The following is a 51199-nucleotide window of genomic DNA, read 5'->3' as shown; positions in this document are numbered from 1 at the left end:
AGAGACGCTCGGGACGCCCTATGTCGATGACGACGAAGGCGGCGGCGAGCACCGTGCAGCAGATCGAGAGGTAGACCGCGATCTTGGAGACGGACTTGAAGCCTTTGAGGTTAAAGACCCTCGGGACCGTGGCGATGATGAGACCGCCGGCGGAGAGTCCCACGAAGAACATGAACATCGTGATGTAGAGTCCCCACGAGGAGAGGTTGCGCATGTCAGTGACCCAGAGGCCGCGGGAGAGCTGGTAGGCCCAGAGAGCCAGACCGCCGACGGTCAAGGCCCCGGTGATGCCGAGGAAGGCCAGACCGGAGGTCTTGGGGCTTGTGTTGGTTGTTGTGCTCACGTTGATGTCACTCCTTTCTTGGTTCTCGGGGGACTTATGAGAGGAAGTAGATGGAGGGGTTGGTCTCTTTCTCGGGCAGCAGCTGGAAGTGCGGCCGCTTCAGGAGGAGCTGGGAGACCTCGGAGTTGGGGTCGTTGAAGTCGCCGAAGTGACGGGCACGGCCAAGGCATGCTCCAATGCACCGGGGTTCCAGTCCCTTTGCCAACCTGTGTACGCACAGCGTGCACTTCTCGACCGTGTGCTTCTGGTGCGCAGGCACGTCGGCGTCGCCGACCGCGAAATCCACCTGGTACTTGGGCTTCTCCCAGTTGAAGACGCGCACGCCGGTGTAGGGGCAGGCGGCCATGCAGTACCTGCATCCGATGCACTTGTCGTAGTCCTGGATGACCACGCCGTCCTCTTCGCGCTTGTAGGTCGCGCCCACGGGGCAGACCTTCACGCAGGCCGGGTTCTCGCAGTGCTGGCAGGCCAGGGTGATGTAGGACATTGAAACGTTGGGGTACTCGCCAGCCGGAGTGTCCATATCGTCGCCGCCGACGGTAAGGACCCTGTTCCACCAGTTCTTGTCTGGCAGGTTGTTCTCCACCTTGCACGCCATCGCGCATGTGTGGCACCCGATGCATCTCTTGGTGTCGATCACCATGCCGAGTCTCTTATTTGCCATCGGTTGCGCCTCCTATGCCTTCTTCACTTCAATGAGAACGTCGGAATATGCTTGGTTGGCGTTCATCGGGTTGACATGGCGCGCCGTCAATTCTTGATATCCACCCTTGATGAACTGGTGCCGCTCCCAGCCCTTCGGGATGTTCGTCATACCGGGTGGAAGGCCGTCGTCCACGATCGCCTTGAGCGTCACGCTGCCACGATCATTGAACGCTTCGACGGTGTCTCCGGACTTGATCCCGCGCGCATCAGCATCTGCCCGGCTGAGCTTGATGATTGGCTCCGGATCAAGTTCCTTAAGCCATGGGATCCTGCCGAAGGTGGTGTGTGCGCGCCAGCGAGGGTGCTCTTGATTGTTTACCAGCGGGTATTTCGCGTGAAGCGGATTGTCCGGCCAGGCCTCAGCCGGCGGCTGGAACCTGGGCAGCCGGTAAAAGTCAGCATCGAACTCCTGTCCCCAGTCCATGCGAGGAACTGGGTTCGGCTGATAGAACTCCAGACGACCCGAAGCCGTTGCGAATTTCAACTCAGGATTTGCGACACCATTGCCTGCTCCCGGAGCGAAGTTGAAGATGGCTTTCCTCTCCTTCAGAGCCGGCAGCGTGATCCCCAACTTCTTGGGAGCCTCCTGGTCCAGGATGAACTCCATGAACTGCTCATCCGTCCGATCGAAATGCTGCCCAATTCCCATCTTCGCAGCCAACAGACTGAGCACATCCAGATTTGACTTGGCCTCAAACGCCGGTTCGAGCGCTTTCTCACTGAGTTGCACGTAACTGAGGTACCCACCAAAGGGGGTCGTCAACTCGTTGGTTTCGAACCAATGAGTGGCTGGAAGGACAATGTCAGAGTAGCGACATGTGTCCGTCATGACCGAATCGGCCGTGACGATCAACTCGAGCTTCGGAAGCACGACATCGATGGTTTCGCGCTGGTCTGCCATGTTGGAGACCACATTGCCGTTGAGATTGAGCATCGCCTTGATTGGGTACGGCTTCCCCTTGAAGGTGCCGTCTTTCAGCACGTCCAAGAACACCACCCAAGGAATACTTGGCGCGAACTTGAAGCCCGGAGCCATGTACTCCAAATTGAAATGGAGGGCCCCACCCTTCATTTCTGCGTTGAAGCCGACCGAACCACCGGGGATACCGATGTTGCCGGTGATCGAAGCAAGCGTCGACAAGGCGTGAGCTGTGACATCACCATTGTAGTATTTGTCGAAGCCGTAACCGATATGAATGGTCGCTGGCCCGTTCGTCGCATACAGAACTGCAATCTCCTGAATGACCTTGGGACTCACGTCCGTGAGCTTGGATGCTGCTTCAGGTGTGTACTCGTCTACCAGATCCTTGAGTAGCTGGAATGCTGTCGTCACCTTGATTCCATTGACGACGTATGAGCCCTCGAGAGCAGACTCGGCGACCTCATCTGAGGTACCCACTGCGCCCGTAGCCGGATTCCAAACCATATAGGGCTCTACGCTCTTGGTGGGACTCGACGCACTCATCTTTGGAGCCGTCCCGGTCAAATCGTTGGCTCGCAGAAACTGCTTGGTGTCGTTTCTGACGAGAAACGGAGCCACTGTCGTCTTGCGCAGAAAGTCCTTGTTCTCAAGCCCATTCTCGATAATGACCTGCATCATGGAAAGAGCCAGGACCGTATCTGAGCCGGGTCGCAGTCTCACGTGAGTGTCGGCCTTGGTCGCAACCCCGGAGAGTCGCGGATCGACTACGACCAATTTGGTCCCGTTCTCAATGGCGTCCGCCATCCAGTGCCAGTTCTGGGGCGATGATTCAGTGATGTTCCAACCCCAAGCAAAAATGGTTCGGGCGTTGGGCATATCCCAATACCCATTTCCCATATCTTCGACCGTCCCTGAGCCGCTGAAGACTCGAGCGAACCCAACCGCGGCGGCCCAGTCAATGCAATACTCCGGCAACGTCGCGCCGGAAGCGCACCGGAAGCGATACACAGCCCCGTACGTCCCATGCACCATCCCGTAGGAACCCGTCATGGACGTCACCGCGATGCTCTGGTTTCCATAATCCTTACGAAGCCCGTTGAACTTGTCCGCGATAGTCGTGATCGCCTCATCCCAAGTGATGCGTTCCCACTTACCCTCGCCGCGTTCACCTGCGCGCTTCATGGGGTACTTGATGCGCTCTGCGTTGTACACCCACTGTACGTGAGACAGCCCCTTCACACATCCCCGACGATCAAAACGTGGGTCGGGATTGTCGAGGACTGCGGCCGTCTTCACCAGCTTCCCGTCGCGAACATGAGCAACGAGGCCACAGTGCGCCTGCCCGCAGTTGGGCTGACAGACAACCCTGAATATCTGTTCTCCAGCGTCGGCGGCTTGCCCAGCCTTGTAGTCAGCAGCCAGCGTTCTAAGCACCGGTTGCGCACTGTAGGTGAGCGCAGTCGCACCTGCGGCAACGGCGGCGGTCTTCACGAAACTGCGGCGCGAGATACCAACTTGCCCCGCTTCTTCTTTTGACATCTGTCCTCCTTCGTTTAAAGCGACAGAACCTCGCTCACTCCAACGGGCCCATCAGAGTGAGGAACTGCGATAGTATGGGGAACAGCCTCTCTCTCCGGTGCGCATATTCGAGACCACTCCACACACAGTCGCGGTTCGCAGTGTAGGAGCCGCTCGCATGTCCCACAACCGAGGCAACGGCGAACTATAATAATAGTCCGATACATGATGTACTTGTGCGCCAGTTACTCTGCAAGTGTTCGTCGCGAATGCCATGCCACTGCATGCGTCAAGAACGAAGGCGGCATCCCCGTCGCTCTGGCCCGAGACCGGCTTCTATGTCAGAGAATGTCTGGCCAGATCGCAAGACGCATGATGAATCTCGCGACGCGCCAGACAACGTGCATTACCCTGTTCGTTTGTCGACACGATCAAGGATCTTGTCGGCGCACTGCATCCCAACGTCTGTGACGAAGTAGAAGCGATTTCGCCCGTCGGTTCCACGCCGGCACGAGACGAGACCTCTCGCGACAAGTGCCCGCAATGCCACACTCGCGGTCGATTGCGGGAGGTCGAGTCTCGTGACGATCTCGCGCACCGCAAGGTCACCATTCTCACGCATGAGTATGAGAACCCTTGCTTCACAGACACTGCCCGCATCCGACTCACTGACAGCACTCCGGAATGCATCCCACCAGTCGGTATCCGCATCTGCTGTCGACTCAATCCGTGCACGCGAGTGATCGAGCATTTCACGTCCGTATCGGCTTGTCGCCGTCAGGACTGCGCGATGATCTTCCAAAGGCGACCAACTGGACGCGTAGCCGCGAAGCTCAAGTGCGTGAACGGCTTGGCTCGCTTTGAACTTGGAAATGCCAAGGCGCTTGCGAATCTCCCCCACCGTTGCGCGCTCCGTCTCGCGTGCAAGAAGCCCGAGCACGTCATAGGACGTCGCATCGATTCCAAGCACTTCCTTGATCCGCTTGGTTCGCGCTTGGTTCAGACGGACTCGGCTGGTTATCTCATCGCTTGACAGCCGCATACTCACTCCCCCGTCAGAACGTCAGCCGTCGCACGGAAAGGACTAGCTCACTTCGCACTTCATGAGGTCGTCGTACGTCTCGCGGCGCACAGCCCATCGCCACTCGCCGTCGCGCACGAACACGACGCCGGGGCGAACCTGCTTGTTGTAGTTGCTCGACATCGACTGGCAGTAGGCGCCCGTGGCACACACGCACAGGATGTCGCCGACCTCGGTGCACTGCAGCGGCGCGTCGGTGACGACGATGTCGCCGCTCTCGCAGTGCTTGCCGGCGACGGTGGCCACCATCTCGCGGGGCCGGTCGGCCTTGTTCGCGATCAGGGCCTCGTAGTGCGCGCCATAGAGCGACGTGCGGATGTTGTCGGACATGCCGCCATCGACCGCGACGTAGGTGCGGATGTTGGGGATCTCCTTGATCGAGCCCACGGTGTAGAGCGTCACGCCGGCGTTGGCGACGATGCTGCGGCCCGGCTCGACGGCCATCGCGGGAACGTTGAGGCCGCGCTTCTCGCACTCCTCCTTGATGCCGTCGACCACGACCTTGCCGTAGTCCTTGATGGTGGATGGTTCGTCCGGCAGGCCGTAGGCGATGCCCAGCCCGCCGCCCGTGTCGAGCATGCGGACCTCGACGCCGGTCTCGGCTTTGATCTCGCCCATGAACTCCACGATGACCTCGATGGCCTTCGCGAAGCTGCGCAGCGCGAAGATCTGGCTGCCGATGTGCATGTGCAGCCCGTCGAAGGCGATGCCCGGAAGCTCGAGGGCGCGCTTGACCGCCGCCATCGCAAGCCCCTGGTTGCGGCCGAAGCCGAACTTCGAGTCCTCGGCGCCGGTCATGATGAAGTCGTGGGTGTCGGCTTCGACACCGGGGGTGACGCGGATCAGGATCCTCTGCCTCAAGCCGCGCTCGCTCGCCATCGCCGAGAGGCGCTCCATCTCCTCGAAGCTGTCGACCACGATGCGTCCCACGCCGGCGTCAAGGCACTCGGAGAGCTCGAGCGGCGTCTTGTTGTTGCCGTGCACGTAGATGCGATCCATCGGGAAGCCCGCGCGCAGGGCGAATGCGAGTTCGCCGCCGCTCGAGACGTCGAGACAGCAGCCCTCCTCGGCGACTATTCTGAGCATCGCGAGCGACATGAACGCCTTGCCGGCGTAGACAACGTCGACGTCGTTCCAGTGAAACGTCGTCCAGCGAACGTAGTCGCGCAGCTGGGTGCGGATCGTCTCCTCGTCCATGACGTAGAGCGCGGTTCCCGCCTCATGCGCGAGCGTCACCATGTCGACGCCGCCCACGAACAGGTGGCCGTCGCGCACCTCGGCCGTGAACGGGAGGACCGGCATGAGGTCTGCGGCCGTCTTGCCGTCCGGTGTTGCCGGAGTGCGAGGTGTGGTCGGTCTGCCCATGGGTGAGTCCTCCTACATTCTCTCGGGCGCTGATACGCCGAGAAGTGCCAGCACCGCTTCAAGCACGCTGCGAGTCGCGTCCACCGCGTACAGGCGCGCAGCGGTGAGAGTGGGCTCTTCGGTCATGACCCGGCATACGGTGTAGAACTGGTGGAACAGCGCCGCAAGCTCCTCGGCGTAGCGGGTCAGGCGGTGCGGCGACAGGTCGCGCGCGGCGTTCTCGACCACTTCGGAGAACTCCGAGAGCTTGCGCATGAGCGCCAGCTCGGCGTCTCCGGTCAGAAGCGAGAGATCGGCGTCGCCGGGTACGAACTCGGCGGCCACCGACGCGATGGTCGTATGGCGAGCGAGCACTTCCTCGCTTGCCGCCCGGCGCAGGATCGAGCAGATGCGCGCATGCGCGTACTGCACGTAGTAGACGGGGTTGTCGGCGGACTGCTGGCGCGCGAGCTCGATGTCGAAGTCGACGGTCTGGTCCGTGTTGCGGCGCAGGAACCAGTAGCGCGCCGCGTCGGCCCCAACCTCGCCGAGTAACTCCTCGAACGTCACCATCTCGCCGGTGCGCTTGCTCATGCGGACGGCCTCGCCGTTGCGGAACAGGTTCACGAGCTGGCCGATGACCACGTCGAGCTGCCCCGGATGCCCCAGCGCAGCCGCAGCCGCCTTCATGCGCGCGACGTAGCCGTGGTGATCTGCGCCCCAGATGTTGATGACGCGGTCGAAGCCGCGGTCGAACTTGTTCTTGTGGTAGGCGATGTCGGCCGCGAAGTACGTGTAGGCGCCGTCCGCCTTGACTAGCACGCGGTCCTTGTCGTCTTCAAAGTCGGTCGAGCGGAACCACACCGCGCCTTCCGACTCGTAGATGTAGCCCGCTTCGCGAAGCGAGGCAATCGCGCGCTCAACAGCCGTGGCGCCGCCGTCGGTGCGCGCATGCAGGGTCCGCTCCGAGAACCACACGTCGAAGTCGACGCCCATGCCGTGCAGGACCGCCTTCAGGTGCGCGAGCACCGCCACGTACGCGGTCTCGAGGAAGTGCGATTCGCGCTCCGAGGCCTCGCGATCGGCCCATGCGTCGCCCTCATCGGCGAAGATGCCCGCTGCGATCTCGGCGATGTAGGCGCCCTGGTACCAGTCGGGCGCGAACTCAACGGTGCGACCGCACAGCTCGAGATAGCGCGCGGCGACCGACTTCGCGAAGATGTCCATCTGCACGCCGGCGTCGTTGACGTAGAACTCGCGCTCGACTTCCCACCCGGCATGCTCGAGCACGCGCGCCATGCTGTCGCCGAGCGCCGCCCAGCGGCCGTGGCCCACATGCATCGGCCCCACCGGGTTCGCCGAGACGAACTCGACTTGCACGCGGCGCCCCTGGCCCAGGTTCACGCGCCCGAACTCGCGACCCTGCTCGCGCGCCTCGCGCAGCACGCGCTGCAGTGCAGCCGCCGAAAGACGGATGTTGATGAAACCGGGACCCGCGATCTCGACCGCCTCGATGTCGGGATGCCCCGCCATACGCGCCGAGATGATCTCGGCGATCTTGCGCGGGTTCGCGCCGGCTTCCTTCGCCGAGCGCAGTGCGACGGTGGTCGCCCAGTCGCCGTGCGAGACCTCGCGCGGACGCTCGAGCGCGGGATCGGGCAGCGCGGCGAGCGTCAGCTCTCCGGCTTCGATCGCCTCGGCAACCGCAGCGGTCACGAGTCTGGAAATCGCGTCTTTCACGGGTATCTTCTAGCCTCCGCGGACGTGCAGGGATGTGGGTTGTAAAGATACCCGAAACTGCACGACTCGGCGAACCCCCGCGTCCTTATTGTTGCGGCGTCGGAACCTCAGGCGGTGCTATAGTGGCCGTCGGAACCGGCGGGGCGGGCGGCGGCGCCATCGGTCCGGGCGCGCCGTACTGGTTCCAACGCTCCGCTTTCGGGGGCCTCTTGGGGAATATGGTCTCCCAGTCGAGCCGTGCGGTCTTCGCCATGAAGAACGCCAGCGTCAGCACCACGCCAATGGTGATGGCCAGCCCGGTGAAGCCGGTGAAGAAGAAGCTGTAGCTGAACAGCACGAGGAAGACGAGCTGACACAGTGCGATTTCGACCAGCGCCCGTTTCTTCCCGACCACCACCAGCAGATAGCCGACAGCAAGTGCGACCGAGACCGCTGCTGCAATCAGGAAGGCGAGGTTGATATCGATCTGATCGGCAAGGTAGGCCAGAAGCAGGTCGAAGGCGAAAAAGGCCGCAGCAAGGAACCCGTAGTGAACCGGATGCAGCTTGACGCCGCTTGTGGCGGTCAGAAGAATCAGCGCCACGAAGAAGAAGAGGAGCGAGACGGGGGCGAAGATCGTGATCCGAGAGACGAGAGGGCCGGGATTCTCCGGTGACGGCATCACGAGGCCGATCGGGCGGCCACTGACCACGCTGTCGTAGTTCCACTCGAGCCGCCAACCGTCGCCGTCGCGCACTGAGGCTGTCGGCGAAACGCCATCGCCCGGATAGTCGATCTTCGCGAAATCGGTGAGCATGGTGAGCTTGAAGCCGCGCACCACATCGGCACCTTTGGGACTCGGCACATAGACCCAGCGCTCCATGCCGTTTGTCCGATACCCGGTGGCGACGCTGGCGGTCTTGCCTGAAGCGATCGCAAACGTCGCGAGCGCTTTGCCCTCACTGTAGGCCACCGGAACTTCCGAGCCGTCAACCTTGACGGCGAATCCGTCGTAGATTCCCGAAGAGTCCGGGAACGTGAATGTCATCGTCACATCGGCAGGAGTCGCGGCCGGATTCTTGACTTGGTATGTGGCCTTGAAGTCGACCACGTACGTGGCGTACCACAGGAGACCCTTGCGCCGCTGCACCGAATCGAACGCCGCCGTGATGTCGCTGCCAATAACCTGGGGTGCCTGCGCACCGGAGGCACTGAACGCAGGAGCCTGCTGTGTCTGCGCCGAGCCCCACAGCCCGCTCACCGCATCGCCGAGCCGAGCATCACTGGTGGCGGTGCGCACCTGCACCGATCCGGCCAGAACCAGCCAACCTACTGAGGCCAACACGAAGATGAGTCCGATTGCGAAGAGCCGTCTCCCCGACATGGGCGCGCTCCTTGGTTCGAAGGTTCGAATGTGCGGCGCACAAACGCCTGAATTCAGAATGCCGCAGTCACATGCCGTCCCGGTGGCACGGACGTGACACGACGGTGACACTTCCACAGCTTTCGGAGCCCAGCCGCCTGCGCCTATTTGTGGTACGGCTCTCCGCGGTTGATGCGAAACGCGCGATAGACCTGCTCGAGGAGGACTACGCGTGCGAGATTGTGCGGAAGCGTCATCGGACCCAGCGACATTCGCTCGTCGGCACGCGCAAGGACCTCCGGTGCAAGCCCGGTCGACCCGCCGATGACAAACGCCACCGCGCTCTTCCCCTGCAGTGCCAGCGCCTCCAGCTTGGCCGCGAACTGCTCGCTGGATAGCTGCGTCCCGCCTACTTCGAGCGTGACCACATGCGATCCCTCGGGGATTGCGCGAAGCGCGTCAGCGCCTTCCTCGGCAAGAGCGCGCACCTCTCCCTTGGCCGGATCACGGTCCGCCACCTCGGCCACGCGCACCGTCGCGTAGGGCCCGAGACGCTTCAGATACTCGTCGGCCGCCTCACGCCAGAAGCGCTCCTTGAGGCGGCCGACGGCGATAATCGTAAGTCTCACTACTTCGCGGCCGCATCTGACGCAAGCGTTGCGTTCACCGTCAGTGTCTGTCCGCCTCGCACCAGCACAATCGCCACGGTGTCGCCGATTTTGTGGTCACGAATAGCCGAGAACACGTCCGCCACACCGGTGATCTGCATGTCGCCGATCTTGGTGATGACGTCATTGACCTTGATCCCTGCCGCCTCGGCGGGAGAACCTGCGGCGACGCTCTGCACGACAGCGCCACTCTGCACCGAAGTCGTCCCTTGAGGCGCCGTACCCTGGCCAACAGTCTGCGTCGAAATCCCAAGATACGGGTGCGTCGCCTTTCCGCTCGTGATCAGCTCGTTCGCAATCGCGATTGCGTAGTCGCTGGGTATCGCGAAGCCGATGCCAGCCGATTGCGCCGCACCCACGGTGCCTGACGGCGACTGGATCAGCGAGTTGATCCCGACCAATTGTCCCTTATCGTTGACCAGCGCACCACCCGAGTTGCCTGGGTTGATGGCCGCATCGGTCTGGATGAGGTTCGTGTACAGCGTGACGGTACCGGCGGTCTGGTCCTGCTCGATATCGGAGCGTTGCAGCGCCGAGACGATCCCGCTGGTGACCGTCCTGTCGAGACCGAACGGACTGCCCACCGCCATCACCCACTGGCCGACCTTCAGATCCCTGGAAGACCCCACTTCAATGGCCGAGTACCCGGTGCCCTCGATCTTGATGACGGCCAGATCGGACGAAGGGTCGGTCCCTACGACGGTGGCGATCTTGCTGTCGACGCCGACTTTGACGATGAGCTGATCGGCCCCTTCGACCACGTGATAGTTGGTCAGAATGTAGCCGTCAGCACGAATGATGACACCGGAGCCGAGTCCGACTTCTTGCAGCGTCGTCTTGCCGGTACCTCGGGCGGTGACGTTCTGCATGACCGTGACGTTGACTACCGAGAGTATGACTTTCGCTGATACGGCCTCGGCCACATCGACGGACTGGGACGTTGCGTTGATCGTCACCGATGTGGCGCCCGTCGAAGCATTCTGGGCGGCGGTGCTCGCTTTGGGTCCGAGGTCTAGCGCCCACACCAGCGCTGCGGCGACCAGCAAGCCGCCCACCAGCGCACCGACCGTCGCCGCGATCACAACCGCGGTGCTCGACCAGCGCTTCTTCTGCCCGGCATGACCGTCGGCGACGGGTATCTCCTGCGGGCGCCCCTCTACCGGAGACTCATGCTCTGGTGCCGTCGTTTCCTCAAGCTGCTCGTTATTCCCCTCGGTATCCATACCGGCACTCCCAATCCGTGATTCCCGAAACGAAAGAGAAACCCGCCGACACGCGTGCAGGCGGTGCTTCGATACAAGGAAATGATACCCAAAATGCCGACCGGCGCTGGAGCGCTAGGGCAGGAATGACCCAATCGCCCCAAACACGGGCCCGGCCGCGATACCGAGAGCGACGGCGGCCACCACGCAAAGCGCGAGCGCGAGCGAACGTGTGCGACTCCGGGCGAGTGCGTGCCCACTGGCGACAGCCTCACCAAAGAACATAGCACGCACAATGCGCAGATAGTAGCCGGCCGACACGACGCTCATGACGACGGCGATGATCACCAGGACAAGTTGGCCGCTTCTGAGCGCCGCCGTGAACAGGTAGAGCTTGCCGAAGAACCCGACCATCGGCGGAATGCCGATGAGCGAGAGCAGCAGCACGACGACGCCCCAAGCGGTCGCCGGGCGCTTCTGTGCCAGCCCGTTGAAGTCGGAAAGCAGTGGGCCCTCCTCGGCCGAGACGAGCATGATGCCCATCGAGGCGAATGCGTAGGCGACCACGTAGAAGACGGTGGCCGACATCCCGAAAGTCGAGATGACCACGATGCCCAGCAGCAGGTAGCCGGTGTGCGCGACCGCCGAATACGCCATGAGGCGCCGAACGTCGGTCTGGTTGAGCGCGCCGAGGTTGCCCAGCAGCATCGAAGCGCCCGCCACGACAGCAAGCACGGCGCCGACCGGCGCCAGCCCGGGCGCGACCGCGTATGCCAGCCGCACGATCGCGACCGCACCCGCGATCTTGGGCACCGTCGAGACGAACGCGACAGCCCATGCGCTCGAACCCTCGTACGCATCGGGTGCCCAGTAGTGGAACGGTGCCGCCGAGAGTTTCGCGAACATGCCGACCAGCGAGAGCACCGCAGCCACCAAGCCAAGGGTACCGAGACGACTCATGTCCAACCCCGCGTAGCGGGTGACACCCGTCAGACCGTAGAGGAAGGAGAATCCGTATAGGGTCACAAGCGTCGCAAGTATCGACAGGAGGAAGTACTTCAGCGCACCTTCGAGACTTCGCGCGTCGGCACGGCGATAGCCGATGAGAATGTAGGCCGGAATCGTCGCCAACTCGAGAGCGACCAAGACGGTGATGAGCTCGCGCGCCTCGGACATGAGCATGGCGCCCAGCGAAGCGAACAGTGCGAGTGCAACACCCTCGCGAATTCGTCCTTGCCCACGGCCGACGGTCCACAGCATCCAGATCGCAGTCAGCACCGCTATCGAGACGCGCGCGAACCTAGCCGGGCCGTCGAAAACCAGCAGGTCACCAAACGGCGTCGTCGCGCCCACGGGTGTGAGCGCAGCGAAGACAGCGGCACTAGTGGCGGCAAGCGTCCCGATCCACGCAGCGCTGCGGTCCCCGCCCGGAAGAAGCTCGGCGAAAAGGGCAACCAGCGCTCCGACGAGGAGCAGGATCTCAGGGATCATGAGAGCGTAACCTGACACCTAGGCCTCCAAGAGCTTCATGAGCGCGCGGGCGGCTGGGTCCACGTAGCGGATCAGCAGATTCCAGTCGATGCCGATGAGGACGATGAGCACAACGAGCGGCGCAACGGTGAAGATCTCGCGCTTGGAGGCGTCGAGCGCCTCGGCGATCGCGATGGACGGCACCCCGAATGCAACGCGCCTGACCATCGAAAGCATGTAGATCGCGCCGAGCAGAACGCCGACGAGCGCGATGATGACGAACCAGTAACTCAGACCGGAACCCCACGCGCCCAGAAGCGCCAGGAACTCGCCCACGAAGCCAGAGAGGCCGGGGACGCCGACGGATGCGATCGAGGCGAACACCAGCAGCCCGCCGATGACCGGCATCTTACCCGCGATCCCGGAGAGTTCGGCGATCTCGCGAGTATGCGCGCGATCGTAGATCATCCCGACCATGAGAAACAGCATCGCCGAGATCAACCCGTGGCTGAAGCTGATCGCAAGTGCGGCATCCAAGCCGATCACATTGGCTGCGGCAATCGCCAGCATCGCAAAGCCCATGTGCGAGATTGACGAGTACGCAACGAGCTTCTTGATGTCGGTCTGCGCGAAGGCAACCGCCGCGCCGTAGATGATCGAGATGACGGCCAGCACCGCGAGGAACCACTGCCACTGCATGAAGGCGTCGGGCAAGACCGGCAGCGAGACGCGCAGGAAGCCGTAGAGACCCATCTTCAGCAGGACACCGGCAAGGATCGCGGAGGCCGCCGTCGGCGCCTCGACGTGAGCGTCCGGCAACCACGTGTGCAACGGCCAGATCGGCACCTTGACCGCAAAGCCCAGGAAGAACAGCAGGAACAGCCACCACTGGAGATCTACGGGCAGCGTACGCCCGAGTTCAACCAACCGGATCATGTCGAACGTGCCGAAGTGCACGTACAGGATCACGATACCCACCAGCATGAAGATCGACCCGAAGAGCGTGTACAGGAAGAACTTCAGTGCGGCATACGCGCGGCGCGGACCGCCCCACTGGGCGATGAGGAAATACATCGGCACCAGCACGAGCTCCCAAAACAGGTAGAAGAGGATGAAGTCGAGCGCAAGGAACGCGCCGTTCATCCCGACCTCGAGCAGGAGCAGCATCGTGAAGTAGAACGCCGGCTTCTTCTCAACCTTCCATGAAGCGATCACCGCGAGGAACGTGATCAGCGCCGAGAGCACCAGCATGGTGATCGAGATGCCATCAACTCCAAGGGTGTAGTTGATGTTGAGCTGCGGAACCCACACCGCGGACTCGGCGAACTGGCGACCACCTTCAGGCGCGAACTTCGCGACGACCCAGGCAACAAGCGCCAGATCGGCCGCCGAGAACCCCACAGCCACCCAACGCGGCCAAGTGAGGCGGCTCTTGGGAAGCAGCGTGCAGATGACGGCGCCGATCAGCGGGAGGAATATGATCAGGCTCAGCACGGCCCTCATGCCCCTTTCACCGCAGCATAGATCATGAGATAGGCCATGAAGATCACGACCGCCGAGAAGATCAGCCGCTGGTAGCTCTGGAGGCGGCCTGTCTGCAGCTCGCGCAGGCGCTGGCCTGTCGCGCGAGCCAGAGTCGCCAGTCCGTTGACGACGCCGTCGATGCCCGTGCGATCGAACGCGGCCAGACCTCGCGACGCCGCCGCGATCGGCCGGACGAATGCCGCGTCGTTGAACGCGTCGAAGTAGAGCTTGTTCTCAAGCGCCGTGTACACAGGCCCGAGCCCGCGTCGAACCCGGGCGGTGTCGATGGCACCCGAGCGCCGTCCGTACGCCCACCAACCTGTGCCGATGCCCAGAGCAGCGATGATGGTGGATGTCGCGATGAGCGCGATCGTCGGCCATTCGCCTTCGTGACCGATGAACCGCGAGAATGCCGGGCTGAACCAGCCGATGATGACCGTCGAGGTCGCCAGCAGAGCGAGCGGCGCAAGCATCGCGGTGTCGCGCTCGCTATGACAAGTGCCCTGCGCCGAGCCCTCGAAGACCCGGAAGTAGAGCCTCGTCATGTAGAACGCCGTGAGCAGCGACGCCGTGAGTACACCGGCGACCGCCCAGCCCACGTTCGCCCCCAGCAACGCCGCGATGATCTCGTCTTTGCTGAAGAAGCCGGACAGCGGCGCCACGCCCGCCAAAGCAAGCGAACCGACCAAGAATGTGATCCACGTCACCGGTAGCCGCTTACGCAGCCCGCCCATCTCCCGCATGTCCTGCGAATCGACAGCGTGGATGATCGAACCGGCGCCGAGGAAGAGAAGTGATTTGAAGAACGCATGCGTCACGAGATGAAACAGCGCCGCCGGAACGCTCCCGACGCCCAGCGCCACGAACATCAGGCCGAGCTGCGAGATTGTGGAATACGCGAGCACCTTCTTGATGTCGTACTGCACGCAGGCGATGAGCCCGCCGACAAGTGCCGTAACCAGTCCCACGATCAGAGTGGCGGTGAGCACCGGGGGGGCCGCGAGGAAGATGGGCATCGTGCGAGCGATGATGAACACGCCGGCAGCAACCATCGTGGCCGCGTGGATCAAAGCCGAGGCCGGCGTGGGACCCGCCATCGCATCCGGCAGCCACACATGAAGCGGCACCTGAGCCGACTTGCCCATTGCCGCGAGAAGCAGACCCGCTGCAACCGCGATCGCAACACCGGGCGCCCACGTCTCCACGGATGCCAGAACGGCTGTCAGATCCCACGTCCCGACGGTCTTGTAGATTACAACCAGCGCGAAGAAGAATCCGAGGTCGCCCACACGCGTCGTGATGAACGCTTTCTGGGACGCCCGCCTCGGCTCATCCTGCTCGAACCAGAAGCCTATGAGCAGGTAGGAACACAGGCCCATCATCTCCCACATGACGAATGCGAGGAGCAGATTGTTGGCGAGCACGAGGCCCAGCATCGCGGCGGTGAACAGCGAAACAACAGCGAAGTACCAGCCCTTGCGCGAGTCGTGACGCATGTAGCCAAGGGAGAAGATCTGCACGCACGCACCGACGATCGCCACAGTCGGAAGCAGGATGGCAGCGATGTAGTCGAACCGCATTGCGAGATCGAAGGCGTGACCATCGACCGTTGCCAGCCTCCATGCACCACTCCAGATCACCGCAGCCAGGTCTTCGTGATCTCCCGGTACCGCTTGGAAGAACGCAACGACCGAAATCACCGCCGACGCCAAGATAGCGCCGATCGAGATCCAGGTCGACTTGTTGCGCACCGTGCGCGGCATGAGAACCATGACCGCGAAGGCGGCTACCGGCAGTGCGGGTATGGCGAGAAGCCACGTCATCGGCTAACCCTTCAACTCGTCTAGACCGGTGACTTCACTCTTGCGCGACTGACGGTAGATCGCCAGCACGAGCGCCAGACCGAGCCCGACCTCGACGGCTGAGATCACCATGGAGAAGACCGTGAAGAACTGGCCGTCCATAGTCAGAGGCGTGATGAACCTCGAGATGGCGATCAGGTTGATGTTCACCGCAACGGCCATGACCTCGAGCGACATGAGGACTTGAACCGCGCCTTTCTTCGAGACGGCGCCATACAGCCCCAGTGAGAACAACACCGCCGACAGGAAGAGGAATGCCTCGACTCCGACTCGCATCTACTTGTCCCCCTTCCCTGACCACCAGACGGCGCCGACAAGCGCCGCCGTCAGCACGGCCGAGGCGATCTCGAACGGCAGCGCCCAACCGGACGGCGAAAACAGGATCCGGCCGAACGCGACGAGGTCGGGAGCTGTCTCGGCCTGCTGAATGACCGGAGCTTGGAACCCGAGGATGGCGGCGCCTATCATGACGCAGAACGCTACCGCCAGAAGCGCAGCGGACCATGAGAAGTCACGTGGACGCTCGGCGTCTTCTCGGCGGCGAAGGGTGATCATGATCGAGAAGATGATCAGCACAGAAACCGCGCCGGCGTACACGAGCAGCTGCACGAGCGCGATGTAGTCGGCGCCCAGAAGGTAGTAGAGACCGGCGGCGGCAACGGATATCTCCAGCAGCCAGAAGCCGGCGTGCATGATATTCCGGGTGACCAGCATGCCCAACGCTCCGCCCACAAGCGCGAGCGCAAGGACGCCGAAGGCGATGCCGTCCACGGTGCTAGGCATTCTCGCCACCCCCTTTGGGCTCGTCGGTCGTCGCCGCGGGCGCGGGCGCGGCCGCCGCCGCGGCTTCCGCGCGCTTCTTGGGCTGCGCGGCGGGCACGTCGGTCAGCAGGTCGACCACGAGAGTCGCCGGGTCGATGCGCGCAAGCTCGTAGTTGTGACCCATGCGGATCGCATCGAACGGGCAGGCCTCCACGCACAGGCCGCACATCATGCAGGCACCGATCTCGTAGCGCCAGTGATCGATGTGCTTGCTGCGGTCCTCGGCAGTCGTCATCCGGATCTCGATGACGTAGTCCGGGCAGGTCTTCTCGCAGATGAGGCAACCCGTGCACTTGGGATCGCCGTCGTCGTAGAACTTGTGCTCGACAGCCCAGCGCGCGCGCTCGGGCAGAGTCAGCTTCTGGTGCGGGTACTGGACGGTGATCTTCTCGCGGAAGAGGTTCCTGTACGCGATCACCATGCTGCGGAACATGCCCCAGCCGTAGATGCGCTTCATCGTCCGCCTCCGATCAGGCCAGGGGCGAGTTTGAGGACGAACGCCGTGATCATCGTCCACGCGATCGAAGCCGGCAGCAGGAACTTCCAGCCCAGCGCGAGCAGGTTGTCCACGCGCACACGCGGCATCGTGCCGCGGATCGTCATGAGGATGAAGATTCCGATGTAGGTCTTGAGCATGAAGACAACAGGCGCGGGGATGATCCCAAAACCGCCCTGCCATCCGCCGAAGAACAGCGTCACCATCATCGCCGAGAAGACGAAGACGTTGGAGAACTCGGAAAGGAACAGCAGCCCAAACTTCATCGCCGAGTACTCCGTCGCATAGCCGGAGACGAGTTCCGAGTCGGCTTCGATGAGGTCAAACGGCGTCTGTCCGCTCTCGATGAGGCCGGCGATGAAAAAGAGGATGAACGCCGGCAGGTTGACGACGAACCACACGTGGCTTTGCGCCGCGACGATGGTGTTCATATTGAGCGAGCCCGCCATCATGACGACCGGCAAGGCCGCGAGAAGCATCGGCACCTCGTAGGTGATCTGAGCGCCGACGACACGCATCGCGCCGATGAGCGACCACTTGTTGTTCGAGGACCAGCCCGCCATCAGGATCCCCAGCGGGATGAGCGACATGATCGCGAAGCCGAAGAGGAGCCCGAGGCTCAAATCGGCGACCACCCACGTCTTGGAGAACGGCAGGACGATGTAGGCCATCAGCGACGGCACGAACACGATCGCCGGCGCAAGGAAGTGAAGCCAGCGGTCGACCGCTCTGGGCGTGATGTCTTCCTTCGTGAGCAGCTTGACGACATCGAACAGCGTCTGGAACACGCCGTGCGGGCCCTGTTCCATCGGACCGAGACGCAGGTGCAGGAATGCGAGCACCTTGCGAAGCATCCAGATCATGACGACGCCGTTTACGAGCAGCAGCCCGAGAGCTGCCACAAACCTGAGTGCGGCGATCAACCAAGGACTCATCGGTCAATCTCCCCCAGCACGAAGTCGAGGCTGCCCAACGCGACAACCGAGTCGGCGATCAGAAGGCCAGGAAGCAGGGACTCACCTGCCTGCAGCGCGAAGAGCGCCGGCGGACGGTACCGCATGCGGTACGGCGTGTCGCCGCCGTCCGAGACGATGTGCACGCCCAGCTCGCCTCTCGGCGACTCGACCGCGGCGTAGGCTTCGCCCGCAGGCGGACGAAGAATCTTGGGTACTTTGGCCATGACGTCGCCTTCGGGCAGCCCGTCGATGCACTGCTCGATCATGCGAAGCGCCTGCCTCATTTCACCGATGCGGACCTCGAAGCGCGCGTAGATGTCGCCTTCGCTCGCCGTCGGAACGTCGAAATCGAGTTCGCTGTATGCGGCGTAAGGACGGTTGCGCCGGACGTCCCACGTACTGCCGCTCGCTCGCAAGTTGGCGCCGGTGAGGCCGTAGGCGATGGCCGCGTCGTAGGTCAGCACGCCGACTCCACGGGTACGAGACTGGAAGATCTCGTTACCCATGACGATCTCCTCGTGCTCGTCCATGCGCCAGCCGAAGTCCTTCACAAACGCGCGGATCTTCGCCTCGGCGCTCGGGGTGATATCGGCGAGCACGCCGCCGGGACGCACGTAGTTAAACATCATGCGCTGTCCGCTGACGTCTTCGAGGATGTCGAGGATGGCTTCGCGGTCTTTGAACGTGTAGAGGAACAGGCCCATCATTCCTGAGTCCAGCGCGTTGGGCCCGAACCACACGAAGTGGCTTGCGATCCGGTTGAGTTCGCCGAAGAGACAGCGCAGCCACTGGGCGCGAGGCGGAGCCTCTATGCCGAGCAGCTTCTCGGTCGCCAGCGCGACTGCCAACTCCCCGTGGATGCCGGAGACGTAGTCGCCGCGGTCCATGAGCGTGCCGATCGCTCCGTAGCGCCGCGACTCGGCGAGCTTCTCGATGCCTCGGTGCAGCTGGCCGACAACGGCCTCGCCGGTGACTACCTCTTCGCCGTCGATCTCGAGCATCAGCCGCAGCACGCCGTGGGTCGAGGGGTGCTGCGGCCCCATGTTGACGATGAGGTGTTCGGTGCCGACGAGGTCGACGCCCGCAGGCGCGCGGCGGATCGACGCCGGCTGCAGCGGCGTCGCATACTCGCCGAGGGCTGTCATCCCGTCGGTCGTCGTTGCGCCAAGGGCCACGGGGGCGGACGTCTCAGCGGCAAGCGAGCCCGCCGTACGCTTGAGGTGCGCGCGGTCCACAACCTGCAAGGCACGGTTGCGGACCTCCTCGGCAGAGCGGAGCACGATGGCTTTGAGCAAGAACGGCTCGCAGCCATCGGTGGTGAGCAGTCTCTTAGGGTTGGGATGTCCCGCCAGCCTCATGCCGAACAGCTCGCACAGTTCGCGCTCGGGCATGAGAGCGGCGAGGTAGACGTCCCAGACGCTGTCGAGCACGCCGCCGTAGGGATGCGCCGCTTTGAGGATGATGTCCTCGGCACGGTCGAACGACCGCAGGTGATAGACGGCATCGATACCCTCTCCGGTGTCGATGCCGAAGAGGTCCACCATGAACTCGAAGCCGTTCTCGGCATCGCGAAGCGCGGTGAGAGCCGCGCGCACTGAGTCCGCCGGGATGCGCAGGACGGTGCCTAGCGTTGGCACCTCCTTGGGGGTGACTTGGATGCCCGCCTGTTCGAGCGCGCTATGCATTGGCGCTTCGCGCTGCAAGGCGCTCCTCCGTCTGAGACTTGATCTTGTCCATGAGCGTCATGAAGCCGTACTGAACCGACTCGGGACGCGGCGGGCACCCGGGGATATAGACGTCGACCGGAACGATCTTGTCGACGCCCATGACGACGTTAGGGTACTCGCGGAACGGGCCGCCCATGCAGGCGCACGCACCCATCGCGACGACGTACTTGGGTTCCGGCATCTCGTCGTAGAGCCGGCGGACCACCTCGGCCATCTTCCAGTTCACCGTGCCGGCGACGATCATGACGTCGGCCTGGCGCGGGCTGGCGCGGAAGAACACGCCCAGCCGGTCGAAGTCAAACCTCGGCCCCGAGGCGTGCATGAGGCCCTCGATCGCGCAACACGCGATGCCAAACGCCATGTACCAGAGCGACTTGCGGCGAGCGACGTCGAAAAACTGCTCGCTGCGGATGAAGAGAATCGAGTTCTCGCCCGTGAAGCGCTCTATCGCCATTTGAGCGCACCTTCCTTCCAGGCATAGACGAGTCCGGCCACAAGGATGGCGATGAAGATGAGCATCTCGACGAAGATGAACCAGCCCGTAAGCCCGAATGTCAGAGCGAACGGGTAGAGGAAGACAGTCTCAATGTCGAAGAAGACGTAGAGGAGCGCATAGACGTAATAGCCAGGGCGGAACTGAACCCACACAGTACCGATGGGCTCGACGCCGCACTCGTAGGTCTCGGACTTCGCGGCGGACGGCTTCTTCGGGCTGAGCAGCCAGGATGCACTCAGCGTGAGGACCACGAAGGAAAAGCCGAGGATGACGAAAGTCGAGATGATGACATGATCGATGCTCACTCTCGCCGATCCCTCCCCTTGCCATCAACAGTTCCGTGCCACCCGCGTCAGCACCAAGTGCGGCCCCTTATGCCTCTGGGAGCGACTGGTCTACGGACAGTACCATACGTGTTTACCCACCCGAATGTGCCCGCGGACTCACGCTCGCGAACGGCTGCCACTCGGCGGTAGTCGGTGATGAAGTCTCTCGCTTGGTCGGAACTATCGGGGGAGGTAGTAGGCTATACCTTCGTATGCGTACAGAGCCGGATAGGTGGCGATGACGCTATCCCGCTCCTCCGCGGACGCGGTGTAGAAATGGGAGCCGTTACCCATGTTGAAGAAGCGGTATACCGGAGTCGCATTGGTCGCGGACATGGAAACGTTGTACGCCGCGCCTTCGTAGGTGTAGGTGGCACCATAGGTCGCGATCACCAGGTCACGCTCCTGTGCGGAGGCTGTGTAGAAGTGGGAGCCGTTGCGCTTGTTGTAGAAGCGGTAAAGAGGCGTGTTGTCTGCGGGCGACAAGATGTTGATGTCGTAGGCCGGACCCTCGTAGATGTAGGTCGCCGAGTAGTTTGCTGCAACGATGTCCCGCTCCACTCCCGATGCCGTGTAGAAGTGGGAACTGTTGTTAACGTTATAGAACCGGTAGACCGGCATGGGCGAGACCACCGAAAGACTTACATCGTCGAACACGGCCGTGCTTGTCGCGTTAGTTGCGCTGCGCGAAACCTGAATCGTGACCCTCGCATTGACCGCCCCGGCCGGGGCCTGCATGACTCGCGACATCTGGGTGAAAGCTGAGGCGTTGATGTTCCATGCGTCCCCGGCGGTCGACGTCGAGCTCAGCGTCGCGCCCGACGTGTCGAGGAACTCAAGGCGCATGCCCACCAACCCGGGCACCGCCGCCGAACACGCCCATGCGGACAGCGCGTAGGTCTTACCGGCTGACACGGCAACTGTCTGGGCCGCCTTGGAAGGGTTATTGCGATCAACGCCGCGGTTTACCAGAAGGAGGGATGATGAACTCGCATGAGACAGGCCCCGCAGTCGCTGACCTACCGTCCCGGCAGCATCCGTGCTGACGGTCCACCAAACCGCTTTGCTGTAGGACCACACGTCGAACGTCGGGTTCTTGATCAGGTTCCACGGTTCAGGGCTGTCTACAATCTTGTTGTATCGGTAGGGCTCATACCCGTTGGCGATGTCGTTGGCGAAGGTCCTCACGCTCGACATGGTGTTGGGTGACGTCTGTTCGTAAGCTACGTACTGGGTGTGTGCAGCGTCGACCCATCCATAGAACACCCTCACGTGAAGCTCGGTGTTCAGCATGAGATCGCCGGGCTTCAGATCCGCGGCAGCTATTGGGTAGGCAACGTTGTGGAACGTGAACGTCGCATAGGAGAACCCGGTCTGCAGGCACATGGACGCGTACCCGGAACAGTCCGTGCGATATCCGTCATAGTACGCGCCTTGGCTATAGGGAACCGGGTTGTCCACCCAAGATTGAGCGCGCGCCAAGACTTGATCGCGAGTAATACCATAGGCTGCGGTAGCCGAGACGAAGATGGCCGCCACGGTCACAAGGAGAAGGATCCTCAAGCGCGCTGCCTGCGTGCGTCGTCGCGTCACGTGCCTAAATCCTTCCCCTCGCGCCGACAGGGCATCAACATAGAGACGTCTTTCTTCGTCCTATACCCGTTATCGGCCTGATCGCGGCCACCCTTGAGGTATCCGGCGGTATTACATCTTGGGATGGAGGGTGTATGCTCGAAAGAACCCAATGTGGTATGAAGGAAAGCGAAATCGACCCAAAGGAATCCGACGGAATTTGAGGACGAAATGGCCGACGAGAAGATAGCGATCCTCACCGACTCATGTTGCGATGTTCCCAAGGAGTATCGGGACCGATACCACATGTACGTGGTACCTCTAACGATCATCTACAAGGATGCTGAGTATCGCGACGGCGTCGACATACAGCCCGAGGACGTATACGCGCGATTCTCCGAGGAGATCCCGTCCACCTCGCTGCCCAGCCCCTCGGTGATCGCGGAGACTTTCAGGCAGATCAAGGCGGATGGCTACGACAAGGTCATCGCCGTCGACATCTCAAGCGGACTGAGCGGCACATTCGGGCTGGTAAGCAGCTTCGGGCCGACCCCGGAGGGCCTTGAGGCTCACTACATAGACACGAAGAACATCGGCATCGGCAGTGGCTTCTCGGCGATACGTGCCGGCGAGTTGATCGAGAAGGGCCTCAGCTTCGCAGAGGTGTGCCGCGAAGTAGCGAAAGCGGTACTCAGTACGAAACTCTTCTTCTGCGTCTCGACGCTCGAGTACCTCAGAAAGGGCGGGCGCATCGGGCTGGTCTCGGCCATGCTGGGTACGATCCTCGACTTGAAGCCAGTCATCTCCTGCAACGAGGAAGGCGTCTACTACACGGTGGCGAAGACCAGGGGGCGCAAGAAGTCACTCCAAGGCGCACTCGAGCAGGCCGTCAAGTTCGCCTCCGGGGCCAAGGAGTTCAACATCACGGTGATGCACGGTGATGCACAGGCAGAGGCCGACGCATTGCTTGCGGACCTGAAAGCTGCGCTGCAGGGATACCGTATCGCGATCGAGGGCCAGATAACCCCGGCGCTCGTGGTCCATACAGGACCCGGACTCATCGGGATCGGCGTGCAGCGGCTGGCGTAGGCGAAGTCAACGCCGAATACGCGGTGGACGCAACCGAAACGGGGACGCCACAATAGCTAGAACTGGTTGTACACAAAAGGCCTTGGTGCGTTGAAGTCCGATATCGCGAGAAAGTAGAACAGAATCGCCAACATGGCGAAGCAGAACAGCACTTCACCAATGAATACCGCTCTCTCATCCTGAAGAATCGCTGTACACCGTTTCTTCACCCTATTCAGCCTATTGATCACCGGAAACCCTGCCATTCCATGATCTCAGACTGCCAGTGCTGTGGAACTCCGCTAGATCCTTGTCGACGTGAGCCCATCCACGCCATCCAAGATGCATGGTGTCGCACAAGAAGTACTCCTCATACTCGCTTCCAGAGTAATCTGCGCAACAGACATTTCTCGACACACAGATCTCCTTGATCTTCTGGTAGTACGCGCTTCTGAGGTCTGAGGGACATCCGGTATAGTCCATCCATTTCCCATTGAATGGAACGACGATTATGAGGGGCTCAATCCCGGACTGCTTGCAGACATCCAGGAACAGCTCGAGATCGGAGTATTCGGGGGACCAATCGAACTTCGCCCCAACAGCGGATCCCTGCGCCTTAGCCAATGACGGCTTCACGTACTTGTCGAAATACTCGTTGTACATTCCGAAATCGTTGTTGGTGCATGACGCTTCACCGGCACGTTGCGCGTCTGCAAGCAAAGAATCCCAGTCAATGGCCTGACTCCCCTGAAGAACCACCGGGGACTTATTCACCGCCCTAGTGGCTCCGACGAGCTTCCGGCGAACGGTCAAGTCATCCACAATCCCGGTTGCTTTTGCATCAAGCGCTCCCAGAAAGGAGTCCGCCTTGATCCCTCTGATCTTGCCGGAGTCGATCCCACCCACGTCGACGACTCTCTTCAGCACCGCATTCTTTGTTGCCTGCGATATGCTCTTGTTCTCGCAGAATCCTCGTATGAGTTCCCACGAATAAGTCCCCCTGAAGACACCGCCAACGCCTTTGGGATTGAACCACTGCGGGGAGAGAATCAACGCGACTCTCTTCTCGGGCAATCCGCTCGCGATGGAGCCGGCGAAGATGGCATGCCACAGACTCTGATAATGCGCCTGTCCCACGCACATCGCGTTCACGCCGCAGTCATACGCGGGGAACACATTCGCCGGGTGAGTCGATATGAACTTGGTCTGCAACTCCGATGATCCCAGCAGGAGCATCGAGTCCCTAGTCATCCCGGCGGTTACGTAGTCTGAACTTGAGTACTTCACGCTGTTCATTGCATAGTCGAAACGCAGGTCGGGCTTGATGTCGCCCTGTCGTGGCAAGCACAGCTGATACAGGGTGAAGGCGCAGATGAACAGCGCGAATGCCAGCCCTATCGCCTTGAGCCGTCTCATCACCCGATTCTTTCTTCGACCTGGAAGATGATCTTGTTCACCGTGTTCATTTCTTCACGCTGGACTTCCGTCGGCGCTATCTCCACACCGAAGTTCTCCTCTATCGCCACTAACAGCTCGACTGCAGCCATTGAGTCAAGAAGGCCCAACTCGAAAAGATCGGCATCACGCTCATTCTCAATCTCGGGTTCACCGCAGATGTCAATGAGCAGGGCAAGTACCGTGTTCTCAACTTCCTCGGCCATTGTCACTCCTTCTGTCATCGTTTGAAGAGAATCGCCACTTGCCCGGAGAACAATGCGAACCCGAACATCACGAGATTGATGGTGACGAACCATGACACCATCTTGAACCATAGCCGATCCTTGAACCTCTTGCGGAACTTCGATTTCCTTTCGAAGACCTCTGTCGCCGACAAGAGCAGCCCGTGATAGACACCGTAGGCAAGATAGTTCGCCGTGAGGCCGTGCCAGGCGCCCATCAGGATCATGTTCGCCATGTAGCCACAGCATGCGACGCTCAGTCTTGATTTGAACCATCTCTTCTTCGTCGCGAGCGTTGTGATCCGCATGAAGACAAAGTCCCTGAGCCATGAGGACAACGTGATATGCCAGCGATTCCAGAAATCTTTGATGTCGAGCGCGATGAACGGAGCATTGAAGTTCCTGGGGGTTCTGATCCCAAAGCAGTAGCTCACGCCGACTGCCATTAGGCTGTATCCGGCGAAGTCGAAGAACAGGTACAGCCCATATGCGTACGCATCCCGCACGGCATCCAGAGAACCCCACAGAAACGCCGTTTGCGTCAAAACTGCCGGCGTATACAACCGGAAGAAGATACCTGACAGCACCAACTTGTATACCGCGCCCAACAACACGTACAAGATCCCGGCAGAGAAGAGATCGGCGTATTCCTCTTTCGTGTAGGAACGGCGTACATCCTCCCCAAAGCGCCTGCTTCGATCGATAGGGCCCGAAGTGAACGGCGCGAAGATCAGCAGGAAGTAGAGATAGTCAAAGAGGGACAACTCCTTGATGAGGCCGTCGTGAACCTCAATGACAACCTGAACGGCCTTGAAGGTCATGTACGAGATTCCCAGGAAGCCTAGGAGATTGTGGTCAAAGACCGCAGCGACCTTGTATGCCACCAAGGGTAGAACGGATATGGATACACAAAGCCAGAAGAGCGCCTTGCTCTTCCCTCCCTTCAGCCGCCTCCGCAGAAAGGGAAACGTAACTGCGGTCTCGAGACACAGATAGAAGGCAAGCGCCGCGAGTCCTCGCAAGTCCTTCCCGAACAGGAAAGCGAGAAAGACCAAGGAAACGGCCAGTCCATAGGGAGCAATACGGCGTTGAGTGAAGCCGAGGTATGCTGCCGGAATAATCGCGACGACCAGCAGTATGAAGAAGGCCGGTTCGGCATAAAACGTCATGCCAACTCGCCAATGAGTCGCTTTCGATCGATCTTCCCGTTGTCAGTCATTGGAAGCTTGTCGAAGAAGGCTATCTTGCGCGGAATCATATACTCCGGGAGGAGAGACTTCAGGTCCTCTTTCACCCGCGCGACCTTCTGAAGGCGGGATCCGGCGGCCAGCTCATTCGCAACGATACAGGCTGTCAGATAGGAAACCCTACCGTCCTTGGACACCGGCAGGACAACTGCCGAATCGACATAGCACAACGCGAGCAGGTTGCTTTCGATGTCGCCAAGCTCTATTCGGTATCCGTTCAGTTTCACCTGAAAGTCCATGCGCCCAAGGAAGTGGAGGCTTCCGGCTTCATCAAGCCATCCCATGTCACCCGTTCGATAGGTTCTCATCCCCGTCGCTGTATCGACTCCGAAGGCAGCTTCGGTTAGATCCGGCCGCCCAAAGTACCCTGTGGAAACGGTGTCTCCCACGATGCAAATCTCGCCGGGCTGGCCGATGGGTAGCTCCTCCCCATCTGCTCCGATGATCTCGATGCGAGTGCCTGGTTTGGGGGAGCCGACGGGCAGCGCCTCTGTGCAATGTGCAAGCTCCTTGGTGATCTCCACGGCAGTAACGGCGACTGTCGACTCAGTGGGTCCATAGGTGTTTACAACGCTTGCGCCTGGAAAACGCTCGTGGAGCTTGCGCGCTGTCGAGTTGGAGAGGGTCTCGCCGCAGAAGAGAAAGAGATCGACTGCGGGCATCAGCTTTGACGAAAACCCTTTGTCGGAAAGGCACATCTCTGCGAAAGACGGCGTCGAAACCCACACATGCGCACCAGATCTCGCCAGAGTCTCGAACAATACGTTCATGTTCGACTGGCTCTCCTTGACAAGGCAGAAGAGGGTCCCGCCAGAGGCGAGTGACATCGTCAGCTCGAATACAGAAAGATCAAATGAGAAGGGCGCCTGATTGATGAACGTCCTGCCGAGTTTATCGACACCCCCCAAAGTGATCGCCCAAGACAGAAAGTTGTCCACGCAGTTGCAAGTGATCTCCACACCTTTGGGTGCCCCGGTGCTTCCAGACGTGAAGAGAACGTAAAACGGGTCGTCCCCACAAGCCCAGTGCGAATCCGGCAGAGGTTGACTCGACCAGAGGGCGGCAAGGCCCGCAACGTCGGCTTCGCTGACGACCGAGAGGTCCGAAGCAATGCACGTCATTCGTTTTCCCATGCAGAAGACCGTCTTGGCCTTCGTCTGGCGGACGATCTCTGACACTCGATCGGAAGGAATGGAGTAATCCATTGGAACGTAGGCACGACCACTCTTCAGCGCGCCGAGAAAGCATACTGGCATATATGCGGACTTGTGCCCGTAGACGACAACCGGAGTTCGGTCGGCACGGAATTCCTTCTGCAGGTGTACGGCGAGTGCATCAGAAGCGTTCCAGAGTTCGCGATACGTCATCGAGCGGTCTTCTCCAACGACCGCAATGCGATCGGGCTGCTCCGCCACCCGCAGCCCGACCTCAGCCAAGAATCCCATGAAACCCTTCCCTCCAGAAACAGAAACGTATGGTGCGATTTAGATCGGCAGCAGGATCGGCAGTAAGAATAGTGTGGCTGGCATAAGGGCCGGCAACAAGCATGCCAAACTCGTGGTCAGGCCATGTCCTCCTTCTCGGTTATCAAGGGCGCTTCGATTTCCACCTCGGGAAGGTCCACGCGACGCACGGAGCGCAGGGCATAGAAACCCACAGTGGCAGCCGCCAGGGCAGCGAGGGCCCCTGTTGCTATGCTCCAACGAGGACCGAGGTGCTCACCGATCCATCCGATCACAGGTGCGCCGATCAGTGTTGAGCCGAGGAACGCCACACTCCACAGCGACATCACCCGGCCGCGCATAGTCGCCGTCGACTCCAGCTGGAGAATCGTGTTGCAGAGCGACATGAACGTGATCGAGCAGACACCGACAACGACCATACACAGCATCGCCACAGTGATGGTCGGCGAAAGCGACAGCGCGACCATGGCCACACCGAATCCCAGGGTCGCAAGCATCAAGGCTCCGGCCGAAGCGCTTCGACGCCCGGCGGTGGAGAGTCCCCCAATCACGGCCCCCACGCCCATGGCCGATGTGAGCGCTGCGTACGAGGAGGCGTCGCCCAGAAAGGTGAACTTGGCCAGGAGCGGCAAGCTCACCTGAAACTCGTAAGTCAGTGTGCCCATGATCGCCATCATCATGAGTACGCCGAAGATGAGTGGCGTTCTGCGCGCGTAGATGAGACCCTCGCGAATCTGACCCTTCGCGGCCTTGACCAACGCACTTCGGTGCAACTCGGAACCGGTCATACGCCACAACGACCACAGTGCGGCAATGAAAGACAGCCCGTTCAGCACGAAGCATGAGGCAAGGCCAACGCTCGCAATCAGTACCCCTGCAATCGCAGGGCCGATGACGCGACAGAGATTCACCTCAAGCGAGTTGAGCGTCACTGCGTTGCGTAGGGTCACAGCGCCGACAAGCTCGTGGACGAAGGTCTGTCTCGTGGGGTTGTCTACCGCGTTGACACAGCCCAGCAGCAGCGCGAACACGAACACCATCCATAGCCGGATCATGTCCGCCGCCACCAAGGCCCCAAGCGCCAGGGCAAGCACGGCAGCACAGCTTTGAGTCACAAATAGCAGCTTGCGTTTTGGAAACCGGTCGGCAAGCACTCCGCCGTAGGGAGCCAGAATGAAAATAGGGAGACACTGAAGCGCGGTCACAAGGCCAAGCGCAGAACCCGAGTTTGTGAGCTTCAGAACAAGCCATGACATGGCGATCGCCTGCATCCACGTCCCCGAAAGGGAAATGGCCTGCCCGGCGAAGAAGAGACGGTAGTTGCGCACCCCAAGTGACACGAATGTGGAGTGCGTCCACGCACGAATCGCAGAGCGCGGACCCCCTCGTGAGATACCCACACTGTCGTCTGCGCTACCCACGGTCACGTTCCAGGTTCTGGATCATCAGATCCAGCGCACGTTCAACGACCACAAGGTCCTGTTCCGAAACGCCCTCAAGTATCCGATGCTCGACGGCCGTAATCGGATCGGGAATCTCGACAAGGCGCGCTGCCGCTTCAGGGGCGAGTCGGAGAAGCCTTCCCCGCTTGTCATCGGGATTCTCAAGCCGCTCAAGCCATGACTTGCACACAAGCGCCTCAACGATAGCGGACAAGGTAGCTGGCTCGACCTGAAGGATCGCCTGAAGATCGCGCTGCGTGATCGCACCTGCGCGACGGACGCGAACTATGACCTGCCACTGGCTGCGCCCCAAACCGTAGGGCTTCAGCGCATCATCAATGAACTGACTGACGCGCAGATGGACACGCCTCACGCGATAGGTGACCTGTTTCGCCGGACCAGGATGGTTCATGCGCGCCGTCTCCAATACTTAGGTGCCTAAGTATAAACAGCGGACGCGCGCGCACACAAGAATGAGGTCAACTTACTTCTGGCGGATCTGAAGACTGCGCTGTCTGGGTACCGTGCCGGGATTGAGAGCGAGATAACCCCGGGCCAACATGAGGCCCGGGGTTATCTGATCGGTATGCAGCGGCTGGCTAGGCGCCCATGACGCCGGACCAACGTCCTCTTGAGATGCTCAATCTAGCCTGAGTTCAGGAGTTAGCACTATTTCCCCACCCAAAACGCGCTTCCCTCATAGGTGTACGTATCTGAATACGTGGTGATCACTTGGTCGCGCTCAGCTGCGGACACCGTGTAGAAATGGCTGCCGTTCTGCTTGTCGTAGAATCGATAGACAGGTTGACTGTCGACCGAAGACGTACTGACATTGAATGCGCTTCCCTCATAGGTGTACGTATCTGAATACGTGGTGATCACTTGATCGCGCTCAGCTGCGGACACCGTGTAGAAATGGCTGCCGTTCTGCTTGTTGTAGAAGCGGTAGACCGGTTGACTGTCGACCGAATCAGACGCACTGACATTGAACGCGCTTCCCTCATAGGTGTACGTATCTGAATACGTGGTGATCACTTGGTCGCGCTCAGCTGCGGACACCGTGTAGAAATGGCTGCCGTTCTGCTTGTCGTAGAATCGGTAGACGGGCTTCTTGACTTTGATGGTTCCAGGCAAAGCCGGGGTTGGGGTTACCGGTGAAGGTGTGGTTGGGGTTGCCGTCGGTTCGGGACTCGGAACCGGTTCCGTCACTGCGGCAGGTTTCGAAGTGTACACTCGAATATAGTCGATGTCGTAGTACGCGGGGAACGCCGTCGAGGCATCTGGCAAGCCGCCCCATGTACCACCTATGGCGGTGTTCACACATATCCACATGGGATCAGAAGGAATCGTGCCCGTGTAGCTACCGGCGAGAACGCCGTCGATGTAGTACTTGATATAGGTCGGCTGCCAATCAACGGCGAATGTGTGGAACGCGAGCGAGAAGTCGACACCGTTGTAGACCGACTGAGCGACGCCTACGCCGTTCTTGTGATACGTCATGTAGATGGTGCCGGGGGCGTTGCCGAGCATCTCCATGCAGTCGATCTCAAGCGTCGAATCGTTGGTGAGCCAGAACGCGGGCCAGATCCCCTGTCCTTTCGGAAGCTGCGCGCGCATTTCGAAATAGCCATAGCTGAACTTCTGGTGTGGCAGACTTGTGAGGATGCCTGAGGCATACGCGTAGCCATTGGTCGCGCGCTTTTCGCTCGTGAGCCGCAGATTGCCGTTCACAAGCGTGGCGTTCGCCGGGTCATAGTACTCAAGCTCGCCAGTCGTGTAGCGCGTGCTCCACGGCGTCAGCTTCGACCAGGACGCAGTATTCAGGGAGCCGCTGAACTCGTCGGAGAACACGAGAGTTGAAGGCGTTGCAGCTGCCGGCTGTACGCGCAAGGCGATCGCGCACAAGGCGAAAGCAAGTACGAGGACAACGAGTAGCCGTCTGATGAATCGTGCCATGTGAAACACCCTTCCTGTAATTCGCCGCAACAAGATCGTGCGACTGACCTACAAGAGGGAGTGTCGGCACTCAGGCCACTCGGCTTGAGGCAATTACGACGAACGGTCACTGGGGAAACACGGCCGCAAGCGAACATCGGATCACGCGAGGCGTCACATACACTGTATGACGGACGGCGCCAGGGGCTCTTTTAGCCCCTTGCGAGGAGTTCGCGATAAAGGCTCACGATGCGGCCGATCACGACATCGGCACGGTACTCGTTCTCGAATCGTATTCGCGCCGAGGCACCCATCTCATGCGCAAGCTCCGGTTCGTCCAAGAGCTGGGACATCGCCTTACGCAGCGCTTCTGAGTCTCCGGGAGGCACCAGTATACCGGTGACACCATTGTCAACTTGGTCGGAGAGTCCGCCCAGATCAGACGCTATAACCGACCGACTGGCCGCCATCGCCTCGAACGTGACGGTTGGGCAAGCGTCGAGACACAGCGACGGTATGGTGCCAAAGAGACTCCGCCGCCATGCTTCAAGAACCAACGCATGTGACTGGACCCCCAATGCGATCGCGCCGGATGGCAATGAATCCCGCACATTCGGCTCAATCCGCCCGATCAGCACGAGCGGCGGCGGCGACACCAGCCTAGAGTAGGCCGCCGAGAGAACATGCACTCCCTTGTCGGCGACGACATCTCCCACCTGTAAGATGAACGGTACCTGCGGAAGCACCTCAGCCTCGTCGGCCGCAATGGATGGAAGGAGCTGACTGTCTTCGGCGAAGTTGGGAACCACCTCGTAACGCACGCCATTCTCGGCGAGGCGATTCGCCCGAGCCACAGCAGTGCTGACTGGTATGAACAGGTCGGTGGCAGCGATCTCAGAGCGAAGCATCAATCGATTGCCGAGCAGCGTCACTGGACCCTTCGCGGCTCCGTAGCAGTGGCGGACACAGCGAAGACACCTCCGCAGGTCCGGTCCTGCACACAGGCTCTCACCGCAATACATCATTCGTCCCTGGGCACATGTTCGACCACAGTCATGAAGCGTCACGACGTAGCGGGCGTGCGAACTTCGCCGTATCGGCACAAACGAGCGGCCGAGCCAGTTGTGCGCGTGCACGATATCCGGTGAGTACTTCCCCACAAGGCGACGCAAGGCAAGAACGATTTCGGGATCTGGGACTGGAGGTGCATGGTGGCGCTCTGTCGTGAACAAGGGTGTGATGCGCTGGGCGGTGCCCTGGAGGCGGTGAATCTGAACACCGTCGTCAAGCTCGTCGGAAGGCAACACGGAGTCTGCGAGCGTCGCCACCGTGACTTGATGTCCGCGAGCGACAAGTCCGCGGGCAAGCGCACGCACATGGATCTCGACACCGCCTATCACGGGCGGGTAGAACTGGCTCAAGAGTAGTATCCGCATGGGACGGTCTCCTGCGTCAACACTGTCTTGGATGGGCGGGACTACCATCGCCTCAGCGCTCCAGCCACAGGGTCACCCGACGTAATTGAGTGTCCCCCGAAGCGTCACTAAGCACTGCTTCCACAATGTAGTTCGCATCGCCACTGGATTGTACCGAAAGGATCCGGATTTCTCCCGGAGAGAGGCGAAGCGAACTCTCGTGCAGCAATTGGCTTCCCTGGGTGACACGGAGACGATAGTTCCCCGTTGATGATGTCGCGTTGCGCACCCCAATACGGACGCCGCCGGCTGGGGAACCGGTATCCGGCAACATCCAAAGTTGAAGCACATTCGCGGTTTCGGGAACCGCGGAGCTGCTGACATCGACTGCGGGCGGCGCCGACGCCGAGGTGATCCACAGGGCCAGACCCAGTACGGCGTAGAACCCGATTGCGACCAGGGCCACGGCAATCGATTGCTTCAGTGGAGGCACATGGCGAACCCGACTCTGCGCTTCCCCGCCCTTGCAGCGCCGAAGAGCAACTGCATTCGCAACAAGAGTCAGACCGCCAAGTGAGGCCGCCCAGCTGGTCGTATTGAGACCCGTGGGAAGCTGCGCAACAACGAGCCCCACAAGTATCGTGAGCGCCAGACTCGTGCCTAGCACAATCGCGAAGCGCTCAAGGCGATCAAAATGGCCCCGGGGGTCGATGATCGAAACCAGTCCATAGCCCGGCAGCAGCACTACGAGGAGAAGACCAAACGGCAAGCGGAGCCAAGAAGGCGCACCCACAACAGACAATAGCGCGGCCACTAGGGCGATTGCACTCGCGGCCCAGAGAGATGCACGGCGCCCATTCATTTGGCCAACCTCGTCAGGTCATACATCTGGATGTTACCGCTGTCGAATACTCGGCTCGTCTCGGTAAGGTTGTCGAATTGGTCCAGCGTAGCTGCGCTGATGACCGGACCATAGTCGACGACTTCTTTCTCCCATTTCTCATAGAAGAACCCCTGTGGCGCGGATGCTCCTGCGATCCGGCGATCGATCACGGCGTACTGGATGTCAGCCTTCCGTATCATCCTGCGCTGGTAGTCCCCAAACTGGGGTGTCAGGAACAGCGCCGAGACTGAGGCCCCTTCGGTTGTCGTGATCATCCACTGGCGCCCATAGCTGCCCAGTAGGCTAGTGTTCGTTGAGTCGGCTGCAATGCGATGGCCCGGCCCAAGTTCCGTGCGCGCCCACGCAGCCGCCGCGAGTCCCTCGGCACTGACAGAGCTGTCACTCGCGCCGGGGGCATAAGGCCGAGGCATGCGGCTATAGGGTGAACTGCCGGCGATCACGCCTCCGGCCATCACGAGGAGGAGCAGGATAGCGAGCAACGGAGCCGGCACTCGGTAGCGCTTCTGAGTCCTGATCGATGCGACGCCGGCGCCAACCACCAGCGCAAGGCCGACATATACGAACGCCAGAGCACGAGATCCCACCTGCCAGCCGGTGGCCGTGAACCTCAGCAAGAGAGCAGCGGGATAGACAACTGAGGCGGCGATCAGGAGAGCTGGCAACACGTCTCTACGTATGTGGCGTCGCAAGTAGAGGAAGCCTAGCGGCATAGAAGCTACGATAAGAGCAACGGCCGTAAGGCCGGTGATCCGTTCCGTCAGAGAAGACGTCTGGCCCGACGAGGATTCGAACAAGCGCCGGCTCGTAGCCTCGCCAGTCATGATCCGCCATATCTCCTGCGCAGCGCCGACAAGATGGGGAGCGAGGTAGTTCACGGTCATGGTGGCTACACCGTCAAACCATGCGACAGCAGCGATGACGCCGAGCACCGGGACCCATACACCTCCGGGGGTCTTCTCGGAGGTCCGGCTACGAAACACCCGCACAAGAACGGCCCAAGCGACCAAAGCACCGATGAGAACATACGATGTCACGTGGTGCGTGACGATGACCACCAAGACCAGAAGCGCTGCGAACACATGCAGCCCGGCACGAAGTCCCCTCTCTTCCTGCTGCGCTCGATGCACCACGAACAAGCACAGGATGGCAAGTGGCAGGGCAAGTGACTCGTACGAGTATTGTGTGTCAAAGAACAGAAAGCTCGACGAAGTCATATACACGAGCGTACCCAAGCCCGCCAGCCACGTCGAACCGGCAACACGCTCAAGCAACAGGTAGAGCGCAATAACGGTCAAGAGTCGCGCGACACCGATAGTCATGATGCCAGCGGAGAACGCCGAAAGTCCCGTCAGCGTCATCACGGCATGAGTCACGATCTCAAGACCGGGATAGTACGGAGAGATCGGCAACAGCGGGTTCTGGGTAAAGAGATGCCCCGTCTGGACGATGTCATCGAGGGTACGGAAGTGCATGAACTCGTCGTATCCGACGAACAGCGTGGGGCTCTGGAAGACGTTCACGAAATACAGCACAAGTCCCGTCAGGACTAGGATGCTCAACGCTTCAGCGCGAGGAATACGTCTGCGCAAGAGCAGAAGCGCCGCCGGGGCAAACACCAGTAGTAACCCCAGCCAATACAGCGGAGTGACTCCGGTAGCGCCATTGCGAGCAGCATTGTCCGCCACAGCAACCGTCAGCATGCCGGCGGAAACAGAGACGACCGCCAATCCCAAACGCCACCAGTTCACTGCGGGCCGCGGTCGTTGCGGGCGAGCCTCTGAATCCGTCGAGGAATCCACCATACGCCCGGGGGCTAGGACCTCCCCATACGTTGACAGCACGCCTGCGGCGCACTCATCCCAACTGGGTAATGTCATCGACGGTACTGATCGTGGGTTTCGAAGCTCCTCGATCACCGTTAGAGCAACCGCTGCTGCATCGCTGTCGAGGGGGATTGAGCGCGCCAGTCCGCGGGCCGCAAGTTCCCTCAAGCCCGATGTATCGGTCACAAGTGCGGGGCGTCCAAGGGAAACCGCCTCAACAATCGCAAGCGGATGTGTCTCGAATTGGCTCAGAAGCACGACCAACGAGCTGCTCGCAAGCGTGTCGGCCATCGCCTGGCGATCTGCGGCCGGTATTGACTCGATCTTGACGCGTCCGGCCACACCTAGGCGCTCGGCCAACTGCTCGAGTTCGTTCTGATAAGGTCCGGAGCCCAAAATGAGCAAATCTGTGTCCGGTTCGGCGAGAAGAATCTGGGGCAGCGCCTCAATGATGCGCTGGTGGCCCTTGTAGCGCTCCAAACGGCCGATAGACACAATGGTCCGCCGTCCGCGATTCACCCCCCGGGGCTCGTTGGGATGCGGAAGGTCAGAGCCATTTGGGATGACCACGAACCGCTCACTCGGAATGCCGAGCCGCTGCGCGAAGAACTCCGCCTCGAATTGGGCAACCGCAATGAGTTTGCGAGCTCGAGCCAATAGTGGTCTCAGGACGCTCCACTGGACTCCACGCAACGCTGTTCGAAGGCCCGACGAATGCCCGCCTCCGTGGAACGTAAGGACATACGGAGTGCCCGTGCGCCAAGCCGCCAGCATCGCAAGCGGCGCCACGGCCGTGTGGTATGACTGAACGTGTACTACGTCCCAACCCCCCTTGCGGATGATCCGCCATATCGCCGGAGCGAAGTAGTAGTCGCGGTTGCGAGGCCAAGCGGGGACGCGAAGAACACGAACGCCGTCAATTGACTCCTCTTTCGGCAGCCTCTGCGTGCGATCCGTCGTGAGGATGGTGAGATCAACATTCGGAGCAAGCCGCCGAGCGACCTGGTCCACGTGATTCTCGACACCGCCAGTCAGCGGAAGATACCTCGGCGTTACCATCAGAACTCGTGGCCGTTTAGGCTGAGCGTCGGAAGATGCGGGGGTCGTGTCGATCAAGGAGCGCGCCGATAGTGCCTTGCCCGATGACTGCGAAGTCGGCTTCAAGGTGCCCGTAACGTAGCCCGCCGCGGTGACAGCGAGTCCGCCGACGATGGCGAAAGCACGAGCGAATCCCCATATATCCTTGCCCGTCAGAGCAGCACCGAGATTGCGAACTACCCCCGCGGGAAGAACTCGGAGCACCTGCCGGCGCTCCGAGGAAAGGCCATCCTGCTGCCCAAGCGCACGTGCCAGCCGCGCCTTCGAAATGCCTTCGCCGTAACAGCGAGCCCAGAAATACGACCAGCGACTCCGAGTGTCCGGAACGCGATGGCCGACACGTGCCGCCGGATCCAACAGAATGAGACCGTCGGGCCGGAGCCGTTGTGCGCGGATACACACCTCAGTCTCTTCGCATCCCAGCGGCTGATCGGCGGTACGTCCCAGTTCCGCGCTGAAACCGCCGGTCTCAAGGAGTACGTCGCGCCGAAATGACATGTTCGCGCCGATGATGTTGCGTACGGGAGAACGGTCCTGCGGCATCCCTACATAGCTGCATCCGAACACCCAGTAGAACTCCTCGGGCATCCAGCGAGGTTGTGTTGTCTCCCAGATCGGGTCGATCTTCCCACCAACTGCTAGAACGCGGTCGTCATCGTAGGCGCGTATCAGGTTCTCAAGCCAATCATGGTCAGCGACCGCGTCGTCATCGAGAAACGCAATGACCTCCGAAGTCGCTGCAGCCACGCCCGAGTTGCGAGCATCTGACAGGCCCGGACAACCGGCATTCTCAATCACTACCGCATCGCTGAACTCGAGAACGGCGCGCGCCAGCATCTCTCGATTGTGGTCGATGACGACGATGATCTCTTCAGGAATGCGCGTCTGGTTGCGTGCAGATCGAACTGCATCACATAAGGCAACCCAACGCTCAAACGAGTACGCGCAGATGATGACCGAGATTCGCCGCACTGCCCCGCCACACGAGCCCCAAGAGTCGGACGTCGTCTTGAGGCTCGTTTCTTGGCGGGCGTCCAGAAGTGCCACTCACGCCTCGTGTCCGGAACTGACGGACAAATCCAAGACAGGGGTCTCAGGTGGTGTCGACTTGACCAAGAGCACCGGAATGCCATCGTCTACTCCCGGGCGGCTGACAGCGCCTGTCCGTTCACGCAACAGTTGCTTGAGAACCCTCCAGCCATCGGGCAGCGGTCGCAGATGGGCCTCTCCGGCGATCCGACGGTACTCAAAACTCGCCACCTCGACGACTCGGAGACCGGTAATGGCAGCTCGTAGGTTCATCTCGCACTCGATCTCAAACCCCTCTGAGCGCAGATTCAACTCAGGCAGAACACGCCTCCAAAACGCCGTGTATCCATAGTTGAAGTCTGTGTAGCGCGTCCCAAACAGCAGGCGCACGAGCACGATGAAGCCCCAGTTCCCAAGCTTCCGCGTCCGAGTCATGTCAGCAGTACCCGCGCCGGGTATGAAGCGGCTGCCCTTGACGTATTCGGCTCCAGCTTGGAGAGCGCCGACGAAAGCGGGTATCTCGGCGGGATCGGTTGAACCATCGGCGTCGATTGCAACGATGGCATCGCCGGTCGCGGCGGCGAACCCGCAGCGGAGCGCATTCCCTTTGCCCTGACCATCTTGGCAGACAATCCGGATGTCGGGTCTTATCGAACGCGCCGTCTGAATGGTCCCGTCTGTAGAGTGCCCGTCGACCAGAATCACCTCGTAGACGTCCCGCGGAATCCTCGGCAGAACATGCCTAAGGTTCTCCGCTTCGTTGAGCGCGGCAATCACCACACTGACGCGAGGAGCGGTCAGTCCGCGAACACCTACCCCCTGCCGCCGCCGTTCGATCCCGATGTAGCTCGAGTATGAACGCTTGGCCTTCGTGCTTTCTTTCATGTGCTCTGATCCCCTCTATTCTCGCCTTGATCGCCAAACAGGACGATCTCCTCAGTTGACGCCTCGAGGCACGACGCCCCCTGAGACTCCGGCGAGTCTCGTGACATGATCCCAACGACCGGACTACCAACTACCCCTGCAAACCTCCACGTCTTCCGATCCCCGACCGGGTCGAACGCATGAGACTCCAGGCTGCGGTTCTATTCATCGGCAAGCGACTCCGGGTGCTTGAGTTCACGAGGTCGCACAGCGCTGCTGCGACTGACTGTCTTCAGAATCGCGACCCGGGCTTTGGCAGGTACAACTCGTCGGGAAACAGCGATGAACCAACTCGCCGTACTCTTCTGGGTTCGCGCCAGAATCCCTCCGGCGGACCGATTGAAAATCTGCAGGCGAACGTTCTCTCGGTTTGTGCGACACCAGACGGTCTTGTAGAACTCTTCACCTTCGAGTCCATCGTAGAGTGTGGCACCCTCGGCAATTGCCTGTTCAATAGAATACGCTAGGAGGAGTACTCCTGGAGCGTACTGACCCCAATCAGAGTCGAAACCGGTCGAATAGCCTTGCAGCACATCGCCGACCTGATAGCACAGGGTCGCGGCGATCACCTGATCTCCCTCGGTGATTCGAAAGAAGCGCAGGGACCCCTCACGGAGCGCATAGCGCGTAGTCGCCTCGTGAAACTCGACCACGTGCGGGTCGGCGAAACTGCCGGCGTAGCCGCGTCCCTCCCAGCGCGCCTGATGGAGGCGCACAAGCGCTGCGAGCGTTTCTGCTCGTTCCTTCTCGTCACACACGACACTGAAACGTGTCTCGGGATGCTCAACTTGCATCTCCGTCGAACCCCGGCGGACACGTCGCCTCGACCTGCGCGTGAGCCCCGCGAGGAACACCTCATAGCTGTCTGGCAGGACGGCACAGGGGCAGACCGCCGAGACCTCCGATGATGTCGGAAACCCCGCGGCCGAGAACAGCGTCGCGAGTTTCGAGGCTGTCGCACTATCCGCCGGCAGCTTGTTAAGATCCAGCACGTCCCACAAGGCCCTCGAATCGAGGAGCATGCCTGCAAACCCACGGAGCGCGGCATCCCGGTAGTCGGGCAACGCAATCATGTCGAGGTGATTCGGCGTCAGAAGCCCAGAACCCATGAATTCCCAGAGCCTCACACGAGCCCGTGTTGTTCGGCTTACAAGGGGCAGCGCCGCCACGAGTCGATCGCCCGCATGCGCCGTGAGTACGCGAAGGATACGGCCTTCGCCGAGCAGGGACAGCCAATTCGAGAGCCACGAGTGCGTAAGAAACACGGTGGGAGCTGAGATTTTGACCAAAGGATCCCATTCAGGCTCCAGGGCTGCGAACCCATCCCGCGTATCTACCCACCCGAGTTTGAGATCGCGGTCGTGCTCCATCCTATCCCCCGGTTGACAGCACACTGAATAGAAATATGATCCTACATGATGCTCAACCACACTGACAAGAAAGATCCCGATGCGGCCAAACAGACCTCACGTGCGCAAACGCGTGGCAAAGATCTATATGGGCGTATTCATCGTCATGGTCATCTGCATAATCGGCTTGGCCTGGCTGGATCCGCCCACCCCCTCTGGCCCAACTAAACCAAGCTATCGCCTGCTCTTCAACGAAGAGTTCGTGAGCACATCCTTGAATCTCAACCACTGGAACACGCAGATGGTCTGGGGCCGCAACACAACGGGCGAATTGCAGCACTATGATGCCAATGCACTTGCGCTTCGCCAGGGCAATCTAGTGATCATGGCGCAGAAGCAGCAGTCCGACGGCCGAGCGTACTCATCTGGCGTCATCACATCCTCAGGGCGGTTCGAATTCAAGTACGGCTATGCGGAGATCAGGGCCCGCGTTCCCAAAGGACAAGGACTCTGGCCAGCTTTCTGGCTTGCCCCGAGCGACAACGCCAGCACGAGTGAAATCGACGTCATGGAGATTCTGGGGCATGAGACAAACACGGTGCACATGACACTGCATTTTGCAGACACCCTAGGAGGACATGAAGACACTGGAACCGTATTCCTCGGCACGGACTTCTCGGCTGACTTCCACACATTCGCCGTCGACTGGAGCCCCGAGGCGGTCGTCTGGTACGTCGACGGAATTGAGCGTTCTCGCCAGACCACGAACGTCCCTGACGTGCCCATGTACCTGATCGCCAACCTCTCGATCGGCGGCGAGTGGGCAGGGGCACCGTCAGCCGATACCGTGTTCCCGTGTGAGTACGAAATCGACTACATCCGGGTGTTCAAGCACGAGTAGCCGCAGTTGCGTGTTGCTCAGCGGCTACGGAATCGGAAACGGAGTTCTTCCCTCGATAGCCGGCCACCAGTAGGTTTCCCCGCCGCAAGCAGTGATATCCCGAACGAGACACTCTGTCATACGCTCGCTCGACCTCGCATGATTCGCGGTGCCGAGAATCCATGTGCCGACTAGCGGAACGCGGGCGTAGATCACCTGAGCGGCCCTTTCCGCAGCCGAGGGAAACAGCCCTCGAAGCTGAGACCGATAGCTTGCTACGGCCGCAACACGCCCAAGGATCTCATCTTCGTTGAGCACAAGCAGACGATGGCAGACCGTTTCGCCCATCTCACCCGGGTCCGGAAGCTCACAACCGGGTCGCGAGGAATAAGGGTATTCACTGTAGTAGATGATGCGCTCCTCTCCGCAAACCGCCTGAACTCCGCGCCGGACGAGTTCGTGATCCACGTGTCCACCAACACCCGCCGGACAGAAGACAGGGGCCTCGGGATAGTCATCAAGCACCCTGCCGAGCCGATCTCGCAACGCCGCGACGAAGCGCTCCGCGTCGTCGGCATCCGGGCTGCAAATAGGCTTGGCATAGAAGGTATGACCGGCGGCATCCCTTCGATAGATCGCGTCATGCATCCCGAGGTGAACCGGACGAACGCCGAGAAGCCGCGCAGCCTCGAAATCTTCGGTCCGCCTCTGCTCAAAAGGCGTGTCGCCAAGACCCCATTGCCCGTGAGACTCCCGAGCCAATGCGGAGAGTGGCTTCCCAGGTTCGGTATCCGCCGTGCAGACGGTCACCACAATGACTTCCGCACCTGTACCGACCATGCGCCGGATGCCGCCGCCGCAAGACAGAGCGGCGTCGTCAAGATGCGGGGAGACGAAGATGACCGCACCCGTCACGTCCGCCGTGGTGATGCCGGACGGCGGCGTCTTCGTGGTATCCGGATGCGCTACATGCTCGAATGCGGCCATTTCCGCGCGCAATAAGGGGAGACAGATACTGCTATCGATAAGCCGTGGCGGCGTTTTGGGCGACGCAACCAACAGATTGTGCAGGTTGTGCGTTGTGTGAACCAGCCACGTGGCAATGCGCAGGCGGCTGATGTCCTCCGAGCGCACACCGACCGCGGACGCATACGAGACAAGAGCGTCGTGAAACGCTCCGCCATGCTCATCCGCAGGATCAAGCAGCCGCCGATATGAATCGATCATCAACGGGGTGTTCTCGGTGCCGTCCAGAATGAATGCCGTCGTCGCAAGGCAGTAGACGAGATCAAGCCCGGGCAGTCCCTCTTCTTCGCCTGCCTCCCAATCAAAGATCGCCAGACCGGTGTCTGTGACCATGATGTTCCAGGGCGTGCAGTCATTGTGGGAGAAGACGAGCGGCAACTCGCCCAAACCGGCAAGCGCTCTGCGAACGGCAGGCGCCAACTCCTCGTCGCCGAGCACAGCAAGCTGGCGCTCGAGACGCACCAGCCATGGCTCGATCAGGGCACCCCACCACTGCTCGCGTGGCCGCAGTCCCGGGCGCCCCGCGAAAGTCGCCAAGGCATCCGAGATCTCGGTTGCCACGCTGGAGTATCCGCGCTCGCTCGCGACCCTGACGAGTGGAGGACCCGCCACCGCTGTCTCGACCAGCACTGCGAAGCCCGGCTCCTCGCTCCACGCCACAGTCTTCGGCACCGCGATGTTCGTCAACCTGTCCACGGGCTGGCTTGCCAGCTGATCGAGGATCGCTCGCTCGCGGCGCACCTGCGAGTCGGACACGGGATGGCGTGGGGCCTTTGCCACCCAACGCAACTCTCTCTCTGAACCGGCGAATATCATCCAGTTGATCTTGTTTTCGTCGGTGTGCCCGCCCGTCCGCATAACTGAAGCTATTTCGGATGCCGAGACATCTTGACCGGCTGCTGCGATCGTCTGTGCAAGCCAGCCTGCGAAGTCATGCGGCGCCTCAGGATGAGAGCCCTGTATCAGTGGTTTGCGAGCCACCGTCACCACGGGGATGAATGGGTTGTGGAGCATCGCCTCAAGCAGCCAAGAAGCGACGCTTGCCGTAAGCCCTGAACCGAAGCGCTCGTTGGCGACTCGTCGCAGCACTCTTCTGTACCCGGCGGGGTGCGGGAACACCTGCAGCCACAGTACCGCGCTACGAATCCCGGGAGCGCGCCAATAGATGACCGTGTCCTCTAACCCAGCCTCGGCAAGTCTCTTACGAATGCCACGAATACCTCCCGCGCGAATCGATATCCACTCCGAGTAGCAGATCCCGCCGGGACGAAGCGCATTCACGCACAGACGCATGGCTTGAGCGTCCGGCTGCTCCACGACGCACAAATCGCAGTCGCCCGCCTCTGCACAACTCCCTGCAACGATTTGGCCGGGAAGTGCTGCCACTGACGCGCCGAGTGCGCCGTCGGCGAAGACAGCTGTCTTGACGGGAGCGGGACCAGGGAGGAGGAACCGCCAGTCGCTTCTACGCAGATTGCCTGCGGTAGAGAGCTCGCTGCCACCTTGCGATATTGCGTCCCCCGGGCGAAGAACACGCAGGATATCCGGCGCCGTCACCGCAATGACCACCATCTGCGTGATCAGCCAAGCCATGCCGACACCCGCGATGCCAAAGATGCGCAGCCCTACGAGAGTCAGACCGATCAAGAGAATCGAGCTTAAGACTTGTATCTCGACAACGCGCCGAATACGGCGCATGACCCGCAGGTATGACAGGTACCAAATGTTGATCATGAGCGGCAACGCGGCAAGCGCAAGCCAGCGCAGCAGACCGGTACCGGCCTGGGCGTACGCGGAACCGAAGATCGAAAGCACAAATGGAGCGGCAATACCCACGACGACCGCAGTCGGTACAACAAGCACGGCGATGTTGCGCAGTATCAATCGACTGTTGATGCCTGCCCTGTGCCGGTTCGCGGCCGTCTCCGCAGTAAACGAATTGGTCATCCCGCTGGCAACCAAGCTCAGCATGTTCATGATGATCCACGCCTGATAGAAGTAGGCGTTTTCCGCGGGCCCAAGAATTTGCAGAACGATCAGCGGAAGGAGTCTGACCGCCGCCTCCGCAACCATGTTACCAACATGATCGCCGGAGACTGATCCCGCGAACTCGCGCAGGGTGACGTGCCCCTCGGCGGGCGCACGTTCAACGCGATCAGGACGCAGGAACCGCGCGAACACCAGCCATGACACTAGGAGGATCGCAACAGGCGTTGGGAGGAACCAAGACGCCACAAGTCCGGTCCCGCCCAGCAGTCCAACTCCTAGCACGAGCAGGATGATCTTGAGAGAGTTGTACAAGAAGTTCTCGGCGAGAACCCAGACCGCTTGATGCGTACCGATCAGCACGCCGTCCTGCAGATAGAACACGCTCCAGGCCACGACAGCAAGCACGGCCCAGAGCGGGTGAATAGCACCACCCAGCAACCTGCTATCGAAGCCGAGAGAAGCGCTCAGAAGAACCCATAGACCTCCGGCGATCGCCGCCGAGACAATCGCAACCGCATACGCCGAGGCGACCATACGCCGCGCATGCCGTCCCGCACGCGGCACGAATCGCGACATGCCTCCGGCGAGGCCAAGTTGGGACAGACTTGAAACCAGCACGAGCGTAGAGATGACAGCCGAGCTCTCTCCAACGATCGCAACAGGGTAGAGCCGTGCCGCGAGCAGCCAGTAAGTGAATCCGAGCGCCGCAGACAGTACCTGGTTCGCCACGAGTGCGAATGCGTTCGCCTGCATTGGCGTGCGCACAAAACGCCCAAGGTCCAGTCGGCGCAAGACGCTCAAGATACCCCCTTGCGAACCATCGGTAGTGCAGGTGCCTGCACATGAAGCAATCCACTGCTATGCGTCATGCGCACGCTTCTCTCACAGACAATCAGAGAGAGGTCCCCAAGAGGACCTCTCTCTATCGTTGCGAGAGCACATAAGCGCCAGGACCCTAGATATCCATGTCCCACTTGGCGTACAACGTGATGCTCGCGGCGGGCATCGTCGAGAACGTGTACGGCGTGGTGAGCCCCGCGTCGCTGTACCACCCGGCGAATGTATATTCTTCCCTAGTCGGATCAGGTGTCGGAGAAGCGACCGCACTGCCATAGTCTAGGGTGATGGCGCCCACCGCCGAACCGCCGTTGCTTTCGAACGTGATGGTGTAGCTGTTCACGGTCCAATGTGCGTACAGAGTGATGTTCGCGACAATCGAGGTATTGGTGAAGTCGAACTGGACACCGCCAGTAGCGGCCGTGTACCAGCCGGAGAACGTGTAGCCTGTGCGCGTCGGATCGGGACTCGGAGTCCCGATCTTGGAATGGTAGTCGACCACGATGGGGCTGGGGGCGCCGGAACCACCATTGGCATCAAACGTAACGGTCTCTTGTGCGATAGTCACAGTAAGCGTCACTGTCGCCACATTGGACTCAGCTAGGCCGTCGTTCACCTTATAGGTGAAGGTGATGTGGCCCCAATTGTTGTCCGGTGCCCGATAGGTAAACGAGCCGTCGGCTGCAAGCGTGAGTGTTCCGTCCCCATCCGTCAGGCCCGAGACGACCGCGGCGGTCAGGATGTTACCGTCTGCGTCAGTATCGTTGGCAAGTACTCCGGAAACTGCCGGAACGGTAAGTGTCGTGCCCTGACCAACGGTGTAGGCGTCGTTGACAGCCACCGGAGCCTGATTGACACCGCTCACGGTGATCGTCACGGTGACCACGTTCGAGTCAGCCGTCCCATCGTTCGCCTTGTAGGTGAAGGTGTCGGCGCCCACATACCCGGTAGTGGGCGTGTAGGTGAACGAACCGGCAGCCGCAAGCGAGAGTGTGCCGTGTGCCGCCGTGGTGACAACGTAGGCGGAAAGCGTGTCTCCATCCGCATCGGTGTCGTTTACGAGTACCCCAGAGCCTGCCGAAACGGTGAGCACCGTGTCATGGCCGACATTGTAGGCGTCATTCGCTGCAACCGGCACCGTGTTGTTGGCCAGCCAGAATGCCGGACCCTCGTACCTGTAGACGTTGGGCCAGTTGGCAATGACGGCGTCTCTCTCGGTGTCTGAAGCCGTGTAGAAGTGGGAGCCGTTGGTCACGTTGTAGAAACGATAGACCGGAGTCGAGCCTGTCACGTTGGTCGCACACACGTTGTATGCAGGTCCATCGTAGGAGTAGATGTCGGGCCACGTGGCTATCACGGTATCGCGCTCGGAGGCCGAGACGGTGTAGAAGTGAGAACCGTTCTTCTTGTTGTAGAAACGGTAGAGCGGGGCGCTGTTGTCGGGATTGGAGGTGTTGATGGTGTACGCGGCGCCTTCAAACTTATACACGCTGTAGGTCGCTATCACGGTATCGCGCTCATCGGCAGATGCCGTGTAGAAGTGAGAGCCGTTCTGTAGGTTGTAGAAGCGGTAGACAGGTGCACGGGTCGCTGCCGATGCCGATGCCGGAAACGCAACCATCGCAATCCCGAGCACCGCTACGGCCAAGACCGCCATCGCGACAAAACGCATCGCCGGTGTCCTCGGTTCACATTGTTCCCTCACTGCAACTCCCCTTCCTACGCCTGCAGATCCCGATCCCCCTTGGACCGACCTGCAAGGGGGCCAGCCGAAGCGGACCCGCAAGCCAAGCTAGTGTTCATGCCTCATAGTACGTGAGGTTCGGGGTGAATAGGAAGAACCCCGAGCGAATTGGTGCGCGCCATCTGGGGTGCGATGGGCACCGCCACGGCCGAGCAGGTACAATAACGTTCCGGCCGACGAGCCGGTCGATACTGAGCGGAGACCCGAAAGGAGCCAGAGATGCGACGCAGGATCGCTTTCCTTGTCGTCGCAACGATCTCGTTGATCGTCCTGTCTGGCTCACTCGGTAATGCCCAGGTCATTGCGGGCAGCGCAGAGCCGATGGACACAACGCAAACGACATTCGCCATCATCAGCGACGAAGGCATGAACAACTGGTCTGAAGCCCAAGTCGCGAACCTTGTGGCGTCATGGAACCCCGCGTACATCATCAGCGCCGGCGACAACTACAATGCGCCCGCAGGCGGCACCGGAACCGGTCAGTACGACGAGTCGGTCGGCGCATACTATGGCGCCTGGCTCAAAGACATCACAACCACGGGCACACGCTGTCCGGTGGGACTTGCATCGATCAACGCTTTCTTTCCCGCAATGGGCAACCATGACTACTCCGACCCCACACCCGCCGGACCTGAGACGTATCTGGAGTACTTCACTCTGCCCGGCACTGATTTCACCAATACCTCGGGCAACGAGCGCTACTACGACTTCGTACAGGGACCCATCCACTTCTTCATCCTTGACTCAAACCCTGATGACCCTGATGGCTGCAGCAGCACTTCGAAGCAAGCGCAGTGGCTCAAAGCCCGGCTTGCCCGCTCAACTTCGACGTGGAATATCGTCTGCGACCACCACCCACCTTATTCGTCTGATGAGGACCATGGCTCGACCGACTACATGCAGTGGCCGTTTGCCGAGTGGGGCGCTGACGCTGTCATATCAGGGCATGCCCACGTCTACGAGCGAATCATGCGCGATGACATCGTGTACTTCGTCAATGGTCTCGGCGGCAGCAACCCCTACGTCTTCGTCACTCCCGTTTCCGGAAGCACAGTTCGCTATAGCGAAAACTGGGGTGCGCAGAAGGTGACCGTCACCGATGCGACACTGACTTTCGATTTCTACAGCATCGATGGCACGCTGATCGACAGCTATCAACTTCCCTCCCCCCCGACCACCGCTCCTACCGCACCGAGCGATCTACTTGCATCGATCATCTCCACATCGCAGGCCACCCTCTCTTGGATTGATACGGCCGACAACGAGGACGGGTTCAAGATCGAACGATCGGCTGATGGTGTCACGTGGACGCAGGTCGCCACCGTTGGTGCCGACACCGTCACCTTCACGAATAGCGGACTTAGCTCAAACACCACCCTCAGCTTCACAGCGGCTGCGACCGACGGGCAAGTCTCCACTTCGGGTGCGGACTGGGCGAGGGTCCAAGGCGCCACACAGGGCACGAGGTATGCGACCGGCGACATCGAGGTTGGGTCTCGCCTTTTCGCGGGGACCTATTACTGCAGCCGCGGCTATCTCGCCTTCGATTGCGGCGCTCTTCCTGTGGGCGAAGCCCTCCAATCGGCATATCTAACGCTCACGCGCGAAGGCGCTGCAACAGGCGACGACGACTTTTTCGCCTGCGCGTCGAACCAGTACGACGCGACCGCCCTGAGCCCCTACAACTATGACGGGCTTGGGACGGCCAAGCTCACCGACGCCATTAACCTGCCCACAGCAGACACTCCGACCCGGTTTGACTTCAACTTCGCCGGTCTGGCGTATCTCTCCTCTACCGGCCCGTATAAGTGGATCGGCTTGCGCGACCGGGCCGACATCGAAAACACCGTCCCTGTAGTGGATGACGAGTCTTGGCTGTGGGCGTCAGAGGCGACGGAATCGGCGTATCGCCCAATGCTCACTTTGGTCTATGCGGCTACTCCCCCTGTGGCGTACTTCCGCGTGAGGGCCTACAACAGCGCAGGCGACTCTGAGTACTCGAATGTCGCGACCAGTCACGTCAATCACGCTCCTGTCGCAGTAAGTGACACCTACACCGTTGGCCGGGACATGGTGCTTACGGCTTCAGCGGCTTCCGGTGTGCGTGCCAACGACACGGATCCGGATGCAGACCTGCTGGCCGCTCACGTCGTCACTACCACTGCGCACGGTTCGCTCTCACTTGCGACTGACGGCTCGTTCACCTACACACCGACTGCCCGGTATGTGGGCGTGGACACCTTCACCTACAAGGTGAACGACAGAATCGATGACTCCAATGTGGCAACTGTAACGATCACGATTGCGGCTCCACCGGCAGTTCCTGCACCTGTCTACCGCTTCTACAACCTACAGAACGGCTCTCACTTCTACACGGCATCTGCCGATGAGCGCGATACCGTGATAGCGACCTACAGCGTGTATAAGTTTGAAGGCGCCGCGTACACCATCAACACCTCCAATCCCGACAACAGCGCCCCGCTCTACCGTTTCTACAACAAGAAGAACGGTTCTCACTTCTACACCGTCTCGGCCTCCGAGCGAGATACCGTGATAGCCACGTGGCCCGACATCTACTCCTACGATGGACCCGCATACAACGTGTGTGCGACCAACGTGACAGACTCGACTCCGGTCTATCGTTTCTACAACGTGACCAACGGCTCTCACTTCTACACCGCTTCAGACACCGAGAGAGACGCCGTCATTGCCAACTGGCCCAACGTCTACAGGTACGAGGGTCCGGCATTCTGGCTGGCGCCCTGATCGCAAGGTCGGCCTGCTGCCGTCGAACACGTCCATGGTGACCGGGACCGTTATCGGCAGGCCCCCTTCTCGGTCACCATGCTCCCCCAGGCGCTCACGGGAACGTCGATCCACCCCGCATCCTCACCCGCAACCTGCTTGGCGTACCCTTTTGCCCCGGCAAAGGGGTACGCATCCTGCAGCGAGCCATAGCTGGTTCCCGCGACGGTCGCGCTGGTCTCGGGATTCACGAACTGGACCGAGCCACCGGAACCATCCATCACCGCTATCACCTGCGCCACCTGAGCGCCGTCCGCGGCGGGACCGGAGAAGACGATCACGACCTTGTCGGGATTGCCGACCGTCGCGACCTTGCCAGAACGGGATGCGGCCTAGGCAGCGCCCGTCAAGGCAGCAACCACTAGCACCGCCGCAAACACACCGGTCAGGATTGAGCGCGCGGCACTGTAGCGTCCTGGTTGAATGATGTTCCCCTCCCCCGATGAACCGACGAGCAAAGCGGCTCTGGCATGCCGCCGGAGCACCTGGAGCAAAGAAAAGCGGGGACCGAAGTCCCCTCCGACAGAACGCGATGATGAGGCCGTCTTTCCTACTGTCCCAGCCAGAACGCCGGACCCTCATAGCTGTAGGTTACCCCGTAGTGCCCGATCACGTAGTCGCGCTCAATCGCCGAGGCGGTGTAGAAGTGGCTGCCGTTGTTCTTGTTGAAGAAGCGGTAGACCGGAGTGGCACCGGCGGCCGGAGAGGCACACACATTGTAAGCAGGGCCTTCGTAGCTGTAAGTCACGCCGTAGTGCCCGATCACGTAGTCGCGCTCAATCGCCGAGGCGGTGTAGAAGTGGCTGCCGTTGTTCTTGTTATAGAAGCGGTAGAGCGGTGCGTTGTTGTTTGGGTTGGACGTGTTGACGGTGTAGGCGGCACCTTCGTAGGTGTAAGTCACGCCGTAGTGCCCGATCACGTAGTCGCGCTCATCGGCAGATGCGGTGTAGAAGTGGCTGCCGTTGTTCTTGTTGAAGAAGCGGTAGACCGAGTTCAGCGTGGGTGTCACACGCACTGCCTGCGCATATATGCTTACCTTATAGGGCGATGCGCCGGGATTGAGGCCATAGACGTCAACGCTCCAGACACCTCCCGGGGCAATCCGGACGTCTGAGCCATCGCCGAAGAGGCTGTCGATCACTTTGTCATCGGCATCCAGCTCCAAGCCGCCCACCATCGGCTCTTCGACCGTGTAGGCGGAATCGTTCCTGAATGTGCAGGTGTAGGTTCGAATGCCATCCACAACAGGCTTCTCGACCTGGCTTACCAAGGTGAGATCGACAGCCGTCGTGAACTCCGACGGTTGCACTCCTGAAGCCGATACCGTGACCGTAACGGGCAAACCTCTGATAACGGGCATATCGAACATCCACTTGAATGTCGCCGAATCTCCAGGTGCAACGTTGTACACGAATGCTACGCCATCTGGCTCCGTCGCCATGACATACCCATTGTAGGTCACGGTGTAGGAAATCTTGATGGGACCCATTGGGGACGCAGTATTGTTGGTTACCGATCCATCAACCCACAAGTAGCCGCCGCTCCAGTAGTGAACCTCTTCAGATGGAATTGAGACGAAGCTCGCAGCCCCAGCAAGCGATGGCACGAGCATGAAGACGGCAAGAAACAGCACTAGTACCGCAGTGATCCGCGATCGTCTGCGCCGAACACAGACTTCTCTGACGCGCACGATGCCCTCCTCTTTCGACGCTGTCGTATATCGAATTCGTTGAGTCGCAAGACCACCATATTCCCTAGACCCCATCCTAATCCCGCGCAAATGCGGCATCAAGAGCGATCTGTAATCTATTTCCAAGTAGGGCCCGCCCGCGACAATCGGAAAGCCGCGCTCATCAAAAAGACCCGTCAGAAACGCCATTCTGACAGGTCGGATGTGCGTGTGGAGCCGACGAGGGGATTCGAACCCCTGACCCCCGCATTACGAGTGCGGTGCTCTGGCCAGCTGAGCTACGTCGGCCTATCCGTGCCTCTACGCCGAGGGCGCCTGTCCCTCTGCGCTCCCGCCGCCCGATCCCGGGCGATGCCTCCGGCGCCTGCGCGCAGGTCGTGCCCCATCCGCCTCGCCGGCGGGCTGCCCTGCCTCGGGCGCCACCTGCGCTTTCGGCTGCTGCGAAGTCCGGCGCTTGCGATCGGTCCGCTCGGCCTTCTCTGCAGGAGCGGATGTCTCGGCCTGCGCCTGCGGCGCCGCGGCCACACCCTCGCCCGCCTTCGCACCGCCGCCGCGCCGACGCCGCTTGCGGCCGCCTTCGGCTTGCGGCTCGGCCGCCGCCGATGCCGCCGGAGCTTGCGCTCTGGCCGGAGCCGGCGTCTTGCTCGGCGCCTGTGCCCGCATCTTTGCGTCGGCTTCCCGGTCCATGGCCGCGAGCGCCGCCATTGCACCGTTGCCTTCGGCAGCCTCAAGAGCT

Annotated in this window: 41 protein-coding genes and 1 tRNA gene; 3 read left to right on the top strand and 39 right to left on the bottom strand. The window is 60.8% G+C overall.

Annotated features, from left to right (window positions below; translation table 11 throughout):
- From nrfD to HGA39_07920, 20 genes are all read right to left on the bottom strand, one after another.
- A partial coding sequence (gene nrfD / locus HGA39_08015) for a polysulfide reductase NrfD (GenBank protein NTW29287.1) occupies positions 1-214 on the bottom strand: 214 nt, incomplete at its 3' end.
- 163 nt (positions 215-377) lie between these two features.
- A complete protein-coding gene (locus HGA39_08010) occupies positions 378-1007 on the bottom strand; it encodes a 4Fe-4S dicluster domain-containing protein (protein ID NTW29286.1) in 630 nt (209 codons plus the stop codon).
- 12 nt (positions 1008-1019) lie between these two features.
- Positions 1020-3509 (bottom strand): molybdopterin-dependent oxidoreductase, encoded by a 2490-nt coding sequence (locus HGA39_08005; GenBank protein ID NTW29285.1) that lies wholly within the window; start codon positions 3507-3509, stop codon positions 1020-1022.
- 385 nt (positions 3510-3894) lie between these two features.
- A complete protein-coding gene (locus HGA39_08000) occupies positions 3895-4530 on the bottom strand; it encodes a MarR family transcriptional regulator (GenBank protein ID NTW29284.1) in 636 nt (211 codons plus the stop codon).
- Positions 4531-4572: 42 nt separating this feature from the next.
- Positions 4573-5934, bottom strand: a complete 1362-nt coding sequence (lysA, locus tag HGA39_07995; protein NTW29283.1) for a diaminopimelate decarboxylase — start codon at positions 5932-5934, stop codon at positions 4573-4575.
- A 12-nt stretch (positions 5935-5946) separates the two neighbouring features.
- Positions 5947-7659 carry an arginine--tRNA ligase gene (locus tag HGA39_07990; protein NTW29282.1) on the bottom strand — a complete coding sequence of 571 codons (1713 nt, stop codon included), beginning with the start codon at positions 7657-7659 and terminating at the stop codon, positions 5947-5949.
- 79 nt (positions 7660-7738) lie between these two features.
- Positions 7739-9016 (bottom strand): hypothetical protein, encoded by a 1278-nt coding sequence (locus tag HGA39_07985; protein NTW29281.1) that lies wholly within the window; start codon positions 9014-9016, stop codon positions 7739-7741.
- A 143-nt stretch (positions 9017-9159) separates the two neighbouring features.
- Entirely contained in the window at positions 9160-9624 is a 465-nt protein-coding gene (gene rlmH, locus HGA39_07980; protein NTW29280.1) for a 23S rRNA (pseudouridine(1915)-N(3))-methyltransferase RlmH, read from the bottom strand.
- Entirely contained in the window at positions 9624-10886 is a 1263-nt protein-coding gene (locus HGA39_07975; protein ID NTW29279.1) for a PDZ domain-containing protein, read from the bottom strand. The genes rlmH and HGA39_07975 overlap by 1 nt, the downstream gene beginning before the upstream one ends.
- 114 nt (positions 10887-11000) lie before the next feature.
- On the bottom strand, positions 11001-12374 hold the full coding sequence (locus tag HGA39_07970; protein ID NTW29278.1) for an NADH-quinone oxidoreductase subunit N: 1374 nt from the start codon (positions 12372-12374) through the stop codon (positions 11001-11003).
- Positions 12375-13838, bottom strand: a complete 1464-nt coding sequence (locus tag HGA39_07965; protein NTW29277.1) for an NADH-quinone oxidoreductase subunit M — start codon at positions 13836-13838, stop codon at positions 12375-12377.
- On the bottom strand, positions 13835-15682 hold the full coding sequence (gene nuoL, locus HGA39_07960; protein ID NTW29276.1) for an NADH-quinone oxidoreductase subunit L: 1848 nt from the start codon (positions 15680-15682) through the stop codon (positions 13835-13837). The genes HGA39_07965 and nuoL overlap by 4 nt, the downstream gene beginning before the upstream one ends.
- Positions 15683-15685: 3 nt before the next feature.
- Positions 15686-15997 (bottom strand): NADH-quinone oxidoreductase subunit NuoK, encoded by a 312-nt coding sequence (nuoK, locus tag HGA39_07955; GenBank protein ID NTW29275.1) that lies wholly within the window; start codon positions 15995-15997, stop codon positions 15686-15688.
- Entirely contained in the window at positions 15998-16504 is a 507-nt protein-coding gene (locus HGA39_07950) for an NADH-quinone oxidoreductase subunit J (GenBank protein NTW29274.1), read from the bottom strand. It abuts the gene before it with no gap.
- A complete protein-coding gene (locus HGA39_07945; GenBank protein NTW29273.1) occupies positions 16497-17000 on the bottom strand; it encodes a 4Fe-4S dicluster domain-containing protein in 504 nt (167 codons plus the stop codon). The genes HGA39_07950 and HGA39_07945 overlap by 8 nt, the downstream gene beginning before the upstream one ends.
- Positions 16997-17974 carry an NADH-quinone oxidoreductase subunit NuoH gene (nuoH, locus tag HGA39_07940; GenBank protein NTW29272.1) on the bottom strand — a complete coding sequence of 326 codons (978 nt, stop codon included), beginning with the start codon at positions 17972-17974 and terminating at the stop codon, positions 16997-16999. The genes HGA39_07945 and nuoH overlap by 4 nt, the downstream gene beginning before the upstream one ends.
- Positions 17971-19680, bottom strand: coding sequence for an NADH-quinone oxidoreductase subunit D (locus tag HGA39_07935; GenBank protein NTW29271.1), 1710 nt, complete (start codon positions 19678-19680; stop codon positions 17971-17973). Before HGA39_07935 ends, nuoH begins: the two co-directional genes overlap by 4 nt.
- Positions 19673-20176 carry an NADH-quinone oxidoreductase subunit B gene (locus tag HGA39_07930; protein NTW29270.1) on the bottom strand — a complete coding sequence of 168 codons (504 nt, stop codon included), beginning with the start codon at positions 20174-20176 and terminating at the stop codon, positions 19673-19675. The genes HGA39_07935 and HGA39_07930 overlap by 8 nt, the downstream gene beginning before the upstream one ends.
- The gene (locus HGA39_07925) at positions 20167-20517 is read right to left on the bottom strand and encodes an NADH-quinone oxidoreductase subunit A (protein ID NTW29269.1); all 351 of its coding nucleotides are present in this window, start codon (positions 20515-20517) and stop codon (positions 20167-20169) included. The genes HGA39_07930 and HGA39_07925 overlap by 10 nt, the downstream gene beginning before the upstream one ends.
- Positions 20518-20724: 207 nt before the next feature.
- A complete protein-coding gene (locus HGA39_07920; protein NTW29268.1) occupies positions 20725-22137 on the bottom strand; it encodes a hypothetical protein in 1413 nt (470 codons plus the stop codon).
- 210 nt (positions 22138-22347) lie between these two features.
- Between HGA39_07920 and HGA39_07915 the strand changes: the two genes are divergently transcribed.
- Positions 22348-23205 carry a DegV family protein gene (locus tag HGA39_07915; GenBank protein ID NTW29267.1) on the top strand — a complete coding sequence of 286 codons (858 nt, stop codon included), beginning with the start codon at positions 22348-22350 and terminating at the stop codon, positions 23203-23205.
- 56 nt (positions 23206-23261) lie between these two features.
- On the opposite strand, the gene HGA39_07910 is transcribed toward HGA39_07915, so the two are convergent.
- The 13 genes from HGA39_07910 to HGA39_07850 all read right to left on the bottom strand — a co-directional run bounded on the left by HGA39_07910 (position 23262) and on the right by HGA39_07850 (position 39513).
- Positions 23262-23414, bottom strand: coding sequence for a hypothetical protein (locus tag HGA39_07910; GenBank protein NTW29266.1), 153 nt, complete (start codon positions 23412-23414; stop codon positions 23262-23264).
- Positions 23415-23424: 10 nt separating this feature from the next.
- A complete protein-coding gene (gene dltD, locus HGA39_07905; protein NTW29265.1) occupies positions 23425-24600 on the bottom strand; it encodes a D-alanyl-lipoteichoic acid biosynthesis protein DltD in 1176 nt (391 codons plus the stop codon).
- Positions 24600-24845 carry a D-alanine--poly(phosphoribitol) ligase subunit DltC gene (dltC, locus tag HGA39_07900; GenBank protein NTW29264.1) on the bottom strand — a complete coding sequence of 82 codons (246 nt, stop codon included), beginning with the start codon at positions 24843-24845 and terminating at the stop codon, positions 24600-24602. Before dltC ends, dltD begins: the two co-directional genes overlap by 1 nt.
- A gap of 14 nt (positions 24846-24859) precedes the next feature.
- Positions 24860-26032, bottom strand: coding sequence for a D-alanyl-lipoteichoic acid biosynthesis protein DltB (gene dltB / locus HGA39_07895; protein NTW29263.1), 1173 nt, complete (start codon positions 26030-26032; stop codon positions 24860-24862).
- Positions 26029-27555 (bottom strand): D-alanine--poly(phosphoribitol) ligase subunit DltA, encoded by a 1527-nt coding sequence (gene dltA, locus HGA39_07890; protein NTW29262.1) that lies wholly within the window; start codon positions 27553-27555, stop codon positions 26029-26031. The genes dltB and dltA overlap by 4 nt, the downstream gene beginning before the upstream one ends.
- A 116-nt stretch (positions 27556-27671) precedes the next feature.
- Complete coding sequence (locus HGA39_07885; protein NTW29261.1) at positions 27672-28940, bottom strand: MFS transporter; 1269 nt, start codon at positions 28938-28940, stop codon at positions 27672-27674.
- Between the two features lie 46 nt (positions 28941-28986).
- Positions 28987-29427 (bottom strand): MarR family transcriptional regulator, encoded by a 441-nt coding sequence (locus HGA39_07880; protein ID NTW29260.1) that lies wholly within the window; start codon positions 29425-29427, stop codon positions 28987-28989.
- 257 nt (positions 29428-29684) lie between these two features.
- The gene (locus HGA39_07875; protein NTW29259.1) at positions 29685-30971 is read right to left on the bottom strand and encodes a glycoside hydrolase family 16 protein; all 1287 of its coding nucleotides are present in this window, start codon (positions 30969-30971) and stop codon (positions 29685-29687) included.
- A 191-nt stretch (positions 30972-31162) separates the two neighbouring features.
- Entirely contained in the window at positions 31163-32386 is a 1224-nt protein-coding gene (locus HGA39_07870) for a glycosyltransferase family 4 protein (protein ID NTW29258.1), read from the bottom strand.
- 52 nt (positions 32387-32438) lie between these two features.
- Positions 32439-33227, bottom strand: coding sequence for a DUF1616 domain-containing protein (locus tag HGA39_07865; protein ID NTW29257.1), 789 nt, complete (start codon positions 33225-33227; stop codon positions 32439-32441).
- Positions 33224-37237, bottom strand: coding sequence for a glycosyltransferase (locus HGA39_07860; protein ID NTW29256.1), 4014 nt, complete (start codon positions 37235-37237; stop codon positions 33224-33226). The genes HGA39_07865 and HGA39_07860 overlap by 4 nt, the downstream gene beginning before the upstream one ends.
- Complete coding sequence (locus tag HGA39_07855) at positions 37238-38104, bottom strand: glycosyltransferase family 2 protein (protein ID NTW29255.1); 867 nt, start codon at positions 38102-38104, stop codon at positions 37238-37240.
- Between the two features lie 200 nt (positions 38105-38304).
- Positions 38305-39513, bottom strand: a complete 1209-nt coding sequence (locus tag HGA39_07850; GenBank protein NTW29254.1) for a GNAT family N-acetyltransferase — start codon at positions 39511-39513, stop codon at positions 38305-38307.
- A 112-nt stretch (positions 39514-39625) separates the two neighbouring features.
- Between HGA39_07850 and HGA39_07845 the strand changes: the two genes are divergently transcribed.
- A complete protein-coding gene (locus tag HGA39_07845; GenBank protein ID NTW29253.1) occupies positions 39626-40393 on the top strand; it encodes a glycoside hydrolase family 16 protein in 768 nt (255 codons plus the stop codon).
- Positions 40394-40417: 24 nt separating this feature from the next.
- On the opposite strand, the gene HGA39_07840 is transcribed toward HGA39_07845, so the two are convergent.
- Both HGA39_07840 and HGA39_07835 read right to left on the bottom strand, forming a co-directional pair.
- A complete protein-coding gene (locus HGA39_07840) occupies positions 40418-44188 on the bottom strand; it encodes a phosphotransferase (protein ID NTW29252.1) in 3771 nt (1256 codons plus the stop codon).
- A 154-nt stretch (positions 44189-44342) separates the two neighbouring features.
- Positions 44343-45896 (bottom strand): tandem-95 repeat protein, encoded by a 1554-nt coding sequence (locus tag HGA39_07835; GenBank protein NTW29251.1) that lies wholly within the window; start codon positions 45894-45896, stop codon positions 44343-44345.
- Between the two features lie 291 nt (positions 45897-46187).
- On the opposite strand from HGA39_07835, the gene HGA39_07830 reads away from it, so the two are divergent.
- On the top strand, positions 46188-48734 hold the full coding sequence (locus HGA39_07830; GenBank protein ID NTW29250.1) for a cadherin-like domain-containing protein: 2547 nt from the start codon (positions 46188-46190) through the stop codon (positions 48732-48734).
- Positions 48735-48784: 50 nt separating this feature from the next.
- Here the strand turns inward: HGA39_07830 and HGA39_07825 are convergent, their stop codons facing one another.
- The 4 genes from HGA39_07825 to HGA39_07810 form a co-directional block, all read right to left on the bottom strand.
- A complete protein-coding gene (locus HGA39_07825; GenBank protein ID NTW29249.1) occupies positions 48785-49054 on the bottom strand; it encodes a hypothetical protein in 270 nt (89 codons plus the stop codon).
- A gap of 269 nt (positions 49055-49323) precedes the next feature.
- On the bottom strand, positions 49324-50463 hold the full coding sequence (locus tag HGA39_07820) for a hypothetical protein (protein ID NTW29248.1): 1140 nt from the start codon (positions 50461-50463) through the stop codon (positions 49324-49326).
- A gap of 211 nt (positions 50464-50674) precedes the next feature.
- A tRNA-Thr gene (locus HGA39_07815) sits at positions 50675-50751 on the bottom strand.
- A gap of 12 nt (positions 50752-50763) precedes the next feature.
- Positions 50764-51199: hypothetical protein (locus HGA39_07810; protein NTW29247.1), on the bottom strand; the 436-nt coding region annotated here is incomplete at its 5' end.

Source organism: Coriobacteriia bacterium (genome assembly GCA_013336165.1).
Classification (GTDB): domain Bacteria; phylum Actinomycetota; class Coriobacteriia; order Anaerosomatales; family JAAXUF01; genus JAAXUF01.
Note: the sequence above shows the minus strand (reverse complement) of the source record. Positions and strands in the feature narration are given on the sequence as shown.

Excerpts from the sequence above, each read along its gene's own strand:
- HGA39_08010 (NTW29286.1), bottom strand. The coding sequence starts at position 1,007 with ATGGCAAATAAGAGACTCGGCATGGTGATCGACACCAAGAGATGCATC.
- HGA39_08005 (NTW29285.1), bottom strand. The coding sequence starts at position 3,509 with ATGTCAAAAGAAGAAGCGGGGCAAGTTGGTATCTCGCGCCGCAGTTTC.
- HGA39_08000 (NTW29284.1), bottom strand. The coding sequence starts at position 4,530 with ATGCGGCTGTCAAGCGATGAGATAACCAGCCGAGTCCGTCTGAACCAA.
- lysA (NTW29283.1), bottom strand. The coding sequence starts at position 5,934 with ATGGGCAGACCGACCACACCTCGCACTCCGGCAACACCGGACGGCAAG.
- HGA39_07985 (NTW29281.1), bottom strand. The coding sequence starts at position 9,016 with ATGTCGGGGAGACGGCTCTTCGCAATCGGACTCATCTTCGTGTTGGCC.
- HGA39_07975 (NTW29279.1), bottom strand. The coding sequence starts at position 10,886 with ATGGATACCGAGGGGAATAACGAGCAGCTTGAGGAAACGACGGCACCA.
- HGA39_07965 (NTW29277.1), bottom strand. The coding sequence starts at position 13,838 with ATGAGGGCCGTGCTGAGCCTGATCATATTCCTCCCGCTGATCGGCGCC.
- nuoL (NTW29276.1), bottom strand. The coding sequence starts at position 15,682 with ATGACGTGGCTTCTCGCCATACCCGCACTGCCGGTAGCCGCCTTCGCG.
- nuoK (NTW29275.1), bottom strand. The coding sequence starts at position 15,997 with ATGCGAGTCGGAGTCGAGGCATTCCTCTTCCTGTCGGCGGTGTTGTTC.
- HGA39_07950 (NTW29274.1), bottom strand. The coding sequence starts at position 16,504 with ATGCCTAGCACCGTGGACGGCATCGCCTTCGGCGTCCTTGCGCTCGCG.
- HGA39_07945 (NTW29273.1), bottom strand. The coding sequence starts at position 17,000 with ATGAAGCGCATCTACGGCTGGGGCATGTTCCGCAGCATGGTGATCGCG.
- nuoH (NTW29272.1), bottom strand. The coding sequence starts at position 17,974 with ATGAGTCCTTGGTTGATCGCCGCACTCAGGTTTGTGGCAGCTCTCGGG.
- HGA39_07935 (NTW29271.1), bottom strand. The coding sequence starts at position 19,680 with ATGCATAGCGCGCTCGAACAGGCGGGCATCCAAGTCACCCCCAAGGAG.
- HGA39_07930 (NTW29270.1), bottom strand. The coding sequence starts at position 20,176 with ATGGCGATAGAGCGCTTCACGGGCGAGAACTCGATTCTCTTCATCCGC.
- HGA39_07915 (NTW29267.1), top strand. The coding sequence starts at position 22,348 with ATGGCCGACGAGAAGATAGCGATCCTCACCGACTCATGTTGCGATGTT.
- dltD (NTW29265.1), bottom strand. The coding sequence starts at position 24,600 with ATGAGACGGCTCAAGGCGATAGGGCTGGCATTCGCGCTGTTCATCTGC.
- dltC (NTW29264.1), bottom strand. The coding sequence starts at position 24,845 with ATGGCCGAGGAAGTTGAGAACACGGTACTTGCCCTGCTCATTGACATC.
- dltB (NTW29263.1), bottom strand. The coding sequence starts at position 26,032 with ATGACGTTTTATGCCGAACCGGCCTTCTTCATACTGCTGGTCGTCGCG.
- dltA (NTW29262.1), bottom strand. The coding sequence starts at position 27,555 with ATGGGATTCTTGGCTGAGGTCGGGCTGCGGGTGGCGGAGCAGCCCGAT.
- HGA39_07880 (NTW29260.1), bottom strand. The coding sequence starts at position 29,427 with ATGAACCATCCTGGTCCGGCGAAACAGGTCACCTATCGCGTGAGGCGT.
- HGA39_07875 (NTW29259.1), bottom strand. The coding sequence starts at position 30,971 with ATGGCACGATTCATCAGACGGCTACTCGTTGTCCTCGTACTTGCTTTC.
- HGA39_07870 (NTW29258.1), bottom strand. The coding sequence starts at position 32,386 with ATGCGGATACTACTCTTGAGCCAGTTCTACCCGCCCGTGATAGGCGGT.
- HGA39_07865 (NTW29257.1), bottom strand. The coding sequence starts at position 33,227 with ATGAATGGGCGCCGTGCATCTCTCTGGGCCGCGAGTGCAATCGCCCTA.
- HGA39_07855 (NTW29255.1), bottom strand. The coding sequence starts at position 38,104 with ATGAAAGAAAGCACGAAGGCCAAGCGTTCATACTCGAGCTACATCGGG.
- HGA39_07850 (NTW29254.1), bottom strand. The coding sequence starts at position 39,513 with ATGGAGCACGACCGCGATCTCAAACTCGGGTGGGTAGATACGCGGGAT.
- HGA39_07835 (NTW29251.1), bottom strand. The coding sequence starts at position 45,896 with ATGCGTTTTGTCGCGATGGCGGTCTTGGCCGTAGCGGTGCTCGGGATT.
- HGA39_07830 (NTW29250.1), top strand. The coding sequence starts at position 46,188 with ATGCGACGCAGGATCGCTTTCCTTGTCGTCGCAACGATCTCGTTGATC.